At 61.0% G+C, this 54280-nt stretch carries 60 protein-coding genes (2 of these 60 cut by a window edge); 32 read left to right on the forward strand and 28 right to left on the reverse strand.

Features of this window, described 5'->3' with window-relative positions:
- A protein-coding gene (locus HYX42_RS14600) for a long-chain-fatty-acid--CoA ligase (RefSeq protein ID WP_293404238.1) crosses the window boundary here: on the reverse strand, positions 1–962 show its 5' portion. Its footprint begins 691 nt before the window's first position; the window shows 962 of its 1653 coding nt (coding positions 1–962); it begins with the start codon at positions 960–962; its stop codon lies off the left edge, out of view.
- A 381-nt stretch (positions 963–1343) separates the two neighbouring features.
- On the opposite strand from HYX42_RS14600, the gene HYX42_RS14605 reads away from it, so the two are divergent.
- Positions 1344–2249 (forward strand): LysR substrate-binding domain-containing protein, encoded by a 906-nt coding sequence (locus HYX42_RS14605; RefSeq protein WP_293404239.1) that lies wholly within the window; start codon positions 1344–1346, stop codon positions 2247–2249.
- A gap of 6 nt (positions 2250–2255) precedes the next feature.
- Here HYX42_RS14605 and HYX42_RS14610 read toward each other — a convergent pair whose 3' ends face one another.
- From HYX42_RS14610 to glmS, 4 genes are all read right to left on the reverse strand, one after another.
- A complete protein-coding gene (locus tag HYX42_RS14610) occupies positions 2256–3239 on the reverse strand; it encodes a tripartite tricarboxylate transporter substrate binding protein (RefSeq protein ID WP_293404240.1) in 984 nt (327 codons plus the stop codon).
- A 40-nt stretch (positions 3240–3279) separates the two neighbouring features.
- Positions 3280–4347 carry a Rieske 2Fe-2S domain-containing protein gene (locus tag HYX42_RS14615; protein ID WP_293404242.1) on the reverse strand — a complete coding sequence of 356 codons (1068 nt, stop codon included), beginning with the start codon at positions 4345–4347 and terminating at the stop codon, positions 3280–3282.
- Positions 4348–4508: 161 nt separating this feature from the next.
- Positions 4509–5483 carry a PDR/VanB family oxidoreductase gene (locus HYX42_RS14620; RefSeq protein ID WP_293404244.1) on the reverse strand — a complete coding sequence of 325 codons (975 nt, stop codon included), beginning with the start codon at positions 5481–5483 and terminating at the stop codon, positions 4509–4511.
- Positions 5484–5917: 434 nt separating this feature from the next.
- Entirely contained in the window at positions 5918–7765 is a 1848-nt protein-coding gene (gene glmS / locus HYX42_RS14625; RefSeq protein ID WP_293404246.1) for a glutamine--fructose-6-phosphate transaminase (isomerizing), read from the reverse strand.
- A gap of 133 nt (positions 7766–7898) precedes the next feature.
- Between glmS and HYX42_RS14630 the strand changes: the two genes are divergently transcribed.
- Positions 7899–8381, forward strand: coding sequence for an Lrp/AsnC family transcriptional regulator (locus HYX42_RS14630; RefSeq protein ID WP_293404248.1), 483 nt, complete (start codon positions 7899–7901; stop codon positions 8379–8381).
- A gap of 241 nt (positions 8382–8622) precedes the next feature.
- Here the strand turns inward: HYX42_RS14630 and glmU are convergent, their stop codons facing one another.
- Positions 8623–10029 carry a bifunctional UDP-N-acetylglucosamine diphosphorylase/glucosamine-1-phosphate N-acetyltransferase GlmU gene (glmU, locus tag HYX42_RS14635; protein WP_293404250.1) on the reverse strand — a complete coding sequence of 469 codons (1407 nt, stop codon included), beginning with the start codon at positions 10027–10029 and terminating at the stop codon, positions 8623–8625.
- On the opposite strand from glmU, the gene HYX42_RS14640 reads away from it, so the two are divergent.
- On the forward strand, positions 10028–10924 hold the full coding sequence (locus HYX42_RS14640; protein ID WP_293404252.1) for a DUF6279 family lipoprotein: 897 nt from the start codon (positions 10028–10030) through the stop codon (positions 10922–10924). The genes glmU and HYX42_RS14640 overlap by 2 nt on opposite strands.
- Positions 10925–11000: 76 nt before the next feature.
- On the opposite strand, the gene HYX42_RS14645 is transcribed toward HYX42_RS14640, so the two are convergent.
- Complete coding sequence (locus tag HYX42_RS14645) at positions 11001–11192, reverse strand: hypothetical protein (RefSeq protein ID WP_293404254.1); 192 nt, start codon at positions 11190–11192, stop codon at positions 11001–11003.
- A gap of 126 nt (positions 11193–11318) precedes the next feature.
- Entirely contained in the window at positions 11319–12086 is a 768-nt protein-coding gene (locus HYX42_RS14650; RefSeq protein ID WP_293404256.1) for a Crp/Fnr family transcriptional regulator, read from the reverse strand.
- A 100-nt stretch (positions 12087–12186) separates the two neighbouring features.
- Here HYX42_RS14650 and HYX42_RS14655 point away from each other — a divergent pair, with 100 nt between their 5' ends.
- The gene (locus HYX42_RS14655) at positions 12187–12591 is read left to right on the forward strand and encodes a BLUF domain-containing protein (RefSeq protein ID WP_293404258.1); all 405 of its coding nucleotides are present in this window, start codon (positions 12187–12189) and stop codon (positions 12589–12591) included.
- A 68-nt stretch (positions 12592–12659) separates the two neighbouring features.
- On the forward strand, positions 12660–13091 hold the full coding sequence (locus HYX42_RS14660) for a TfoX/Sxy family protein (RefSeq protein WP_293404260.1): 432 nt from the start codon (positions 12660–12662) through the stop codon (positions 13089–13091).
- Here HYX42_RS14660 and HYX42_RS14665 read toward each other — a convergent pair.
- Positions 13081–13539, reverse strand: a complete 459-nt coding sequence (locus HYX42_RS14665; RefSeq protein WP_293404262.1) for a DUF2917 domain-containing protein — start codon at positions 13537–13539, stop codon at positions 13081–13083. The two genes, HYX42_RS14660 and HYX42_RS14665, sit on opposite strands and share 11 nt — an antisense overlap.
- A gap of 140 nt (positions 13540–13679) precedes the next feature.
- Here HYX42_RS14665 and HYX42_RS14670 point away from each other — a divergent pair, with 140 nt between their 5' ends.
- Positions 13680–14663, forward strand: a complete 984-nt coding sequence (locus HYX42_RS14670; protein WP_293404264.1) for a LysR substrate-binding domain-containing protein — start codon at positions 13680–13682, stop codon at positions 14661–14663.
- 33 nt (positions 14664–14696) lie between these two features.
- On the opposite strand, the gene HYX42_RS14675 is transcribed toward HYX42_RS14670, so the two are convergent.
- The 6 genes from HYX42_RS14675 to HYX42_RS14700 all read right to left on the reverse strand — a co-directional run bounded on the left by HYX42_RS14675 (position 14697) and on the right by HYX42_RS14700 (position 19906).
- Positions 14697–15629: a fumarylacetoacetate hydrolase family protein gene (locus HYX42_RS14675; RefSeq protein ID WP_293404266.1), complete on the reverse strand. Its 933-nt coding sequence runs from the start codon at positions 15627–15629 to the stop codon at positions 14697–14699.
- Between the two features lie 23 nt (positions 15630–15652).
- Complete coding sequence (locus HYX42_RS14680) at positions 15653–16150, reverse strand: VOC family protein (protein ID WP_293404268.1); 498 nt, start codon at positions 16148–16150, stop codon at positions 15653–15655.
- Positions 16151–16190: 40 nt separating this feature from the next.
- Entirely contained in the window at positions 16191–17225 is a 1035-nt protein-coding gene (locus HYX42_RS14685) for a CDP-6-deoxy-delta-3,4-glucoseen reductase (RefSeq protein WP_293404270.1), read from the reverse strand.
- A gap of 6 nt (positions 17226–17231) precedes the next feature.
- The gene (locus HYX42_RS14690) at positions 17232–18242 is read right to left on the reverse strand and encodes a tripartite tricarboxylate transporter substrate binding protein (protein WP_293404272.1); all 1011 of its coding nucleotides are present in this window, start codon (positions 18240–18242) and stop codon (positions 17232–17234) included.
- A gap of 166 nt (positions 18243–18408) precedes the next feature.
- Positions 18409–19293, reverse strand: a complete 885-nt coding sequence (locus tag HYX42_RS14695; RefSeq protein ID WP_293404274.1) for a LysR family transcriptional regulator — start codon at positions 19291–19293, stop codon at positions 18409–18411.
- 40 nt (positions 19294–19333) lie between these two features.
- On the reverse strand, positions 19334–19906 hold the full coding sequence (locus HYX42_RS14700; RefSeq protein WP_293404276.1) for a 5-formyltetrahydrofolate cyclo-ligase: 573 nt from the start codon (positions 19904–19906) through the stop codon (positions 19334–19336).
- A gap of 272 nt (positions 19907–20178) precedes the next feature.
- Here HYX42_RS14700 and HYX42_RS14705 point away from each other — a divergent pair, with 272 nt between their 5' ends.
- Genes HYX42_RS14705 through HYX42_RS14715 form a run of 3 tightly spaced genes read left to right on the forward strand, consistent with a single transcriptional unit; the run spans position 20179 to position 23417 of the window.
- Positions 20179–22266 (forward strand): lytic transglycosylase domain-containing protein, encoded by a 2088-nt coding sequence (locus HYX42_RS14705; RefSeq protein ID WP_293404278.1) that lies wholly within the window; start codon positions 20179–20181, stop codon positions 22264–22266.
- Between the two features lie 16 nt (positions 22267–22282).
- On the forward strand, positions 22283–22816 hold the full coding sequence (locus HYX42_RS14710) for an MgtC/SapB family protein (protein ID WP_293404280.1): 534 nt from the start codon (positions 22283–22285) through the stop codon (positions 22814–22816).
- Positions 22806–23417: a YdeI family protein gene (locus HYX42_RS14715; protein ID WP_293404282.1), complete on the forward strand. Its 612-nt coding sequence runs from the start codon at positions 22806–22808 to the stop codon at positions 23415–23417. The genes HYX42_RS14710 and HYX42_RS14715 overlap by 11 nt, the downstream gene beginning before the upstream one ends.
- Positions 23418–23437: 20 nt before the next feature.
- Here the strand turns inward: HYX42_RS14715 and HYX42_RS14720 are convergent, their stop codons facing one another.
- Positions 23438–23881, reverse strand: coding sequence for a hemerythrin domain-containing protein (locus HYX42_RS14720; protein WP_293404284.1), 444 nt, complete (start codon positions 23879–23881; stop codon positions 23438–23440).
- Between the two features lie 132 nt (positions 23882–24013).
- On the opposite strand from HYX42_RS14720, the gene HYX42_RS14725 reads away from it, so the two are divergent.
- From HYX42_RS14725 to otsA, 6 genes are all read left to right on the forward strand, one after another.
- Positions 24014–24970: a complex I NDUFA9 subunit family protein gene (locus HYX42_RS14725; RefSeq protein WP_293404286.1), complete on the forward strand. Its 957-nt coding sequence runs from the start codon at positions 24014–24016 to the stop codon at positions 24968–24970.
- A 286-nt stretch (positions 24971–25256) separates the two neighbouring features.
- Positions 25257–25967, forward strand: coding sequence for a glutathione S-transferase family protein (locus HYX42_RS14730; protein WP_293404288.1), 711 nt, complete (start codon positions 25257–25259; stop codon positions 25965–25967).
- Positions 25968–26150: 183 nt separating this feature from the next.
- Positions 26151–27413: a multifunctional CCA addition/repair protein gene (locus HYX42_RS14735; protein ID WP_293404291.1), complete on the forward strand. Its 1263-nt coding sequence runs from the start codon at positions 26151–26153 to the stop codon at positions 27411–27413.
- A gap of 158 nt (positions 27414–27571) precedes the next feature.
- The gene (otsB, locus tag HYX42_RS14740) at positions 27572–28303 is read left to right on the forward strand and encodes a trehalose-phosphatase (RefSeq protein WP_293404293.1); all 732 of its coding nucleotides are present in this window, start codon (positions 27572–27574) and stop codon (positions 28301–28303) included.
- On the forward strand, positions 28300–30132 hold the full coding sequence (locus HYX42_RS14745) for a glycoside hydrolase family 15 protein (protein ID WP_293404310.1): 1833 nt from the start codon (positions 28300–28302) through the stop codon (positions 30130–30132). Before otsB ends, HYX42_RS14745 begins: the two co-directional genes overlap by 4 nt.
- Positions 30133–30247: 115 nt before the next feature.
- On the forward strand, positions 30248–31699 hold the full coding sequence (otsA, locus tag HYX42_RS14750; RefSeq protein WP_293404312.1) for an alpha,alpha-trehalose-phosphate synthase (UDP-forming): 1452 nt from the start codon (positions 30248–30250) through the stop codon (positions 31697–31699).
- Between the two features lie 488 nt (positions 31700–32187).
- On the opposite strand, the gene HYX42_RS14755 is transcribed toward otsA, so the two are convergent.
- The 3 genes from HYX42_RS14755 to HYX42_RS14765 form a co-directional block, all read right to left on the reverse strand.
- A complete protein-coding gene (locus HYX42_RS14755; protein ID WP_293404314.1) occupies positions 32188–33150 on the reverse strand; it encodes an ROK family protein in 963 nt (320 codons plus the stop codon).
- Positions 33151–33231: 81 nt separating this feature from the next.
- Positions 33232–33426, reverse strand: a complete 195-nt coding sequence (locus tag HYX42_RS14760; RefSeq protein WP_293404316.1) for a DUF2905 domain-containing protein — start codon at positions 33424–33426, stop codon at positions 33232–33234.
- A gap of 113 nt (positions 33427–33539) precedes the next feature.
- Positions 33540–34643, reverse strand: a complete 1104-nt coding sequence (locus HYX42_RS14765) for an SAM-dependent methyltransferase (protein ID WP_293404318.1) — start codon at positions 34641–34643, stop codon at positions 33540–33542.
- A gap of 55 nt (positions 34644–34698) precedes the next feature.
- Here HYX42_RS14765 and HYX42_RS14770 point away from each other — a divergent pair, with 55 nt between their 5' ends.
- From HYX42_RS14770 to HYX42_RS14795, 6 genes are read left to right on the forward strand one after another with little or no spacing between them, the layout of a single operon-like run.
- The gene (locus HYX42_RS14770; RefSeq protein ID WP_293404319.1) at positions 34699–35481 is read left to right on the forward strand and encodes an SDR family oxidoreductase; all 783 of its coding nucleotides are present in this window, start codon (positions 34699–34701) and stop codon (positions 35479–35481) included.
- A 26-nt stretch (positions 35482–35507) separates the two neighbouring features.
- A complete protein-coding gene (locus HYX42_RS14775) occupies positions 35508–35879 on the forward strand; it encodes a dihydroneopterin aldolase (protein ID WP_293404320.1) in 372 nt (123 codons plus the stop codon).
- A gap of 20 nt (positions 35880–35899) precedes the next feature.
- Positions 35900–36862 (forward strand): tRNA 2-thiocytidine(32) synthetase TtcA, encoded by a 963-nt coding sequence (gene ttcA / locus HYX42_RS14780; protein WP_293404322.1) that lies wholly within the window; start codon positions 35900–35902, stop codon positions 36860–36862.
- A 23-nt stretch (positions 36863–36885) separates the two neighbouring features.
- Entirely contained in the window at positions 36886–37476 is a 591-nt protein-coding gene (locus tag HYX42_RS14785) for a DUF4136 domain-containing protein (protein WP_293404324.1), read from the forward strand.
- Complete coding sequence (locus HYX42_RS14790; RefSeq protein WP_293404326.1) at positions 37477–38118, forward strand: histidine phosphatase family protein; 642 nt, start codon at positions 37477–37479, stop codon at positions 38116–38118.
- Between the two features lie 19 nt (positions 38119–38137).
- Positions 38138–39334 (forward strand): DSD1 family PLP-dependent enzyme, encoded by a 1197-nt coding sequence (locus HYX42_RS14795; protein ID WP_293404328.1) that lies wholly within the window; start codon positions 38138–38140, stop codon positions 39332–39334.
- Positions 39335–39363: 29 nt separating this feature from the next.
- Here the strand turns inward: HYX42_RS14795 and ruvB are convergent, their stop codons facing one another.
- From ruvB to ruvA, 4 genes are all read right to left on the reverse strand, one after another.
- Positions 39364–40431 carry a Holliday junction branch migration DNA helicase RuvB gene (ruvB, locus tag HYX42_RS14800; RefSeq protein WP_293404330.1) on the reverse strand — a complete coding sequence of 356 codons (1068 nt, stop codon included), beginning with the start codon at positions 40429–40431 and terminating at the stop codon, positions 39364–39366.
- Between the two features lie 9 nt (positions 40432–40440).
- Positions 40441–40704: a Txe/YoeB family addiction module toxin gene (locus HYX42_RS14805; protein ID WP_366931158.1), complete on the reverse strand. Its 264-nt coding sequence runs from the start codon at positions 40702–40704 to the stop codon at positions 40441–40443.
- Complete coding sequence (locus HYX42_RS14810; protein WP_293404334.1) at positions 40701–40943, reverse strand: type II toxin-antitoxin system Phd/YefM family antitoxin; 243 nt, start codon at positions 40941–40943, stop codon at positions 40701–40703. The genes HYX42_RS14805 and HYX42_RS14810 overlap by 4 nt, the downstream gene beginning before the upstream one ends.
- A 104-nt stretch (positions 40944–41047) precedes the next feature.
- On the reverse strand, positions 41048–41620 hold the full coding sequence (gene ruvA, locus HYX42_RS14815; RefSeq protein ID WP_293404336.1) for a Holliday junction branch migration protein RuvA: 573 nt from the start codon (positions 41618–41620) through the stop codon (positions 41048–41050).
- Positions 41621–41714: 94 nt separating this feature from the next.
- Here ruvA and HYX42_RS14820 point away from each other — a divergent pair, with 94 nt between their 5' ends.
- Together HYX42_RS14820 and ybeY are read left to right on the forward strand one after the other, a co-directional pair.
- On the forward strand, positions 41715–42728 hold the full coding sequence (locus HYX42_RS14820) for a PhoH family protein (RefSeq protein ID WP_293404338.1): 1014 nt from the start codon (positions 41715–41717) through the stop codon (positions 42726–42728).
- Positions 42718–43179, forward strand: coding sequence for an rRNA maturation RNase YbeY (gene ybeY, locus HYX42_RS14825; RefSeq protein WP_293404341.1), 462 nt, complete (start codon positions 42718–42720; stop codon positions 43177–43179). The genes HYX42_RS14820 and ybeY overlap by 11 nt, the downstream gene beginning before the upstream one ends.
- A gap of 224 nt (positions 43180–43403) precedes the next feature.
- On the opposite strand, the gene dtd is transcribed toward ybeY, so the two are convergent.
- Complete coding sequence (gene dtd / locus HYX42_RS14830; protein WP_293404343.1) at positions 43404–43841, reverse strand: D-aminoacyl-tRNA deacylase; 438 nt, start codon at positions 43839–43841, stop codon at positions 43404–43406.
- Positions 43841–44599: a substrate-binding domain-containing protein gene (locus tag HYX42_RS14835; RefSeq protein WP_293404345.1), complete on the reverse strand. Its 759-nt coding sequence runs from the start codon at positions 44597–44599 to the stop codon at positions 43841–43843. Before HYX42_RS14835 ends, dtd begins: the two co-directional genes overlap by 1 nt.
- Before the next feature lie 118 nt (positions 44600–44717).
- On the opposite strand from HYX42_RS14835, the gene HYX42_RS14840 reads away from it, so the two are divergent.
- Positions 44718–46205: an ATP-binding protein gene (locus HYX42_RS14840; RefSeq protein ID WP_293404347.1), complete on the forward strand. Its 1488-nt coding sequence runs from the start codon at positions 44718–44720 to the stop codon at positions 46203–46205.
- Entirely contained in the window at positions 46202–46828 is a 627-nt protein-coding gene (locus HYX42_RS14845) for a response regulator (RefSeq protein ID WP_293404349.1), read from the forward strand. Before HYX42_RS14840 ends, HYX42_RS14845 begins: the two co-directional genes overlap by 4 nt.
- Positions 46829–46852: 24 nt before the next feature.
- On the opposite strand, the gene HYX42_RS14850 is transcribed toward HYX42_RS14845, so the two are convergent.
- Positions 46853–47035 (reverse strand): hypothetical protein, encoded by a 183-nt coding sequence (locus HYX42_RS14850; protein ID WP_293404351.1) that lies wholly within the window; start codon positions 47033–47035, stop codon positions 46853–46855.
- On the opposite strand from HYX42_RS14850, the gene HYX42_RS14855 reads away from it, so the two are divergent.
- The 5 genes from HYX42_RS14855 to HYX42_RS14875 all read left to right on the forward strand — a co-directional run bounded on the left by HYX42_RS14855 (position 47029) and on the right by HYX42_RS14875 (position 49728).
- Positions 47029–47355, forward strand: coding sequence for a DUF2200 domain-containing protein (locus HYX42_RS14855; RefSeq protein WP_293404353.1), 327 nt, complete (start codon positions 47029–47031; stop codon positions 47353–47355). The two genes, HYX42_RS14850 and HYX42_RS14855, sit on opposite strands and share 7 nt — an antisense overlap.
- 83 nt (positions 47356–47438) lie before the next feature.
- On the forward strand, positions 47439–47822 hold the full coding sequence (locus HYX42_RS14860; protein ID WP_293404355.1) for a hypothetical protein: 384 nt from the start codon (positions 47439–47441) through the stop codon (positions 47820–47822).
- Between the two features lie 132 nt (positions 47823–47954).
- A complete protein-coding gene (locus HYX42_RS14865; RefSeq protein ID WP_293404357.1) occupies positions 47955–48446 on the forward strand; it encodes a heme-binding protein in 492 nt (163 codons plus the stop codon).
- Positions 48447–48482: 36 nt separating this feature from the next.
- Positions 48483–49211 (forward strand): ankyrin repeat domain-containing protein, encoded by a 729-nt coding sequence (locus HYX42_RS14870; protein WP_293404359.1) that lies wholly within the window; start codon positions 48483–48485, stop codon positions 49209–49211.
- Between the two features lie 115 nt (positions 49212–49326).
- Positions 49327–49728, forward strand: a complete 402-nt coding sequence (locus tag HYX42_RS14875) for a cupin domain-containing protein (RefSeq protein WP_293404361.1) — start codon at positions 49327–49329, stop codon at positions 49726–49728.
- A gap of 96 nt (positions 49729–49824) precedes the next feature.
- On the opposite strand, the gene tyrS is transcribed toward HYX42_RS14875, so the two are convergent.
- Positions 49825–51057, reverse strand: coding sequence for a tyrosine--tRNA ligase (gene tyrS, locus HYX42_RS14880; RefSeq protein ID WP_293404363.1), 1233 nt, complete (start codon positions 51055–51057; stop codon positions 49825–49827).
- 236 nt (positions 51058–51293) lie between these two features.
- On the opposite strand from tyrS, the gene HYX42_RS14885 reads away from it, so the two are divergent.
- Together HYX42_RS14885 and HYX42_RS14890 are read left to right on the forward strand one after the other, a co-directional pair.
- Complete coding sequence (locus HYX42_RS14885; RefSeq protein WP_293404365.1) at positions 51294–52658, forward strand: M23 family metallopeptidase; 1365 nt, start codon at positions 51294–51296, stop codon at positions 52656–52658.
- Between the two features lie 73 nt (positions 52659–52731).
- Positions 52732–53838, forward strand: coding sequence for an anhydro-N-acetylmuramic acid kinase (locus tag HYX42_RS14890; RefSeq protein ID WP_293404551.1), 1107 nt, complete (start codon positions 52732–52734; stop codon positions 53836–53838).
- On the opposite strand, the gene mdtD is transcribed toward HYX42_RS14890, so the two are convergent.
- Positions 53839–54280, reverse strand: partial view of a multidrug transporter subunit MdtD gene (mdtD, locus tag HYX42_RS14895; protein WP_293404367.1) — the end only. It continues 998 nt past the right edge of the window; only the last 442 of its 1440 coding nucleotides appear in the window; the start codon falls outside the window, past its right edge — the gene reads right to left on this strand; its stop codon occupies positions 53839–53841.

The following is a 54280-nucleotide window of genomic DNA, read 5'->3' on the forward strand; positions in this document are numbered from 1 at the left end:
TCGAACTTTTCAACAATTGCGCGCGGCGCGGCAGAACCGCCGACCACCACACGCTCAAGTTTGATGTCTTTGAGGTTGAGCTTGTCTTTATTCGTTTCGATGTAATTGAAGAAGCCCAGCCACACCGTCGGCACACCCAGCGAAAAGGTGCTGCCTTCCTTGACCATATGGGCATAGAGCTTGTCGCCGCTGACACCCGGGCCCGGCAGCACCAGCTTGGCACCGCACATGGCCGATGCATATGGGATGCCCCAGGCGTTGACGTGGAACATGGGCACAGCCAGCAGCACGCTGTCGCGCGTCGACAGGCCGAGGCCGTCAACGGTGCAGGCCGTCCATGAATGCAGCACGGTGGAGCGGTGGCTATATAGAACACCTTTGGGGTTGCCCGTGGTGCCCGAGGTATAGCAGAGCGATGAGGCGGTGTTTTCGTCCAGCTTTGGCCACTCGAAGTCCGGCGAGGCCTTCTCTATAAGATCTTCATAACAAAGCAGGTTGGGCAGGGCCAGCTTCGGCATCTCGCTGCGCTCGCACAGGGCTACAAAACCCTTGACGGTGGGCAACTGGCCGGCCATCGCGACCAGCTGGTCGGCAAAACCCAGGTCGAAGAACACATATTCATCAGCCGCGTGGTTGATGATGTAGGTGATCTGCTCCGCAAACAGACGTGGGTTGACGGTATGAGAGATGGCGCCCATGCCGGCCACTGCAAAGTACAGCTCAAGGTGGCGGTGGGTGTTCCAGGCCAGCGTGGCGATGCGCTGGCCGGGCTGCACGCCCAGGCCCGTGAGTGCATTGGCCAGCTTTTTGGCGCGGTTGCGCACATTGCCCCAGGTCGAGCGGTAAATGCTGGTGTCGGACACATGCGAGACGATCTCCACCTTGCCGTGGTGCATCGCGGCGTGCTCTATCAACGCTGAAATCAGCAGCGGCTGTTGCTGCATCAAACCCAAAATGGCCATCTTCGTTTCTTCTTTCTGCTCGTCTCCGGCACCGGGAAAGGCAGCAACAAAGCCACATCTCCCGGCAAACAGCACTGTTCGGCTTGGGCGAAATCATGATTCCACTTGCCGACAGGTAAGTAAACCAAAGCATATCAGTTTGGGCTGTTTTGGAACCCTGAAAAATCATGGAAAACGTAGGGAGAAACCCTGAATCGGGTTCACACCGTATGGTTCTCACTCTCGCAGTGCCTACTGCCTTCTTCCGCGCTTCATCTGGGCGAAATCACGGGATAGTACGGTGGCGAAATAGATACACAAAGATTAATATTATCAACATCTGATGTGAAATATGAATCGCTCGATGAGCACCATAACCTCCAGCCTGAGTCGGCCGTCCATATGAAAATCAATTCCCTTCGCGATTTCCTGGCCGTTGCAGAAAGCGGCAGCGTACGAGCCGCTGCCCGTCAGCTGGATGTCCCCCAGCCGTCCATGACTCGCAGCATTCACGATCTTGAAAAGGAACTGGGCGTCGTGCTGTTCGAGCGTCAGGCCAAGGGCGTGGTGCTGACGCCTATGGGTGAAGTCTTTCTTCGCCGCGCAAAAGCGGTGCGCAATGAGTTCCGCCGCGCGCAGGACGAGCTTGACCAGTTGCGCGGTGAAACCAATGGGCACATCCGCATGGGGCTTTCAAGCGTGGCGCACATGGCGCTGCTGCCTGACGCACTGGGGCCTTTCCGGCAGCGCTTTCCTGACGTGACGATTGAAATCATGGACACCGTGCTGCCCCGCGCCGTGAAGGAACTGAAGGACGGCATCATGGACCTCTATATAGGGCCGGTGCATGGCGAGCTGTCGGGCGAGCTGACGGCAGAAAAACTGTTTGACAACCAGCGCATCGTTCTCTGCCGCAAGGACCACCCGCTGGTGGGGGCGAAGTCGCTGAAAGAGCTGGCTGGTGCGGAATGGGTAACGACGGCCATCACACACAAGGGCGAGGACGAGCTGTCGCCGCTGTTTGAACGCCACGGTCTGCCGCCACCCAGGATGGTGATACAGGCGCACTCGACGCTGACCTACCTCTTCACCATCGGCAATTCAGACCTGCTGGCCATGCTGCCGATGCAGTGGGCGCAGGTGGCAGCCTTTCGCCAGACGCTGCAGCACATCAGGGTGGCCGAACCACTGAAAGCGCCGGCCATCTGCATCGTGCAGCGCACCGGCCTGCCGCTGACGCCGGCGGCTGAATACTTCTGTGACATGGTCAGGCGCGCCAGCCTGCATGTCGAGCCACTGGAGAAATAGGGATGCTCAGTCCGCCTCGATGCGCGCGTCTTTCACCACCTTGGCCCAGCGCGCCATATCGGTTTTGACCAGCGCGCTCATCTGCTGCGGTGTATTGGTGCGAACCGACATGCCCAGCTTGCCCAAAGCCGCCTTCACGTCTTCAAGGTTCATCACTTCAATGAAGTCGCGGTTGATGCGCGCTGCAAGCTCAGGCGACATGCGCGCCGGTGCGATCACGGCGTACCAGGCGTCCACGCTGTCCATCACGTCTATGCCCTGTTCCTTGAAGGTCGGGATGGTGGGTGCGGAAGGGTTGCGCGCCTGCCCGGTCACTGCCAGAAGCTTGACCTTGCCGGCCTCAGCCAGCGGGCGCAGGGAATGCACGGTGGCAAACATCATCTGCACCTGACCGCCCATCAGGTCGGTCAGCGCACCCTGAATGCCTTTGTAGGGCACATGCAGCAACTCGAGGTGCTGATTGGACTTGAAAAGCTCCATCGCCAGATGCTGTGGCGTGCCATTGCCGGGCGTGGCGTAATTGGCCTTGCCACCGCTCTTTTTGATGTAGTCAATCAGCGTGGCCATGTCCTTTGCCGGCACACCGGGGTTGACGGCCAGCGCATACCCGGCCTCGGCCAGCTTGACCACTGGCGTGAAGTCATTGATGGCATCGAACTGCATGCTCTTGTAAACCGCAGGCGTCATGGTGAAGGAGTTGATCGCCATCAGCAGGTTGTGGCCATCGGGCGCAGCCGATGCGACCTGGCGCGCGCCAAGGTTGCCACTGGCGCCGGGCTTGTTGTCGACGATCACCGGCTGGCCCCATTTGGCGGACAGCTTGGGGGCCAGAATGCGCGCGATGGTGTCGCTGCCGCTGCTGGGCGTGAAGGGCACAACCAGCGTGACAGTCTTCGATGGAAAAGGCGCAACTGTCTGTGCACCAGCCAGGCCTGTTGCCGCAGCTGCAGCAACACCGACGACCATTAAAAGTGTGTGTATGGGTTTCATGGGTTTGTCTCTCGTTATTGAAATGCTTTGGAAGAATCGTTTACAAGGCCTCGGCCACGGGTTCGCTCACCTTGTTCTCGGCTGCAATCAGGCCATCGAGAATGCGCTGGCAACGCACCGGGCCTGCATCGACTTCAAGCAGCGCCGGTTTGACGCCTGGGTGCCTGCGGATGTTTTCCTGCTGGGCCTTGAGCATGGGGTCGTCCTGCTCTTCAAAGGCAAAGCGGCGCAGCTCGGCAATGCGCAGCTTGAAGGCTTCGTCACCTTCGTTTGCAATTGCTGCAATCGGCCCCTGCCTCGCTGCAGCCGTGTGGTACAGCGTGGTGTCTGCAGTAGAAGGCGTGAGGATATGGCAGCCCAGCTGGCCCGAGAAGGCCGTGCGCTCGGTATCAGGCGCGTAGGTGCCGACGTCGTTAAGCACAGCGCCCGGCGGGTGCCAGGTTATTTTTTGCCACATGTTGACGGGTGCACCATCACGCTTGAATAGCAGGTCGCGCACCAGCGGCGGCGCCACGTTGTACATGTCGCGCTGTACGGTGACAGAGTGCCCGGCCTGCGTCACCTGTATCTCGGCCCAGATGGTTTCAGCATTGCCCAGCACACCGTCGTGCAGGAAGGATGCGTGGCTCAAGTCCATCAGGTTGTCGACGATGTAGCGGTAGTTCGTCTCCATCGTGATGGTGTCGCGGCGGCCCACGTCATAGGGTGAGTCGGCATCGAGGTAGCTGAAGTCGGGTATCAGGCTTTCATCAGGCTCGCCCTGGCCCATCCATATCCACAGCAGCGTGTGTTTGTCGACCAGCGCGTACGTTTTGACACGGCAGTTCTTCGGTATCTTGCCGCTGCCATGCGGGTTCTTCACGCACTCGCCCGAGGCCTCGAACTCCAGCCCGTGATAGCCGCACTGGATGCGCCCGTCGGGCAGCAGTTTGCCCAGGCGCAGCGGCGCAAGCCGGTGCGGACACATGTCGTCCATGGCCACCGCGCGGCCTGCGGCATCCCTGAAAAAAACCAGCGGCTCGTCGAGCAGGGTCAGGGCCGTCAAATCACCGGCCTTGAGCTTTTCGGACCACATGGCGGCATACCAGCAGTTCTTTAAATAGGTCATCTGTCTCTCCATCGTCATCGCCACGGCTCTTCTTTGTGTGCCTGCCTTGCAGGGGTTGACGCTGATGTTAGGCACAGCGGTGCGAGTTCAGAAGATGGCAATAGCGCGGCGCTGATAGCGAATCTGAATCACTTTTGGCAAGGGTTTTTACCCGGGACGCTTTACAAATCCAGCACCAGCAGGGGGCCGGAGGCGCGTGAACAGCAGGGCAAAAACTGGTCATTGGCAGCATGCTCTTCTGGCGTGAGAAACTGGTCACGGTGATCGGGTTTACCCGACAGCACCCGCGTGAGGCAGGTGCCGCAGATGCCCTGCTCGCAGGAGACCCGAATATCCACGCCATGCGCCGCCAGCGCGGCCACCACGCTCTGGCCTGCAGCCACCGGACAGATCAGGCCGCTGCTGGCAAGCTTCACCTCAAAGGCGGTGTCTTTCGCAGCGCCTGCCGCATTGACTGCCGCAGCACCGAAGTATTCGTAATGAAGCAGCGCCTCCGGCCACTGCAAAGCCCTGGCCGCCCCGAGCACGGCCTCCAGAAATCCCCGTGGCCCGCAGACGTAAAGGTGTGTGCCTGCGCGCTGGGAGGCCAGAAGCGCAGGCAGGCTTTGCCGGGTGGTGGCAGGCTCGTCGTCGAAATGAAATGTCACCTGCTGGTGAAAGCGTGACCGCCCAATTCGCCCGTGAAAAGCAGTTTTTTCACGCGAGCGTGCGAAGTAATGCATCTCAAAGCTGCCGCCGCCGTCCGCCAGATGCTCGGCCATGCAGACAATAGGCGTGATGCCGATGCCACCGGCCAGCAGCAGTGCATGCGGGGAATCCGGCGCCAGCGAAAAAAGATTGCGTGGCCTGCTGACGCGCAGGATGTCGCCCGGCTGCACCTGCTCATGCATGGCCTGCGAGCCACCACGCGACTGCGGGTCGCGCAGCACGGCAATCAGGTAGCGCGATCGTTCGGCGGGGTGGTTGCACAGCGAATACTGGCGCACGATGCCGGTGGGGCCATGCACATCGATGTGCGCGCCCGCAGAAAATGCAGGCAGCACACCGCCATGCGGTTCAACCAGCTCGAACGAGTGAATGCCGGGGGCCTCTTCACTCTTTTTGGTCACCCGTACATCGAGGAGTGAATGCGTCACAGCGTGCTTCCGTTTTTGTTGGCTGAACACCTGGTGCGTCATGCCAGGCCGGTTTGGGCGGAATTCTAGGAAGCAGGCCGGCTGATCGGAAGATTAAAAAATCATTAGGGTGATGTCTGAAATGAATCACCTGGCGTTTGCGGTATCCACCAAACCTCGTCGCGCACTTGAGTGCGCTGACCGTCATTCGACCTTTACGCTCTTTGCAAGATTGAGGTGGCGTGTGGTGACCACATCACATCGCGGGGCGATATGCTTGCTCCCCGCAAGCCGGGACCTTGCGGCTACGCCGGTGGCGAGACTGCGTTCCGCCCGAATCCGTCACTCTACGGTGACAGATTTCGCCAGGTTTTCCCGGCTTGTGTAGCCGCATAACTTTGCTGCGCAAAGTGAGCGTCCACCAAACCTCGTCGCGCACTTGCGTGCGCTGACCGTCATTCGACGGTCACTGACTTCGCCAGGTTACGAGGTTTGTCAACATCCGTGCCCTTGGCGAGGGCTGTGTGGTACGCCAGCAATTGCAGTGGCACCACATGCAGCAGCGGGCTGAGCGTGCCGTAGTGCTCGGGCATGCGGATGACGTGTATGCCTTCGCCGCTGGCGAGCCGGCTGTCTGCGTCTGCGAGTACGTAGAGCACACCGCCGCGCGCGCGGACTTCCTGCAGGTTGCTCTTCAGTTTTTCCAGCAGGCTGTCGTTGGGGGCGACGGCGACAACGGGCATGGCGCTGGTGACGAGTGCCAGCGGGCCGTGTTTCAGTTCGCCTGCAGGATAGGCTTCTGCGTGGATGTAGCTGATTTCCTTGAGCTTGAGCGCGCCTTCCATCGCTATCGGGTAGTGCATGCCGCGGCCGAGGAAGAGCGCGTTTTCCATCTTTGCAAAGTCTTCTGACCAGGCAATGACTTGGGGCTCAAGTGCCAGCACGGCGGCGATGGCTGCAGGCAGGTGGCGCATGGCCTTGAGGTGTTCGCCCTCTTCTTCATCGCTGAGTTTGCCCTTGCTTTGTGCGAGTGCCAGCGTCAGCAAAAACAGCCCCGCCAGCTGCGCGGTGAAAGCCTTGGTGGATGCAACGCCGATCTCGACACCGGCGCGGGTGATGTAGGCAAGCTTGCATTCGCGCACCATGGCCGAGGTGGACACATTGCAGATGGTGAGCGTCTGCGTCATGCCCAGTGATTGCGCGTGGCGCAGCGCGGCCAGCGTGTCGGCGGTTTCACCGCTCTGGGTGATGGTGACGACCAGCGTGCGCGGGTTGGGCACGCTGGTGCGGTAGCGGTATTCGCTGGCAACCTCGACCTGCGTCGGAATGCCGGCAATCGATTCGAGCCAGTACTTGGCCGTGCAACCGCTGTAGTAGCTGGTGCCACAGGCCAGGATCAGCACCGAGTCGATGTCCTGGAACACGCGGTAAGCCTGGTCGCCGAACAGCTCGGGGACTATGCCCTCGACGCCTTCCAGCGTGTCGGCAATCGCGCGCGGCTGTTCGAAGATTTCCTTCTGCATGTAATGGCGGTAGGGGCCGAGATCGGCCGCGCCGCTGTGTGCATGCACGGTGCGCACCTGCCGCTGCACGGCCTTGAGGTCGCGGTTGATGACCCAGTACTTGCCCAGTTGCAGGTCGACCAGGTCGCCCTCTTCAAGGTAGACGATCTGGTCGGTCACGCCGGCCAGGGCCATCGCATCGCTGGCCAGAAAGTTTTCCGAATTGCCCGTACCAACGCCAAGAATCAGCGGCGAGCCGGCACGCGCGCCGACCACGCGGTGCGGCTCGTCCTTGCAGAAGGCGGCAATCGCAAACGCGCCGTGCAGTTGCGCCACGGTGGCCTTGAGTGCCTCGAACAGGTCGCCGTCATACAGGCTGTCCATCAGGTGCACGATGACTTCGGTGTCGGTCTGGCTGGTAAAGACATAACCCTTGGCTTGCAGCGCGGCGCGCAGTTCTTCGTGGTTTTCAATGATGCCGTTGTGCACCAATGCGACCTTGCCGGGCTTTTGAGCGACATCGCCGGGCCCGTGGCTGAAGTGCGGGTGGGCGTTATGCACGGCCGGCGCGCCATGGGTGGCCCAGCGGGTGTGGGCGATGCCGGTGCCGCCTTCGACTTTTTCGGCATCGACCTGGGCTTGCAGCTCTGCCACGCGTGAGGTGCTGCGCGCGCGCTTCAGCCCGCCGGCATACACCGCCACGCCGCAAGAGTCATAACCCCGGTACTCCAGGCGCTGAAGACCCTGGACCAGAACGGGGACGATATTTCGTGTCGAAACTGCCGCAACGATGCCACACATAGATGATTGCTCCTGAAAGATGGGCTGATGCTACGGATTTATCATTTTCCAATGTGGACTTTTTTGTCTAAATAATGGAATTTAATTTCAAATAATTCACTTAATTGAATTTAATTCCATTAATATTAAATTTATGGAACAAATAGAACTCGACTCGGCCGACCTGAAGCTGCTGGATGCCCTGCAACGCGATGCGTCGCCCAGCAACCAGGCGCTGGCGGCCCAGCTGAACATGTCGCCGCCCACCTGCCTGCGGCGGGTCAAGCGCCTGCGTGATGCAGGTCTGGTCGAGCGCGACATCGCCATACTCAGCGCTGACCGGCTGGCCCATCTGACGGGCGCAGGGCTGACGGCGATTGTCGAGATCACGCTGGACCGCCAGGGCGCCGAAATGCTGGACGCATTCGAGCAGCGCGTGTCTGCCGACGAGGCGGTGCAGCAGTGCTACCGTGTCTCGCCGGGGCCGGATTTTGTGCTCATGGTGCATGTGCGCGACATGCCGGCCTACCTGGCGCTGGCGCAGCGGCTGTTCACGGGCGATGCGAATGTGCGCAATGTGAAGGCTTTTTTTGCGACCAAACGCGCCAAGTTTGAGCCGCGGGTCTTGCTGGCATAAGCCGCACGGCCTCAGAAAGTCTTATTTTGCCGTATATCTTAAATTTTTAATTTATACGTCAATATTTGGCAAAAAGTTAACTCCTGTATTAACTTTTCGGCTTTGGGATATCCACTGAATCTCCAAAACTGCTCCAGCAGGCCGAAAAAGGTCTGTTTTAAGGCCTCAAATCGGCTGTAGCCCTTTAAATACGAGCGTAAGCAGCTACTGAATTAATAGCAAATTGACGTCAGGAAAGCAGTCAGGATTTCACTTTCACCGGCCGTTGCCAGTTGGTCAGGCTGACCTGCTTGCCGCGCGCCACGCTGAGGGCCGCAGGCGGCGTGCTTTTGGTGATGGTCGAGCCGCCGCCCACCGTACCGCCCGCGCCTATGGTGACGGGCGCGACCAGAACGCAGTTGCTGCCAATATGCACGTCGGCCTCTATCACCGTGCGGTGCTTGTTGGCGCCGTCATAGTTGGCGGTGATGCTGCCCGCGCCGTAATTGACGCGCTCACCCACGGTCGCGTCGCCCAAGTAGGCCAGGTGGTTGGCCTTGGCGCCTTTGGCCAGCGTCGAGTTCTTGACCTCGACAAAGTTGCCAATGTGTACTTCTGCGCCCAGCTCTGCACCCGGGCGCAGGCGCGCAAACGGGCCGACGAGTGCACCTTCGCCGACCTGCACGCCCAGTTTTTCGCCATCAATGTGCGTGAAGGGGTGGATGACGGCACCGGCGGCAATCGTGCAGTTGGCAATCACGCAGTTGGCGCTGATACGAACGCCGTCGCCCAGCGTGACCTTGCCCTCAAACAGGCAGTTCACGTCAATCTCGACATCGGCACCGCAAGTCAATTCACCGCGCACGTCAAAACGTGCCGGGTCGGCCAGGCGCACGCCCTGCTCCATCAGCGCAATCGCCCGGCGCTGCTGGTAGACACGTTCAAGCTCGGCCAGCTGCACGGGGCTGTTGATGCCTGCCACCTGGGCGGCATCCGTGATCTGGTGTGCAACAACCGCCACGCCGTCGGCAACCGCAAACTTCACGATGTCAGTCAGGTAGTACTCGTTCTGCGCGTTCTTGTTGTCGAGCCGGGCCAGCCACTGGCGCAACAGGCGCGTCGGCACGGCCATGATGCCGCTGTAGATTTCGGTGATTTTTCGCTGCTCTTCGCTGGCGTCCTTGTGCTCGACGATGGCGCGCACCTGGCTTGATGCTTGCATTCCGGCGCGCACGATGCGGCCATAACCCGTGGGGTCAGGCATTGCCAGCGTCAGCAGCGCCAGCCGCTGGCCGTCGCATTCATTGACCAGCGCCTGCAGGGTGGACGCCTCGGTCAGGGGCACATCGCCCGAGAGCACCAGCGTCACGCCATCGTCAGCCAGCAGGGGCACCGCCTGCTGCACAGCATGCCCGGTGCCGAGCTGGGGTTCCTGGCGGGCAAACTGCGGGACGAGGTCTGAAGACATCAAGGCACATGCGGCCTCTACTTCCGTGGCACCATGGCCGGTGATAACAACCGCTTTTCTGGCTGACATTTTTTCAGCGCAGCGGATGACGTGGTGAAGCAGCGCGATGCCGCCCAATCGGTGCAATACCTTGGGCAGACCGCTTTTCATGCGTGTGCCCTTGCCTGCAGCCATGATGACCACGTCTATTGGGAGTGCCATGCGTTTTCCTGTGAATATGAGTTTGAGTCGTGCGCCCCGGATTATCGGCCTGCTGGCGCTGGCGGTTTTGCTGAACGCCTGCAGCGCCGTCAAAATCGCCTACAACCAGGCGCCCGAATTGGCCTATTGGTATCTGGATGGGTATGTCGATTTCAACGGCAACCAGATGGTGCAGGTGAAAGACGAACTGGCTCGCCTCCACGCCTGGCACCGCCAGAGCCAGTTGCCGGTCTACGTCAGCGCCCTGCAGAAATACCGGCAGGAGCTGACGAACAACACCAGCAGCGAGCGTGTGTGTACGGTGTACGCCGAGGTGCGGCGCACACTGATGGCCGTACCGGAACGCGCCGAGCCCGCCATCGCCTTGCTGGCCGCCACCGTGGACACCCAGCAGATCTCGCATCTTGAAAAACGGTTTGAAAAAGGCAACGCTGATTACAGGGACGACTACATCGAATCTGGCAGCAAGGCCAGCCGCAAGAAACGCTACAAACAGGCCGTTGACAGGGCGGAGATGCTTTATGGCCGCCTCGACGACGCGCAACTCGCACTGATCGGCAAAAACATCGACCAGTCGCACTTTGATGCGAGGATTTTTTATGCGGAAAGAATTCGCCGCCAGCGCGACGCGGTGCACAACCTGCAGGCCCTTGTCGCCGCCAGACTCAATGGCAGCCAGAATGCAGAAAAAACAAGAGCAGCTGTGCGTGGCGTGATGGATCGGTCCTTCAATTCACCGGATGCCGCTTACCGCGACTACCAGCAAAAATTTACGCAGGATGGTTGCCGCAGCATCGCCGAGCTTCACAACACCACCACGGCAGAGCAGCGCGCCCATGCCGCGAAGACGCTCGCCAAATATGAGCAGGACATGATGGCGCTGATGAAAGGCTAGTACCGCAACCTGGAAATTCTCGGGTCACGGTGTCACGAGGTGTCAGGCCTGGAACCTGCCCGCACAGGAGGGCTGTTTACTGCCCGGCGCCACGCAACTGGTGTCGCTCACGATCCCGGTTACTTTCGCCAAGCTGACCGGGTCTGGCGCCGCTGCCTTGCTGGCGCGGCTGGAATTCACCCGAACCACTGCTCTGCTGTTGCTGCCTGTCAATCACCCTGTGCGGCTGCTGCTGGAGGCGGTGGCGCACTGCCGGAATGCTGTTCATGGTTGTCTCCTTCACCGTCATCGGCCGGCTGAAACCAAACAGCCAGCCTGAAACTGGAAAGAAAGCTTAGGAGCGCCCTTTATCGGCGTGCGTCAGACAAATTCCTGCCACCCTATAGGCTGCCGCTTACAGCAGCGGCACCTTGCGCAGCGGCCTGTCGTAATAGTCCGCAATGCGCTCCAGCGCCCTGGTGTTGTGCAGGCGCAGCTGGCCGTCGCGGATTTCATGCAGGCCCAGCTTGTGCAGGCGCCGCAAGGTCTTGTTGGTGTGGACCAGCGACAGGCCCAGCGCGTCGGCGATGTGCTGCTGGTTGATGGGAAACTCAATCGACGCGCCCTCTGCGTCAGCACCACGCTCCAGCCCGAGCCGCTGGACGCGGCGGTATAGGTGCATGAGCAGCATGGCAATGCTTTCGGCGGCCGTACGCCGCCCGGCCGAGAGCAGGGCATCGTCAACCATGCCTTCCTCGCGCGAGGCAAGCCACGTCACATCAAAACCGAGCGAGGGGTAATCCCTGAAGAGTTCAAGCAGGCCATCGCGGGGGAAAACGCACAGCGTGATGCCGGTGATCGCCTCAATGCCATGCATGGCGCCATCTGCAAACTCCTGCTGCAGGCCAATGAAATCACCCGGCAGGAGGAAGTTGAGGATCTGCCGGCGTCCATCGCTCAAGGTCTTGTAGCGAAAGGCCCAGCCCGAATAAAGCGTGAACAGCTTGCCGTTCGGGCTTCCTTCATGAATCACGGTTGCGCCTGCATCGACCTGTGAGAAGCCCGAGCGGAAGGCCTCGATGTACTTCAACTGGTCCGGCGTCACGGGCGTGAACGCGTCGAGCTTTCGCAGGCCGCAACTGACGCAAGCTGGGGGGCAATGTTTAAGAGCCTGGTCCGACATCGTTAGAAAACTGCTTGTTGTTATCAAGGGAATCTTATTCGCAAATGACTATGTCCTTTGACATTGTTAACCCGATAGCGACTGGCTATATTCCAGCGCAATGACAATAACAACACCGCTGCACGAGGTCCTCTACGTCAGCACCCTGAAACCCGGGGAACCCATCAGCATCGTCGCCGATATCGCCGCCAGGGCGCGTGTTTTCAACGAGTCGCACAACATCACCGGCCTGCTGATCTTTGACGGCATGCGCTTTTGCCAGCAACTCGAAGGCGAGCGCAAGCCGGTCATGGCGCTGCTTGAGCGCATATGCCGGGACACGCGCCACGTCAATGTCGAGGTTCTTCACCATGCACCACTTGGGCAGCGACGCTTCAGGCGCTTCAGCCTGGGCTACACCACGGTGGATGACATCGATGTGCTTGAGAAACTGGAACAACTTGACGGTCAGGCCGCCATGGATTTGTTTGTATCGCTGCTGTCGACGCTGGACCTGGACGCCTGACGACTCATCACGGGAACAGGCGTTCAGCCATACCGGGAAGGATGCGCCAAACAAGGCATCATTGCGCGATGGCGACATCAAAAAAAGACGACTTCGCAATTTATTGCTGCGACCTGCTGTCAGGCGTTGGCCCCTGCAGCTTCAGGCGCATGTTTGGCGGCTATGGCATCAGCACCGACGGCCTGACCTTTGCGCTGGTGGCCGACCTGGGTGGTGGTGAAAAGCTCTGGCTCAAAGCCGATGCAGAAACCTCGCCGCGCTTTGAGGCCGAGGGTTGCGAGCGCTTCCGTTATGCAACGACGAGAGGCGGCATGTCATCCACGCACAGCCTCAATTACTACAGCGCGCCCGAAGAAACGATGGAATCACCCGCACTCATGCTGCCCTGGGCAAGGCTGTCGCTTGAAAGTGCGGTGAAGGCCAGGCCTGCGCCAAAGAAACCAAAGCCCGTCGCGGCGAAAAAGAAACCGCCCAGGCCTGGCAAAAAGCTCAGGCCCTGACGCCGCCCAACAAGCCGCCAGCCAGACTCCGCAGCAGCCTGCGGGCCGCGCCCGCCACAAAGCCCATCGCACGCAACAGGTCGCCGAACAATTGCGCAGCGCCACCGGGCTGTGCTTCTGGCTCCCAGCTGAAATAAGCCGCAGACGCCTGGCCCACCGCGAATGACTCCATGACCACGGCACTGCCCGCAGGCAAGGCCAGGCTTTCGCCGGCTTCAAGGAAATAGTCCCCTGCCCTGACCTTGGGGTCCAGGTAAGCGTCGGCAAAGGTGACCCACACACGGCCATGCGCCACACGCAACTCGCCGGTCTGGCTGGCAAGCATGGTCAGCGCGCATCCGTGGCTGAGCTTCCAGCATCCCGCCAGGCCCATGACCTGACCGGTACCGGCGTCAGCGGCATGCTGGAGGTAGTGAACGGCAGAGGAGACGGTGTGTGCGTGGCTCATGGTGTGCTTTCTGGAAAAGGCCTGAATTCTTTGGCAGGCATTGAATGATCAAGCCGCCGGCCTTCACAGTCCAATGAAATCGGGTTACGCTATTCATTCCATAAACGCATCAATCACGGCCAGCCCGCCAGATACCCGCCATGCTGCATTCCCAGACCCACCTGCGCTCCCGGCCGATCTCGGCGGGGCAATTGCGCGCTTTCGAGGCCGTTGCCCGGCACCTGAACTTTCGCGCCGCCTCTGAAGAACTGGCCCTGACCCAGTCCGCCGTCAGCCGGCAAATCCAGGCGATTGAAGAAGAGGTCGGTGTCAGCCTGTTCCACCGCCACACGCGTGCGGTTGAGCTCACCAGCGCTGGCGGCGTGCTGCTGCGGGCTGTGTCGCCCTCACTGGACCGCATAGATGGTGCGGTGCGCCAGATTCGCCAGAGCGCAGGCCGCAAGAATGTGGCGCTGACCACCTTTGCCTCCTTTGCATCGATGTGGCTGATACCGAGGCTGGAGATGTTCCAGCGCGACAACCCGGACATCGACATCCGCATTGATGCTTCTGACGTGGCGGTGGACCTGGATATTTCAGACATCGACCTGGCCCTGCGGTACGCGCCCGCCAGCAATGTGCCCCCAACCGCAGTGCGCATGTTCGGCGAACAGATCACCGCCGTCATCAGCCCCTGGCTGCTCAAGAGCGGCCCCAAACTGAAAAAACCCGACGACCTGGCGCACTTCACCCTCATTGAGGCCGGCGATTCGCACTACACCCACCAGGAATGGCTGACCTGGCGCCGCTGGCTGGATGCCCACGCATCACCCAAGCTCGAAGCGAAGCGCTGGCTCTACTTCAACTACGCCTACCAGATGGTGCAGGCGGCCCTCACAGGCCAGGGCGTGGTGCTGGCCCGCCTGCCGCTGATTGCCGAAAGCCTGGCCTCAGGCGACCTGGTCGAGCCTTTGCCCCACATGCGTCTGGAATCGCCCATGGCCTACTGGCTGGTACCCGGCCCCCGCGCCCTGGCCCGGCCCGAGGTAGCGGCTTTCTGCGAATGGCTGAAGGGACAGTCGGCGTTGACGCGTGAGGCGATTGGGGATGTGCCGGATCCCGATACTGTGGATCACTTTGATTGAGCGGCCTGTCACGTACGCCGCAAGACCGCCAGCCTAGGCCAGGCGGTGTTCGAACTCGCCTATTTTTTCAATCCACAGTTTCACGGTCTGCCCGGGTTTGAGGAATATCTTCCGGGGGGTACCTACCCCGGCAGGCGTGCCGGTCAGTATCATGTCTCCGGGATGCAGGGTGACCCTTGAAGAGATGCCGGCAATCTGCTCCGCCACATCAAAAATCAGCTGGTCGCTGTTCGAGTTCTGCATCAGTTCACCATCGACCCAGAGCTTCAGGCCCAGCTTGTGCGGGTTGCCCACGTCCTTTGCCGGCGCTATCCACGGGCCGGTGGGACATGAGCCGTCGAACGACTTGTGCGCCACCCAGTCGAAACGGAAAGGGCTTTCGGGTGGGTTCTTGTGCCTGAGCATCGCGTCGCGGGCAGAGAGGTCATTGGCAATGGTGTAACCGGCGACGTAGTCCAGCGCGTCTGCTACCGGCACGTTGGTGGCCGTGCGGCCGATGATGGCGACCAGTTCGATTTCCCAGTCGACGGTTTTTGAGAATGCCGGCAGCGGGATGACCGCTCCCGGGCCGCGTATCGTGCTGCGCGGGCTCTTGATGAAATGCCAGGGCGTTTCACCCAGGTCTTTCATGGTCGGGCCTTCCGGCATGTTCTGCGCGCGTTCCATCTCACGCACGTGGTCGAGATAGTTTGCGCCGGCGCAATAAATGGCGCCGGGGTACATGACCGGTGCCAGGAGGTTCACGCCCGCCAGCGCCACCCCGGCCTGTCTTGGCCTGCCCGCTGCAATCGCGGTGACCGCGGCCTGCAGCAACGGTTCTGCGCGCGGCCAGTCGTTCAGGATACCGAGTGTGGAAGCAAAGCCCGCTTCACCGGTTTCCTTTTCCACGTCATAAACCTGGCCATTCACCAGCAGACCCGCGCGGCCCTGTTCGCCGGTGCCGGCATTCAAAAGCATGTAGCCCATCTTCAGAGTCCTTTTCCGGATGTTCAGGTGTTTGCAGGGGAAGACATTTCGGAGTCTTCATACCGGTCGCCGAAATCGAACATGTCGTCGTTCTGGATGCCGTCGTAATACTGGAACTCCCACCAGTTATGGTCACGGTCCTCGAGATAGAACGAATACACGCCATGCTGCTTGACCTTCTCGCGCACCTCGCGAATCCCGTATTTGTCTTTCAGGTCGTTGGCGGCCTGCCAGATACGGTCGACTTCCTCAATGCTACCGACGTCAATACCCCAGTGGTTGTCGACGTTGCAGGGGTGCACCAGGTCACCCACTTCCAGGCACACGATGTGAAAACGCATGCCGCATCGGATCGCCATTGAGGGCTTGGCGTGGCGTACGCATTGAAAGCCGAGGAACTCCTCGTAGAACTTTCGTGATTCCCTCAGGCTGTAGACCTCAAGCGTGCCGTGCGAGAGGTATTCGGATCTCACGACCGAATTCTGGTTGTCGTATGGCGCAAGTGCATCCTGGATTCTCATGGTGACCTTTTTTTAATTGGCGGATGGATGGGTAACGGGGTCAGGCTTCGTTCAATGCCATGTCGGCAGCACTGAGAAAGGCATCGCTGAAAAATTCTTCTTGCGGCAGCCCGGCCGCAGAAACAAAGTCGTTCGATGCCGCCTCGACCATGCGGGGGGAGCCACAGGCATAGACCTGATGGCCGGACAGGTCGGGCACGTCCCTCATTACCGCATGCTGGACGTACCCGGTGAAGCCAGTCCAGCCGTCTTCTGGCTGCGGTTGTGACAGGACCGGCACATAGGCAAAGTCAAGCTGTACGGCAAGGCTCCTGACCTCTTCATCCATGTACAGGTCAGCCGGACGGCGACCGCCCCAGTAAAGCCGTATGGGGCGCCCGATTTTCCTGCGCACCGCATACCTCAGCATGGACAGGATCGGCGCGATGCCGGTTCCCGTCGCGATCAGCACCAGCGGTTTTGCACTCTCCTCACGCAGGTAAAACGTACCGAGCGGCGCATTCAGGCGCATCAGCTCGCCCTCCCGGAGGCTGAAAAACACCTTGTCCGTGAACAGGCCGCCGGGCATGTGCCGGATGTGCAGCTCGATGTCGATCACGCCTTCAGCCGAAGGTGCGCTGGCGATCGAATAACTGCGCGTCTTGCCGCCCGCCAGTTGCACGTCGATGAACTGCCCCGGCGCAAACATGAGGTTTTCATTCATGGGCAGGCGCAGGTCAAGAATGGCCACATCGGGCGCCGGTTTGCGTATGCGCTTGACACGGGCGGGCATCAGCCTGGGCTTGACCCGGGCCAGCACCAGCTCTTCCACCTCGACTTCGATGTCACTCAGCGGCTTGGCCTTGCACAGGAGCGCGAAACCTTTCTGCTTCTGCTCGTCCGTCAGATAAGAACCATGGGCGTTGCCGTAATCCACGGTGCCCTGCACGATCTTCCCGCGGCAGGTCTTGCAGTTGCCGGCGCGGCAACTGTAGGGCATGTTCAGGCCGCTTGCCAGCCCGGCATCCAGCACGGTGGTGCCGGCGGGTACGTCATAACTGTGGCCACTTGGGCGCAGGACGACTTGAAAACCCATTCCCGTTCACTCCGCCTGCATGCCAAGCTGCGGCAGCAGCGTGGCGTTGGTTTTGAGATCGGCACGGATCATCTGCGTCATGGCCGCGGGCGTCATGGCGGTCGCCGCAACGCCGTCGGAGGCATAGTGGGCCATGAGGTCCTGCTCGGCCAGGGCGCGGGTGATCTCCTCATTGAGTTTCCTGATTACCTCGGGTGGCGTACCCCGCAGCGCCACCAGGCCGACCCATGACTCCACCATCACACCCTTCGGGCCGCCAGCTTCCTCGACTGTTGGCACGTTTGGCGCCACGCTGGAGCGCGAAGGCGCAGCCACCGCCACCACTTTCAGCTTGCCAGCCTTGACCAGCGGGTTGAGAGAGCCCATGGACAGCACGGTGAAGTCCACCTCTCCCGTAGATGCCGAGATGCCCAGTTGTGCGCCGTCCTTGTAGGGAACGGCCATCATCTTCGTGTCACTCAGGTGCGCCAGCACGGCGCCGCCGAAATGCGGCGGGCTGCCGACGTAGGGAATGCTGTAGGTCACGCGGCCAGGCGCTCCCCTGGCCTTGCCGACCAGCTGGCCGATGTCCTGGTACGGTCCGGCAACAGATGTGGCGATGAAAAACGGCGCACGGTAAATGGTGGAGATCGCCTCAAAATCCTTCTCCGTGTCGTAGGGAAGTTTCTTGAAGAGGTAGGGGTTCATGGTGAGGTGCGCATTGCTGACCAGCAGCAGCGTGTGCCCATCGGCCGGTGCCTGCTTGAAACCGTTGACGGCAATGAAACCGTTGCCGCCGGGACGCGCATCGATGAAAACCTGCTGACCCAGGCGCCGTGACAGCTTTTCGGCCAGCACACGCATGGCGAGGTCGGGGCTCAGGCCGGCTGGATACGGCGAGATCACGCGTATCGGCCTGGATGGAAAGGATTGCGCAGCGGCGTGGCCGGTCAGCAGCAACAGGCCGGCCAGTGAAACGGAGATGGAACGTAAAAGTGTTTTTGCCGTGGGACGGCTCCGCGTGGCGGACTGATGCATGTTTGTCTCCTGCTATGAATGGAAGTGCCTCGAACACGCTCTTGACGGCGTGTGATGACAGTTTCCGTTATTTCACAGGATGCACAAATACCTGTTTATGGAATACCTTTTCCCATGTATGGAAAGATCACAGAGGCAGGCCAGGCGAGGCCAGCTCCCGCGCGTGTCAAAGCTGTGACTTCAGGAATTCAAGAAAGATGCGGGTCCGCGCAGGCATCATTCGGGTGGCCGTGAGTGCAAAGATGGGCAGCGGCGCGGCAGCCCAGGCCTTGAGGACCCGTACCAGCTTGCCGCTGGCCACTTCCTCCCTGCAAAGGTCACCGGGCAAAAGGGCGATGCCGGCCCCCCCCACCGCCAGCCGGCGGATCAGGCCTATGCCGTTGAGCACCAGCGGGCCGCTGACCCGGACCTCGCCTTTTTCTCCGGCTTTGTAAAGGGTCCACAGGGACCTGATTTCGGTCCCGTTGAGCCGCTCCCGGATGCAGGCATGCGTTTTCAGGTCTGCCAGCTTGCGGACGGGCGGATGTGTACGGAGATAGTCGGGCGAGGCATAGAGGTGCATCTGCCCCTCGGCAAGTTTGATCGCCGTGAGGCCGGAGTCGGGCGGAGTGCCGATATAGATGGCAACGTCGCAGTTTTCAGTGGCGGGGTCCACTACGCGCGTGGTGAGTTCGAAGTCCACAACCAGTTCGGGGTAACGCCGGCAAAAGTCCGGCAGACCCGCCACCAGCCGCAGGCCGAAGTCGGCCGTCATCGCAACGCGCACCTGGCCGCGCGGCTGCACCCGTGTCCCCAGCACCTCTTCATGCGCGTTGTCGATGTCCTCCATGATGCGCTGGCAGCGCAGAAAGTAGGCCTCGCCCTCTTCGGTCAGTTCGACCTTTTTTGTCGTGCGTTTCAGCAGCCTCAGGCCTATATCCCGCTCGAATTCCGCGATCCGCCGTGACACGGTGGACACCGGCATCTCAAGGGCCAGCCCTGCGCGTGAAAAACCCTTCAGCCGGGCGACCTCCACAAACACCACCATACCGCGCAGCATTTCAGGGCTCATGTAGGACCTTGTGATGCGGGGCCGGGCCAGTCCGGCCATATCAAACCGGCCAGACAACCCCGTTGTCATTGAGAATCGCATCCAGCGGCACATCATGCGCCTCAGGCTCCATGTCAGGCAGCCAGCCGTTTGTGAAACCGAGCCCGACGGTGAAAGGTTTCGGCTGCAAGGTCGCCAGCGTGCGGTCATAAAACCCGCCACCGTAGCCCAGCCGGTAACCCCCGTGCCCATACCCCACACAGGGCACAAACAGCAAGGTCGGCACGATCACCTCGGTGTCCTTGGGCTTGGGAATGCCGTAAGCGTCTTCCTCCATCGGGCAGCCCGGGTACCAGGCATGAAAGGTCAAGGTTTTGTGAACCTTGTTGACCACAGGCAGTCCAATCCGCCGGGGCTGGGGTGAATCCAGCAACTCGCCGTCTTCCTTCCAGCGATGCAGGGCGGGCAGCGGGTCGAACTCTCCCTTGATGGGCCAGTAGGCGCCAATCACTTCGTCGGGCCGGCCGACCAGCCAGATGCGCATCACACGCTGTAACAGGTCGGCGCGCTCCAGCCGGTCGGGCAGGTTCAACCGTTCTTCTATGAGCGCTTTGCGTGTGCTTAATTTGTCCATAATGTTCGGGTTCTGATGGCCTTATTTTTACCAATGCGAATGGAGTGAAAATGCCGCCAATCAAGACGCACGACGACGGTCAGACTATAGTCTTACCAAGGAGTGCAACGCCGAGTGGTGGCGTTTTCACCCCATTCCCTCCGGGTTGCGGCCAAAAGGGTTTGGGCCAGCGTTTCGAAGCCTTACCGGGGCTGACCCCGGTTGCATTTCGCGCCTTGCCCCAAACCCTTTTGACCCGCAACGCAATGGTAAAAATAAGGCCATCAGAACCCATGCTATCCAAAATTTTCTCGGCGACTTTTTTTACCTGCTTCCTTGCAGCCTCAGCCTGCATTCCGGCCAGCGCGCAGACCAGCTCAAATGCGGCAGCTGACAGCGTGCTGCTGGACATGAACCAGGCCTTCAAACGTGGTGACCGCAGAAAGCTGGCGCAGCTGCTGCCGCAGGCGCGCGGCCATGCGCTGGAGCCCTGGGCCGCCTACTGGGAACTGAAAGCCCGGCTGGGCGAGGCCAGCGCGCAGGAGGTGCAGGCCTTTCTCGCACGCTACCCCGGCACCTACCAGGAAGACCGCATGCGCAATGACTGGCTGCTGCTGCTGGGCCAGCGCCGCGACTGGGAAAGTTTTGCGTCCGAACACCCGCAATACCGCATGGCCGACGACCGGGAAGTGCGCTGCTATGCACTGCTGATTGAAAACCTCAAGACCGGTCCCTCGTCAGGTCCGCGCATTGCAGAAGAGGTCAAAAAGAGCTGGTTTGCCCAGCGGGATGCGGATGACGGCTGCACCACAGCCGCCGCGCGGCTTGTCGGCACCCAGCATCTGGGCCCGACCGATGTGTGGCTCAAGGCCAGGCTGGCAATGGAGGCGAATCGCCCACGCGCTGCACGCGACGCGGTGAACATTGTCTCGCCGGAGTCGCTGGACCTGGTGGCAGAACTCAATGCCAGTCCGTTGCGTTTCCTGGCAACCAAACATATTGCGATTACAAAAGTCAGGAAAGAAATCATCCTGCTGGCGCTCATCAAACTGGCCACCACCGACGCAGACGGCGCAGCCGGCATGATGGACAAGTGGGGCATGCAGCTGACCAGCGAAGAACGCAACTGGGCCTGGGGCGCGATTGCCAAGCAGGCGTCCACCAAAATGGGCACGGTGCCTGCAAGCCAGCCGCTGGCCTGGTACGCAAAGGTAACCAAAGACAGCGACCTCAGCGACGACATGCTGGGCTGGAAGGCCCGCGCAGCACTGCGCGCCGGCAACCAGCCGCGCTGGCCACTGGTTCTGCAAGCCATCAACGCCATGAGTGACGAGGCGCGCCGCGACCCGACCTGGGCTTACTGGAAGGCCCGCGCCCTGCTGGCAACACTGCCCGCATCGGCGACCCAGCCCACAGTCATGTCTGTCACGCCCGGTGTAACGAACACCGTCACGATTGCACCGCAGCGTGCAGAAGCGCTGGCTTTGCTGCAGTCGATAGCATCGGTTCGCGGTTTCTATGAACAACTCGCGCTTGAGGAACTTGGCCAGAAGATCACGGTACCCGCAAAACCTGCAGCCGTCACCGCAGAAGAAAAAGAAGCAGCACGCCTGAACCCAGGCCTGAACCGCGCCGCTTATGCAATAGCCATCGGGCTGCGGCCCGAGGGCGTGCGTGAGTGGAACTACAGCACCAATCTGGCCAAAAATGGCGGCATGACAGACCGCGAACTGCTGGCCGCTGCACAGTTCGCCTGCGACCGCCAGATCTGGGACCGCTGCATCAACACCAGTGACCGCACAAAGGCCGACATCGATTTCGACACGCGCTTTCCCATGCCCTTCCGTGAAGCCGTCGTCAAACGCGCACAAAGCATCAATCTTGACCCGGCCTATGTCTACGGACTGATTCGCCAGGAAAGTCGTTTTGTGATGGATGCCCGCTCGGGCGTGGGTGCATCCGGCCTGATGCAGGTGATGCCCGCCACCGCACGCGAAACCGCACGCTACATAGGCCTGACAGGCTTTACCGCTGACCAGATCAATGATCGGGATACCAATATCACGATAGGCACCGCGTATCTCAAACGTGCGCTGGATGATTTCGGTGGCTCCATGTCGATGGCAGCAGCGGCCTACAACGCAGGGCCGGGCCGGCCACGCACGTGGCGCGGCCAGACCGGCAGCCCCACGGTAGAAACCGCGATCTGGGCGGAGAGCGTGCCATTCGCGGAAACACGCGATTACGTCAAGAAGGTTCTGTCCAACACCACGAATTACGCCGCCATCCTTACAGGCCAGCCCCAGTCGCTTAAAGCCCGGCTGGGCACGGTGGGCCCGCGCGACCCGGGCCAGCCCGAGCCCGACAGGACCATTCCCTGAGCGGTGGGGTGCAACGATGCAATGGTGGCAGGAAGTCGGCGACACGGTTCTTGAGGAATTCTCGGACCTCACGGATGCGGCGCAGGCCACGCGTATCGTCCTGCGCCTGATGGTGGCGGCCGTACTGGGCGGCCTGCTGGGCATGGAGCGCGAACACAAGGGCAAGGCGGCCGGCGTACGCACCCACATGCTGGTGGCAATGGGGTCCGCCCTGTTTGTGCTGGTCTCCCAGCAGGCTGGCATCATCGCCACCGACATGAGCCGCGTGATCCAGGGCCTGATTGCCGGTGTGGGTTTTCTGGGCGCAGGCACCATCCTCAAGGGCCAGGCCGAAGAAAAAGTGCAGGGCCTGACCACCGCAGCCGGCATATGGATGACGGCCGCCATCGGCATGGCCGCAGGGCTGGGGCTGGAGGTCACGGCTGTGCTCAGTACATTGCTGGCGCTGGCGATCTTCTCCATCGTGCCCTGGATCATCCGGCGCATCGACAGGTCGGCAGATGAAACCAGCCCCGCAGTCATCACCTCCGGCAGCAAAGATGAGCGCTGAAGGCGACGAGCCGACGCTGTTTAAAACCGCCAGCGAATGGACGGCCTGGCTGAAGAAACACCATGCCAGCAGTACCGGTATCTGGCTGCAGATTGCAAAGAAAGACGCACGCCTTGTATCACTCACCATTGGGCAGGCGCTGGACGCTGCGCTCTGCTACGGCTGGATAGACGGGCAGCGCAAAAGCCTTGACGCCGGGAGCTACCTGCAGCGCTACACACCGCGCGCCAAACGCAGCCCCTGGTCAAAAATCAATCGTGAGAAAGTATTGGCATTGATAGCCAGCAGAAAAATGCGCGCGCCCGGGCTTGCTGAAATAGAGCGCGCAAAAGCAGATGGCCGCTGGGATGCTGCCTACGCATCGCAGAAAAACATGGAAGTGCCCGAAGACCTGGTGGCTGCATTGAAGAACAAGCCGCGTGCCAGGACATTTTTTGAACAGCTCGATTCAAGAAACCGTTACTCGCTTCTGCTCAGGCTGCACAGCGCAAAGAGGGCAGACACACGCGAACGCCGGCTGCAGGCGTTTGTTGCCATGCTCGACAGCCATGAGACCTTTCACCCACCCGCAAAGAAAAAGGCGGCCGTCAAAGCCGCCTGATCTTCCAGTTTCAGGGTTTTCTATGCCTTGGTGCGTTGCGAGACGAACTCGCCTTCGTACCCTTTGGCCAGCGATATTTTTTCAGCTTCTGTCAGCACCTTGCCGGCGAGCTGGAAAACGCCCTGCTCTTCATCCTTGAGGTGGTGGAACACCTTGTGATGCAGCTCCCTGGCCGTTGCCAGCCAGGCTGGCGAGCTCACGTCGGTGTCTTCGAGCTTCTTGACCAGCTTGTCCATGTCATGGTGTTCGGCAATGCCGTGGCGCGAGGGTTCCTGCGTCATGTCATGTGCAATCAGCGGCACATAAAAGAAGCGTTCCTCTGCCGCAGCATGCGCGGCCAGTTCCAGCTTGAGTTCCCTGAACAGCACGGCACGTTCCTTGCTGTCGCCAGAAGTCAGGATCAGTTGATCGGCCAGTGTGCGCTGGGTTTCATGGCTTGTACGAAGGGCTTCAAAAATGTTCATGAGCAACAGTGTTGCCCGCAAGGCCGGGCGTGTCTGTAGGAGACGGCATGTTCAGCGCGACAGTGGCCACCGAAAACGCAGCATTGATCGCCCATCAACAGGAGATTTGCACAAGGTGTTAAATACAGGCCTATGAAAAAAATACTCATACTCGGCGGCACAGGGTTTGTCGGCAGCCACCTGTGCGAAAAACTGGCTGAAATTCCGGTTCGCACCACCATCCTGACCCGCAGGCGCGACAAGGCCAGGCATGTGCAAATGCTGCCCATGGTGGATGTTGCCGAGTTGCACAGCTATGACAGCGCATCGCTGGCGCCGCTGCTGCAGGAGCACGACGCCGTTGTCAACCTGACAGGCATTCTTCACGGGAACGAAGCCGCTTTCGACAGGGTGCACGTGCAGTTGCCGCTTGAGCTGGCCCGTGCCTGCGAGGCAGTCGGCCAAAGGCGCATCATTCATGTCAGCGCATTGGGCGCCGGCATCAATGCGCCGTCGATGTACCAGCGCAGCAAGGCACGCGGCGAGGCGGTGTTGCTGGGCTCGGGTCTGGATGTGACGGTGCTCAGGCCCAGCGTGCTGTTCGGCACGGATGACAGGTTCATGAACACCTTTGCGAAGCTGCAGCAGTACTTCGCGGTGATTCCGCTGGCCGCCAGCAAGGCGAAGTTCCAGCCGGTGTGGGTGGAAGACGTGGCGACGGCCATCGTCAAATGCCTGGAGGACAAAACCACCATCGGGCAGACCTATGAAGCCTGTGGCCCGGAGGTCTTCACGCTGAAACAGCTGGTGCAGCTGGCTGGCCGGTACAGCGGGGTCAACGACGGCGAGGGCAGGCCCGTGATCGGGCTGCCGGACGCGCTCGCCCGGCTGCAGGCCTGGCTCATGGAACTGGCACCCGGCGAGCCCCTGATGAGCCGCGACAACCTCGACAGCATGAAGGAAGACAACGTCGCCAGCGGCAAGCTGCCCGGCCTGCAGGCGCTCGGCATCACGCCAACGGCGCTGGGAGCAGTCGTGCCGATGTATCTGGGCGCCCAAGGTCTGCGCAGCGGCCTCATGGCCAAACGTAAAACTGCAGGCAGGTTTTAGGCCCCCACGCTGGTTATTGGGGTCAGACGCCAATTTCGCTGCGGTGCGATGCACCGCACCCCTCGGGCAAGCCGGAGGCTTGGCGAATTTGGACTCTGACCCCAAAAACCAGTTGCCCCCGAGGGGGCGCTGCGCCTGCGGTCTGGCAAAGCCAGTCCCGCGGCCCCTGCTTGCATAAAGAGGGGGAGAGGGGTTGCCCGTTAAGGCATCAATCATCGGGTTTCTTTGCATCAATCCAGGAGCACCGGTGATTTAGGATTCACTGCCTCGCCCCAAAAGGACTTCCGTGCCAAAGCTCTACATCGCGAATAAAAATTACTCGTCCTGGTCCATGCGCGCTTGGGTGCTGCTCACGCAGGCCGGTATTGCGTTTGAGGAGGTCATGGTGCCTTTCGGCGCCAATACATTTGAAGCGGGTTCTGCATTCAAGCAGGCCATGCTCACCGTCAACCCTGCAGGCCAGGTACCGGTACTTGAAGACGATGGCCTGTTTATCTGGGATACCCTGGAGATTTCAGAGTACCTGGCCGAAAAATATCCTGACAAACATCTCTGGCCGCAGGACGTCAAGGCCCGCGCCCGTGCCCGCAGCATCTGCGCCGAAATGCACGCCGGCTTCGGCGCCCTGCGCAACGCCTGCCCCATGAACATCGAGGCAGCGCTGCACGAGGTGGGCGCGCTGGCCTGGCGCGACAAACCCGCCGTACGCAGTGATGTGCGGCGCCTCGTGGACATGTGGACGCCCCTGCTGGAGCAATACCGCAACGCTCCCGGCAGCCAGCACCTGCTGTTCGGCAAGTTCTCGATTGCAGACGCGTATTTCGCCCCGGTTTGCATGCGGCTGAAAAACTATGCCCTGCCGGTGCCACCGCACATCACGGCCTATATTGGGCGTGTCAGTGCTCTGCCCAGCGTGAAAGCATGGGTGGAACAAGCCTTGGCCGAGCATGACTTCGTGGAGGCGGACGAACCCTACCGGATCAGCCGCGACGTCTAAAAGTTAACATAGGTATTAACTTTCGGGTGTTTTTTAGCCCCGGCAGTGCCCTGAAAGCCAAAAACTGGCAAAAAAAGGCCATTTTTGAGGGTCAAATCGGCCTCCAGACCAATGAATACGCGCGTGAACAGCTACTTTATTGATAGCAAACACTGCCCATGCCTGCACCGCTAAACTGCCAGCATGCAGATTTTTATGGTCGGGGGTGCGGTGCGCGATGCCTTGCTGGGTTTGCCCGTGCAGGACCACGACTGGGTGGTGGTAGGTAGCACGCCTGAAGAACTGGCCCGGCTGGGCTACCTGCCCGTGGGCAAGGATTTCCCGGTTTTCCTGCACCCGAAGACGCACGAGGAATACGCACTGGCCCGCACCGAACGCAAGACGGCGCGCGGCTACCGCGGCTTTGAGGTGCAGGCGTCGCCTGATGTCACGCTTGAAGAAGACCTGGCCCGCCGAGACCTCACGATCAACGCCATTGCAGCGCCAGCCCGCCCGGACACGGATGGCTTCGAAGCCGATTTCCACAATCTGCAGGACCCGTTCGGCGGCCGGAAAGACATCCAGACAAAAACCCTGCGCCATGTCACCGATGCCTTCCGCGAAGACCCGGTACGCATCCTGCGCGTGGCGCGTTTCGCCGCACGCTTTACCGACTTCAGCGTGGCGCCGGAAACCATGCAGGTGATGCGGGACATGGTGGCCCACGGGGAAGTCGATGCGCTTGTTGCAGAGCGTGTCTGGCAGGAGGTGTCACGCGGCCTGATGCAGGCCAGACCCTCGCGCATGTTCGAAGTTCTGCGTGAATGCGGAGCCCTCCAAAGACTGCTGCCCGAGGTCGACAAACTCTGGGGCGTACCCCAGCGCGCCGAACACCACCCGGAAGTGGACACCGGCATTCACCTCATGATGGTGCTGGACATGGCCGCAGAGCTGAAGGCGCCGCTGCCCGTGCGTTTTGCATGCCTGACGCATGACCTTGGCAAAGGCACGACCCCGGCCGATGTGCTGCCCCGCCACATAGGCCATGAAGAGCGCAGCGCGCGCCTGCTCAAGGGCGTGTGCGAGCGCCTGCGGGTACCAGTCGAATGTCGCGAGATTGCCGACGTGGTGGCCCGCGAGCACGGCAACATTCACCGCAGCGCAGAGTTCGGCGCGGCAGCCCTGGTGCGGCTGCTGGAGCGCTGCGACGCCTTTCGCAAGCCGCAGCGGTTTGCCGACGTGCTGCTGGCCTGTGAGTGCGATGCGCGCGGGCGGCTGGGGCTTGAAGACTCGCCCTACCCGCAACGCCAGCGCCTGCTGGCAACGCTTGAAGCAGCACAGTCAGTGCCCACTCAGCAGGTGGCCGAGCAGGCGCAGGCCCATGGCGAAGACGGTAAAAAAATCGGCGAGCGCATTCATGCAGCGCGTGTGCAGGCTGTGTCGGACCAGGTCAGCCCTGCCGGCTGAAGGGCCGGACGCGACGGGATCGCACTTACACAGGCATTCAGGCGAAAGACGCCTACACGCGCGCGGGCCGGGTTTTGCTACGCTGGCTGGCGATGACAACTACCTTCATTTCACCCGGTCCCGGACCACGGCATGCAGGCACGCAGGCTGTATCCCGCATGCCGCGAATAACGGCGCAAACAGCGCTCTTCCTGGACTTCGACGGCACGCTCGTCGACATCGCCGCGCAACCCGATCTGGTGCAGGTGGCACCCGGTGTGACCGATCTGCTGGCTGGCCTGCATGAAGCCCTGGGCGGCGCATTGGCCATTGTCTCGGGCCGCAAGCTGTCCGACCTTGATCATTTTCTGGCGCCGAAACTGCTGCCTGTTTCGGCCGAACACGGTGCGCAGTTCCGCCTGGGTGACGGCAGCCTGAGCCAGGCCGCATCGCCCAACCTTCACGAAGTCTCCCGCGTTGCCCTTGCACTGGCGGCACAACATGCCGGCCTGAAAGTCGAGATAAAAACCACCGCTGTCTCGCTGCATTACCGGCAGGCTCCACAACTTGAATTGCTGTGCCTCGAGGCGATGGCCGAAGCCGTGAAGCGCTCGCCCGGGCTGGAACTGATGCAGGGCAAATGTGTGTTCGATATCAAGGCTTCCGGTGTCAGCAAGGGTTCTGCCATCGCGGCGCTGATGGGCCAATCGCCGTTTGCAGGCCGCCTACCGCTGTTCGCCGGCGATGACACCACCGACGAAGCCGGCTTCGCATCCGTGCAGGGTCTTGGCGGTGAGGCTATCAAGGTCGGCGAAGGGCACAGCCTGGCCGAACACCGCTGCGCAAGCCCCTCCGAGCTGCGGCAGTGGCTGAAGGCCTCCCTGCAGGACCTGCAGGGAGTTCGCGCATGACGATGCCCGCTCCGCTCGACAACTTTGGCCCGCCTGCCGAGGCCTCGCTCTCCATGGGTGTGATCGGCAACTGCGCCTTTAGCGCGCTCGTTGACAGGCGCGCGCGCATTGTCTGGTGCTGCCTGCCCCGCTTTGATGGTGACCCCGTTTTTAATGCATTGCTTGATCCAGGTGAAAAGCCCGGCGCACAGCCGGGTGCATTTGCCATCGAGATTGAAGACTTCCACGAATCAAAACAGTGGTATGAGCCAAACACCGCAGTGCTGCGCACGCAGCTCTTCGACAAGGCCGGTCAGTGTGTGGAGGTCACCGACTTTGCGCCGCGCTTTTTTAATCGTTCGCGTTACTTCAGGCCCATGACGCTGGTGCGCCGCATCCGCCCGGTGCATGGCGCACCGCGCATCCGCGTGCGGCTGGACCTGCGTTACGACTGGGGCCGTGAGACGCCGGACATCACGCGCGGCAGCAACCACGTGCGTTATGTGGGCAAGGAAATGACGCTGCGGCTCAACACCGACATGTCCATCTCCTACCTGCTGGAGCAGCAGCCTTTTGTACTGACGCGCGAGCACAACTTTCTGTTCGGCGCCGATGAATCCCTGTCAGACGGCATTGCCGACACCGCACGCCTGTTTGAGCAGGAAACGATTTCGTACTGGCGCACATGGAGCCACCGCCTGCACCTGCCGCTTGAGTGGCAGGACGCCGTCATACGCGCGGCCATCACGCTGAAACTTTCGCTGTTTGAAGACACAGGCGCCATCGTGGCTGCCATGACCACCAGCATCCCGGAAGCGCCGGGCAGCCAGCGCAACTGGGACTACCGCTACTGCTGGCTGCGTGACGCGTTTTTTGTGATCCGTGCGCTCAACAGCCTGTCTGAAGTCGGCACCATGGAGGACTACCTGCGCTGGCTGTACAACGCCGTGATGCAGGCCAGGGGCGGGCATATCCAGCCGCTGTTCGGCATCGGACTGGAGCGCGAACTGCCCGAATCCATGATGACGCATCTCGGCGGTTACCGCGGCATGGGCCCGGTGCGTGTCGGCAACCAGGCGCAGGAGCATTTCCAGCACGACGTTTACGGCAACGTGGTGCTGGGGGCGGCGCAGGCCTTTCATGACCACCGCCTGCTGCACCGCGGTGGCGCGGCAGAGTTCAGGGAACTTGAGAAAGTCGGCGAACAGGCTGTACTGACCTACGACAAGCCCGATGCCGGCATGTGGGAGCTGCGCACGCGCGCACGCATACACACCTCATCTGCGCTGATGTGCTGGGCCGCCTGCGACAGACTGGCCAAAATTGCTGTCGTCCTCAAGCAGGCAGACCGCGCGGCCTACTGGCGCGGCCATGCCGACGTGATGCAGGAGCGCATCCTGCGCGAATCGTGGAGTGAAGAGCGCCAGGCCTTTGCAGAAAGTTTTGGCGGGCGCGACCTGGATGCGAGCGTACTGCTGATGATAGAGGTGGGTTTTATCGACCCCAAAGACCCGCGCTTTGTGGCGACCGTCGATGCCCTTGAAAAGTATTTGTGCGACGGCCCTTACATGCGACGCTATGAGGCGCCGGACGACTTCGGCAAACCCGAGACCGCCTTCAACATCTGCACCTTCTGGCGCATTGACGCACTGGCGCGCATAGGCCGCAAGCAGCAGGCCAGGGAGATTTTCGAAACCATGCTGGCCGCACGCAACCACGTCGGCCTGCTGTCGGAAGACACGCACCCCGCCACCGGCGAGATGTGGGGCAACTTTCCGCAAACCTATTCGATGGTGGGCATCATCAATGCAGCAGTGAGATTGTCTGCACCATGGGATAGCCAGATATGACCAAACATACCAACGCAAGCACGGGCCGCAGAACCGGCTTTGCCGGGCTGCAGGCGCGGCCCCCTGCAAGGGGGGAAGGCGCTACACGCAGTGAGCGTCCGACGGGGGTGTTCAATTGACCCGGCTGGTTGTTGTCTCAAATCGCGTGGCGGACCCGCGCAAGACAGCGGCGGGTGGTCTGGCCGTCGCGCTCGCAGACGCACTCAACACCACGGGCGGCATGTGGTTTGGCTGGAGCGGCACCATCGTCAAGGACGGCGCCACGGGAGAAGGTGAACTGCACACGCAACAGGCTGGCGACGTCACCCTGGCCACGGTTGACCTCTCGCAGGAAGACCACGATGGGTATTACCTCGGCTACAGCAACGATGTGCTCTGGCCGGTGTTTCACTACCGGCTGGATCTCGCGCGTTTTGATGCCGGCCACATTGATGCCTACCGCCGCGTCAACCGCCTGTTTGCGCGCAAGCTCATGGGCCTGCTCAAGCCTGATGACATCATCTGGGTGCATGACTACCACCTGATTCCGCTGGCGGCAGAACTGCGCGCCATGGGCTGCAACAACCGCATCGGTTTCTTCCTGCACATACCGCTGCCGCCACAAACCGTCCTGGCCGCGATTCCGCAGCACGAATGGCTGGTGCGCGCACTGTTTGCCTATGACCTTGTCGGCTTTCAGAGCGAGGCCGACCTGATTCACTTTTCCCGTTATGTTCAGGCCGAAGCCAACGCGACGGCCCTGGGCAACGACCGTTTCAGGGCCTACAACCGCACAGTACGCGCCGGTGCCTTCCCGATAGGCATAGACGTCGATGAGTTCCAGGCGCTGACCCAGGCCAAAGACGGCATGGATATGTACCACCGCATGAAGGAAGAGTATTCGCGCCGCAAGCTGCTGCTGGGCGTGGAGCGGCTGGACTATTCCAAAGGCCTGCCGCAGCGCATGCGCTCTTTCCGCACGCTGCTCCAGAAATACCCCGAAAACCTCAACAGCGCAACACTGATACAGATCGCCTCACCCAGCCGCGAAGACATGGGCGCCTATGCCGACCTGCTGCGCGAGATGGAAAGCCTGTGCGGCTCGATCAACGGCGACTACGGCGAGCTTGACTGGATGCCGATTCGTTACATGCATCGCAACGTGGCTCGCAAACGCCTGCCTGGCCTGTATCGCGCCGCGCGTGTTGCACTGGTCACACCGCTGCGCGACGGCATGAACCTGGTGGCCAAGGAGTTCATTGCCGCGCAGGATGAGAATGACCCGGGCGTGCTGGTGCTGTCACGCTTTGCCGGTGCCGCAGAGCAACTTGAGCATGCGCTGCTGGTGAACCCCTATGACATTGATGGCACGGCTGAAGTGATTCAGCAGGCGCTGCAGATGCCTCTGGAAGAGCGACAGGCGCGGCATGAGAAGCTGCTGTATCGCATACGGCGGCATGATGTGCACTGGTGGCGCAAGTCATTTCTTGATGCGCTTGCCGGGACGGATTCGACGGATCAGCGCAATCAGGTGAGTTTGCGGAAACCTCCACTTAATGAGGATGTTTCGGCTGTTAATCGGGGATGATGGGGTTTGGGTTTGAGGGTATTGCCCTTCACGACCAGGCCGGGGGTTGCCCGGCGGCAAGTCACTTTTCTTTTGCTTCGCCAATAGAAAACTAACGAAAAGAAAAGGCGACCCCCACTCCGCGTCCCTGCGCTTCGCTCCGGGCAGCAGGGGTGAGGGACTAAATACAGAAGACAAATGCCAATCTCCGTTGTCTGTCATTGCGGGCTTGACCCGCAATCCATCTGAAACGAAGCGGGGATGGATCCCGGATCAAGTCCGGGATGACAAAGAAAACTCCCCGAATCCGAATTCATTCCCCCACCCCGTGGAGGCTGGGCCGAGCAGCGCAGGTTGCCCGAAGGGACCCAGACGTCGGGTCGCCCTTCTTTTGGGTACTTGTTCTTTGGCGAAGCAAAAGAAAAGTGCCTCGCCCGCCGGGGCGAGTCCCGGCCTGGTCGTGAGGGGCACAGCATGTAACCCAGACAACACTGCGGCTACAAACAAGCTCAGGGCTCAATCAAGGCCAAAGCCGCATAATCCCCAACCTTGTCTTTCAGGCCAGCTGCCACAAGCTCAACCCCAGCCGTCAACGCCGGCAAGCGCCCATCAATCTCCGCCTGCAAACGCGGCAACAGATAGCCGCGGTTGTTCCAGAACACACTGCCACCCAGGCTGATCCGCTGCAAGTCCAGCGTCACCACCAGGTTGTAGAGGCCACGGCCCATGACACGGCACAACTCGTCAACAATCCCGACCGCAGTTGCTTCCCCTGACTGCGCGGCTGACAGCAAGGCGGCTGCATCTGCATAACCCTGACCAGAAAACCTGCGCGCCATGGAATTACCGGCGACCAGCGCTTCGAGGTCGCCGATGTTTCCGCAGCCGCACAGGGCATCGTTGTTGTCGCTCACAAACATGTGGCCCGCATGGCCGGCGTTGCCGTGCTTGCCGCGCAGCACGCGTCCGTCAACACACAGGCCCACGCCAATGCCGGTGCTCCAGGTCACGTAGGCGCAGTGGTCAAAACCCTGCAGCGCGCCCCAGCGGCGTTCGGCCTCAAGGGCAGCGACGCAGTCGTTTGCTATGCGTACATTGTTGAAGGCCTTGCGCAGGGGCGCTTCAAGCGGAACGCTGCTCCAGTCATTGGGCAGGCCGCGCGCAGCGCCTGCAAGGCCGCCGCAAATATTGGGGGCTGCGAGTTCAATCAAACCCTGGTTCAGCACGAAAGGTCCGCACGACGACACGCCAATGGCAGACAGCGATTCAGGCGCCAGGCCTGCTTGTGCGCAACTGCGTTCGATCAAGGCCAGCACCTGCTCACCGAGGGCTTCACGTGTTCCCTGCTTGATGGTGGCTTCGGTGACGCGGCCACGAATGCCACGTGCATCGGCCATGCTGACTGCGACCTTGGTGCCGCCTATGTCAACGCAGGCAACAGGTGCTGCAATCCTGGCGAGTGAGGGTGTCACAGCAAGGGGATGGTTTAAGGATTTCTCCATAGATAGCCCCATGCTAACGCCTGCCACGAAGCACGCCCGTAGGCGCGAAGCTCAAATTATTTTCGCGACCAGGGTGGCGATCAGGCTCAGGATGACGGTGGTCGCCAGGGGGATAAACCATTCGCGGCCAAACAGCCTGAAGCGCAAATCCCCCGGAAGCTTGCCAAAACCCAGCTTGTGCAGCCAGGGTGTGAGCGCGCTGATCACCACCAGGATCAGGAAAATCACGATCATCCAGCGGATCATTTATTTACTTTCATGCGAAGCTCGCTTTATGCGGCCACGGCGCAGGGCCGTCCCAAGCAAGGCCAGCCCCCGCGGGGGGCAGCGCATCACACGCAGTGAAAAGCGTGGGGGCGTCATAACTTATGTGTACGGTCGCCCTGGCTAAAGCCCAGAGCTTCCCATTCCGGTGAATTCTTCGCACCCAGTGCAATGACCTTGAACAACTCGCCCATCTCGTGTTCATTGATGAGTTTTTGCACCATCACACGTTCAGGCAGGCTGACATCCTCAAGCCCGTCCAGCAAACCGCAATTGAGTAAAAAACGGCCCTGGCTGGTGTAGCCCAGCACCTGCATGCCGGCCTCTTGTGCGGCCAGCGCAATGCCGGTGAAGTTGACATGCGCGGTGATGTCCTTGTCTCCCACATCGACCAGCGGGTTGGTATCGGCCACATGCAGGCGGTGGCACATGAGCGTGCCCATGCTGCGCTGCGGGTGATAAAACTCCTGCTCGGGAAACCCGTAATCGATAAGGAAAGCCGCGCCGGCTTCCAGGCGGTCTGCCAGTGTGCGCACAAAACCTTCAGCCTGGGGGTGGATTTCGGTTACGTAGTCGTGCGGGCCTTCAATGTCGACCGGAGGGCGCAATTCGGTGAGCTGATCCGCATAGACCAAAGCACCTTGGTGAAAGGCCACGCCGCGTTCATGCCACACCGTTTTGATGCGGGCCAGCAGTTTCACCGGCATGGCGTCCAGCACCTCATTGCCGACGATCACGCCCCTGATCTGCACAGGCAGTTCGCCAACCCAATTGACCTTGCCGCCGAATGTGGCCAGCCTTTCGCCCTGCCGCTCACGCAGGCTGCCTGACAGGTCAACAATGTTGTAGCGTGCCACCTTGTCGCCAAGGGACTGCAGCAACTGCCCTGCCAGCGCGCCGGTGCCGGCGCCAAACTCCCAGACTTCGCTGGTTCCGCTCACATCCAGGGCCTGTTTGACCTGCCTGGCCAGCGCACGGCCAAAGTGGGGTGACATCTCTGGCGCAGTTGCAAAATCACTGCCGGATTGGGGCATGAGGCCGAATTTGCGCGAGCCGCTGGCGTAATAGCCCCAGCCGGGTGTGTAAAGCGCCATCTCCATGAACTGGTCAAAGCCAATCCAGCCGCCCGCGGCCTCTATGGCCCCCGCAATGTGCTTTTGCAGGCTGCCCGGTAAAATGGGGGGGTTGGTCGTCAACATCACAAAGCGTGATTGTCGGCGATTCGCCCCCCTCCACTCCCCAAACCGGTTGCCGATGCCTGATGCGCGCCATCCCCCTGTTGTTCTTGTGACCGGCGCCGCCAGGCGGCTGGGGCGCGAGATCGCCCTCGCGCTGGCTGGCGCTGGCTGGCAGGTGGCCGTGCATTACCGCAGCTCCGGGGCAGAGGCGCTCGAAACCGTGTCCGACTGCGCGCGCCTGTCGGGTGATTCAGCGGCCTTCGCCTGCGACCTGTCTGACGAAGCTGCAGTCAGGGCACTGCTGCCTGCAGTGATTGCAAAGTTCGGCCACGTCAATGCCGTGGTCAACAGCGCCTCGACCTTCGAGCACGACAGCACCGCAAGCTTCGGTTTTGCGGCCATGGAAAAACACCTGCGCAGCAACACGGGCGCGCCTATCCTGCTGGCCCAGGCACTGCATGCGCATGTGAAAGCAAGGAATGCCGCTGGAGCAGTCATCAACCTGCTTGACCAGAAGCTCTGGAACCAGAACCCTGATTTTTTAAGTTACACGCTGTCGAAGGCTGCGCTTGAAGCCGCCAACACCATGCTGGCCATGGCGCTGGCCCCACAGGTACGCGTCGTCGGCGTGGCGCCCGGGCTGACATTGACCAGCCACATGCTGAGCGATGCGCAGTTTGCGGCCCTGCACAAGCTGTCGCCACTCAATCGCTCATCTACACCGGCAGATGTGGCCGCGACCGTGAAATTTGCGCTTGAGAACCAGTCCATCACCGGCACCACGCTGCTTGTGGATGGCGGCCAGCACCTGATGAAGTTCGAGCGCGACTTCTCGCTGATGAACCCCGGCAACACCTGAGCCACCGGAACTTTTAAAGCCACACCATGTTCAATACAAGAGGCACCCAGATACTGACGCTGACCGGTTTGCGCTTTGACGCCAACCTGGGCATTCTTGAGCAGGAAAAGCGCGCGCCCCAGCCCATACAGGTGGATGCAGAACTTAACCTGGGCACCCAGCCGCTGACGCCCAGCGATGACGACATCGGCCACGTGCTGGACTACAGAAAGGTGCGGCAGATCATCATCAACGAATGCACGGCAGAGCATGTAAATTTGCTTGAAAGCCTGATCGGCAAGCTGGCTCACCGTCTGATGACCCTGCCGGGCGTGCTGGGTGTGCGGGTGAAGATTGCCAAACTTGAAATTTTTGAAGACTGCGAAGTTGCCATTCGCGTCGAAACAGGACAGTGGTAAGCCACATGGGAGCCAATGACATGAGTGCAGTGTGGATTGAAGATGAACAGGCCCAGGCCGCAGAAGACGCCAAATTCGCCCCGCCCGGCGCACGCCTGAAGATTGAACGCGAAGACCACAAGCTCGAAAAACGCCTGTGCCGCGAGGTGGGCCGCGCGATTGTTGACTTCAACATGATTGAAGAGGGCGACAAGGTCATGGTTTGTGTGTCCGGCGGCAAGGACAGCTACGCCATGCTGGACATCCTGCTCAAGCTGCAAAAACGTGCGCCCATCAACTTCGAGCTGGTGGCCGTCAACCTGGACCAGAAGCAGCCGGGCTTCCCTGAGCACATCCTGCCCGAGTACCTCGGCAAGCTGGGCGTGCCCTTTCATATTGAAAACCAGGACACCTACAGCATCGTCAAGCGCGTGATCCCCGAAGGCAAGACACTGTGCTCACTGTGCTCACGCCTGCGCCGCGGCATTTTGTACCGTGTGGCAGGCGAGCTCGGCTGTACCAAGGTGGCCCTGGGCCATCACCGCGACGACATGTTGCAGACCTTTTTCCTCAACATGTTTTTTGCGGCCAAGCTCAAAGGCATGCCGCCCAAGCTGGTCAGCGATGACGGCAAGAACATCGTCATACGGCCCATGGCCTATGTGACTGAAAAAGACCTGACCCGCTGGGCCCAGGTGCGCGAGTTCCCCATCATTCCCTGCACGCTGTGCGGCAGCCAGGAAAACCTGCAGCGCAAGCAGGTCGGCAACATGCTGCGCGAGTGGGACAAAAAATTCCCCGGCCGGCTTGAGAACATGTTTGCCAGCCTCCAGAACATCGTGCCCTCGCACCTCATGGACAACAAACGCCATGACTTCAAAAACATTCGCACCACAGGCGTGGCCGATGCAGATGGCGACAAGGCCTTCGATGCGGAAGAGTTCAACGAGCCTTTCCCGTCCACACTGCCGGGCACTGCGGTGATTTCATTGCAAAGCCTGTAACGCCGGCACGGGAGACAACAGAGATGGTGCGATTGCTCAGGGCTTTTGTTGTGGCGGCAGTGGCAGGTTTTGTCCTGGCCGGCTGCTCTGGCATGCGCATTGTTGACAGCGACGTCACCGCCTTTTCAGCCTGGAGCACGGCACCGCCTGTGCCCGGCACACCCTACCGCTTTGAGCGCCTGCCGTCGCAGCAGAATGTGCAGCAGGACAGGCTTGAGGGCATTGCCCGCGGCAGCCTGTCGAAAGTCGGCATGGTGATGGAGCCGCAAACCGCACGCTACAGTGTTCAGGTGATGTTCAATACCCAGTACCTGGAGCGTTTTCCCGATGACGGGTTCCTCTTCGGCGGGCCGGGCGTCTTTATGGGTGGACCGGTGGGCCCCTACGGTTTTGGTTACCCCATGCGTTTTGGCGAACCCTATTACAAACGCGACCTCACGATCCTGATGCGCGACCTGTCCAACCAGAAGGTGGTGTTTGAGACCCGCGCCTATCACGAGGGCGTGTGGGGCGACACACTGGCTGTGCTGCCCGCCATGCTGGATTCTGCGCTGCTGGGTTTTCCGCAACCCGCGCCCGGCACACGCCGCATCAATGTCGAAATCCCCCGCTGAATGACGGAGCCAACCCGCGTAATTGCCATCAGGCACGGTGAAACCGCATGGAATGTGGACACGCGCATCCAGGGCCAGCTTGACATTCCCCTCAGCGCCACTGGCCGCTGGCAGGCAGAGCGGCTGGGCAATGCCCTGAAGGGCGAGCCCATCACTGCCATCTATGCCAGCGACCTGTTGCGTGCGTGGGAAACCGCGCAGTACGTCAGCCGCGCAACGGGTGTCGAAATCACGCGTGAAGAAGCCCTGCGTGAACGCGGTTTTGGTGACTTCGAAGGCAAGACCTTTGCCGAGATCGAAACCCTGTTGCCCGAGCAGTCCATGCGCTGGCGCAAACGCGACCCGGAGTTTTCGCCCGCCGGTGGCGAGTCACTCATCGCACTGCGCCAGCGTGTGGTTGCGGCCGCAGAAAAACTGGCAGCGCGCCACCCGGGTGAGCTGATCGCCATGGTGGGCCACGGTGGTGTGATGGATGTGCTGTACCGCGCCGCCACCCGGCTGGACATACAGGCGCCGCGCACCTGGGCCCTCGGTAATGCAGCCATCAACCGGCTGCTCTGGACGCCTGAAGGTTTTACGCTGGTCGGCTGGGCAGACACCCAGCACCTGGACGACGACGCGCTGGACGAGACAACAAGCTAAGAACAAGTTCCAAAAGCAGATGGCCACCACAATCCACGTTAAAGATTACCTGCGCAGGCTGACCGGACAGCCCGTCAGTGCGATAGACACCCCGGCCCTGGTGGTTGACCTTGACGCCATGGATCGCAACCTTGCCACCATGGCAGCGTTTGCCGACGTGCACAGGGTGAAGCTCAGGCCGCACGCCAAGATGCACAAGAGTGCCGAAATTGCGAAACTGCAGATGGCGCAGGGCGCCGTCGGTGTCTGCGTGCAGAAAACGTCCGAGGCTGAGGCCATGGTCGCAGGCGGCGTCTACAACGTCTTCATCACCAATGAGGTGATTGCACCCCTCAAGCTGGTGCGCATCGCCGCCCTGACGCGGCAGGTGCTGCCGCATGCAGGCCGAATCGCCATCTGCGTGGACAGCATTGAGGGCATCACGCGCCTGGCCACCATCATGAACGAGTCACGTGCCGCATCAGGCATCGCGACTGAAATCAATATGTTTGTCGAACTCAACGTCGGCCACAACCGCTGCGGCGTCGAGCCCGGCGCTGCTGCAGTGGCGCTGGCGCTGGAGATACGCAAACACCCCGCGCTGAACTTCACCGGCCTGCAGGCCTACCATGGCAAGGCGCAGCATCTGCGTACGCCGGCCGAGCGACGCGTTGCGATCGCAGACGCCATCAAGGCAGTGGCATTGACCCGCCGGCTGCTGGAAGCCGAAGGCCTCAAACCAGGCCTGGTCACAGGTGCCGGCACCGGGACCGTCATGCTCGAAGCGGCAAGTGGCGTGTACGGTGAATTGCAGGCAGGCTCCTACCTTTTCATGGATGCTGATTACGCGACCAACCACCGCGAGTCCGGCCACCCGAAATTCGAGCATGCGCTGTTCGTCAAGACACAGGTCATCAGCACCCATGCCGATCAGGGTTATGTCGTTTGCGACGCCGGGCACAAGAGCCATGCCATCGACTCAGGCATGCCCAAGGTGCACGCCTTCAGTTCGCGCAGTACGCTGGAATATTTCAACGGCGGCGACGAGCACGGCATTCTCAAACCCGCTGAAGGCAACACCCGCCTTCCGAATCTCGGCAGCCTGCTCTGGCTGATACCCGGCCACTGCGATCCCACGGTCAACCTGCATGACGTGATGATCGGCGTGCGTGGTGGCCTGCTGAAGGGGACGGTGGAGCGCATCATCAGGGTGGATGCGCGCGGCGCAATCACCTGAAGTGAAACCCGGGCCAGGCTCCGGCTGAATTACTTTCCGGTGAACAACTCACCAGCGCTGGACGGCGGCGCCACACCGAGGTGCCGGTAGGCTGCCAGCGTGGCAATACGCCCGCGCGGCGTGCGCTGCAGATAGCCCTGCTGTATCAGGTAGGGCTCGATCACATCTTCAATCGTGTCGCGCTCTTCACCGATGCTGGCCGCGATGTTGTCCAGCCCGACCGGGCCACCGTCAAAGCGGTGAATCACGGCTTCCAGCAGCTTGCGGTCCATCACGTCGAAGCCCTGGGGATCAACATCCAGCATGGCGAGGGCCTTGTTGGCGATGTCGAGTGTGATGTGGCCTGTGCCCTTGACATCTGCATAGTCGCGCACACGGCGAAGCAGCCTGTTGGCGATACGTGGCGTGCCGCGTGAACGGCGCGCAATCTCATAGCCACCGTCTTCATCCATGGGCGCCTTGAGCAGCGCGGCACTGCGCTTGACGATGCGGGCGAGTTCGTCTGACGTATAAAACTCCAGCCGCGCCACGATGCCGAAGCGGTCGCGCAACGGATTGGTCAGCATGCCGGCGCGTGTGGTGGCGCCGACCAGCGTGAAGGGCTGCAAATCGAGCTTGATGCTGCGCGCCGCCGGGCCTTCGCCGATCATGATGTCGATCTGGTAGTCCTCCAGTGCCGGGTACAAAATTTCTTCAACGACCGGGCTCAGGCGATGGATCTCGTCGATGAAAAGCACATCGTTTTTTTCAAGATTGGTCAGCAGCGCGGCCAGGTCTTTGGGCTTTTCAAGCACAGGGCCCGACGTCTGCCGCAGGTTCACACCAAGCTCATGCGCAATGATGTGGCTCAGCGTGGTCTTGCCCAGGCCGGGCGGGCCGAAGAGCAGCACATGGTCCATCGCCTCGCTGCGTTTTCTGGCGGCGCCTATAAAGATCTCAAGCTGGTCGCGCACCTTGGTCTGGCCGACGTACTCGTCAAACAGTTTTGGGCGCAGTGCGCGTTCAATCGCTTCTTCGTTCGGTGAAGCGGGCGCGGCAGACATCACGCGCTTTTCGGGCGGCGTGCCTGGCATGAAGTCGTCGGTTTGAATCGTCACAATGCCGGCTCATTCATAGTGGGTCCACAGGCGCAGGACGCGAACGGTTTTTTCTTTGGCAAAAACTTCATACACAAGGCGGTGCTGGATATTGATACGGCGCGAGTATGCCCCCGCAAGATCGCCAACCAGCTTTTCGTAAGGCGGAGGGTTTTGAAAAGGATTGCTGGCAAGTATCACCAGCAGTTCCTGAGCCCGTGGTTTGAGACCGCTTGCGGCAATTTTTTTTGCATCCTTGATGGCTTGCTTGGCGTAAACGAGCGACCAGCTCACCACTTGAGCGCTTTCGCACTTTTCTCGAGAGGTTCAGCCATGCCCTTTTTAATGGATTCGCGCATGCCCGGCACAGCCAGCAGGTAGAGGGTTTCCTGAATGGCGCTCCAGTCATCCCCCGACACCAGAACGGCACTGCTGCGCTTGCCCGAAATCGTAATGGGCTGATGCGACTGGGCTGTTTCGTCAATCAGCCGGTACAGATTCGCACGGGCTTCGCTGGCAGTGAGTGTGTGCATGGGAACTCCTGGGGGGAAGATACCCGGAATCGTACGTATATACGTACTATTTGTCAAGCCGCAGCCCCGGTTTCAGGATCGGCCTTGAACAGCCAGGTCCGTGTTTATTTCGCCAACGCCTTCAGCGCCATCTTGATGCCGTCACTCACGCCCACATCCTTGGGCAGGGCTTTCAGAGCCAGCGCCGCATCGCGGTCGCTGTAACCCAGTGCGACCAGTGCCTGCAGGATGTCGGACTGGCTGTCGCTGCTCACGCTCACATGCACGCCGATGTCCGCGCCCAGCTTGCCCTTGAGTTCGAGCAGCAGGCGCTCAGCGGTTTTTTTGCCTATGCCGGGCACCTTGATGATGCGGCCGGCCTCCTGCGCGGTGACGGCCTGCGCGAGTTCCTCAACGCTCATGCCGCTCAGGACGCTGAGCGCGGTGCGCGGGCCGACGCCGGAAATCTTGATGAGCTGGCGGAAGGCGGCGCGCTCCGAAGGCTGGGCAAAGCCGTAGAGAATTTGCGCGTCTTCACGCACTACAAAATGCGTGAGCAGGCTGACTTTTTCACCCAGGCCAGGCAGGTTGTAGAAGGTGCTCATGGGCACCAGCACCTCATAGCCCACGCCGTTGCAGTCAACCAGGATTTCGGGGGGGTTCTTTTCAGCCAGCAGGCCGGAGATGCGTCCAATCATTCGCCAATGTTATCAGTCACACCTGGCTTGAATCTCGGGGGACAATCACACATCTAACGGCAAAACAGCCACCCAGCTCAAGGAAAACCCGCTTTTGATCCTCCGCTACACCTTCACGCCGCCCAACAACACCCGCATGGGCAACCTTTGCGGCCCCATGGATGCCCACATCCGCACAATTGAGGCGGCGCTGGACGTGACGATTGCGCACCGCTTCGAGCAGTTCAAGATAGAGGGCACCAAGGTCAAGGCCAACGAGGCGCTGGAGGTGCTGCAGGCGCTGTACGAGATGGCGCAGCGGCCCATCCCTGAAGAAACCGTGCAGTTGATGCTGGCGGGCGACACGGCCATGGGCATTGCGCCGGATGCGTCGGCGCTGTCTACCCGCCGCGCCGACCTGCGGGCTCGCACCACCAACCAGGGCACCTACCTGGAAAACATCGCCACGCACGACATCACCTTCGGCATAGGCCCGGCCGGCACGGGCAAGACCTATCTGGCCGTGGCCTGCGCCGTTGATGCGCTGGAGCGCAGCGCGGTGCAGCGCATCGTGCTGACACGCCCGGCGGTTGAAGCCGGCGAGCGCCTGGGTTTTCTGCCCGGCGACCTCAGCCAGAAGGTCGACCCCTACCTGCGCCCGCTGTACGACGCGCTGCATGAGCTCATGGGTTTTGAGAAGGTGCAGAAGGCCTTCGAGCGCCAGCAGATCGAAATCGCGCCGCTGGCCTTCATGCGCGGCCGCACGCTCAACCATTCGTTTGTGATCCTCGATGAGGCGCAGAACACCACGCCCGAGCAGATGAAGATGTTCCTCACGCGTATCGGCTTCGGCAGCAAGGCCGTGGTGACGGGTGACGTGAGCCAGGTCGATTTGCCGCGCACCCAGCTGAGCGGGCTCGTCGATGCCGAACGTGTGCTCAAAAGAGTCAAGGGCATTGCCATCACGCGGCTGACCAGCGCCGACGTGGTGCGCCACCCCTTGGTGGCACGTATCGTGGACGCTTATGACAAGACCGGCGGCGGCAAGGGCAATGATGACCATGTTGAGGTCATCGCCCCAGCCCACCCCGCACGCAAGACCAGCGCCCGGAGCCGCAATGGCTCGTGAACGTCTCAAGCAGCTCAGCCTGTCGCTGCAATTTGGCGAACTGAAAGACGCCGCACGCCACCGCGCCGCCCTGCCGCGCCACAGCGTGGCCCGCTGGATTCGCCATGCGCTGAACAGCGACGCCGAGATCACCGTGCGGATCGTCGATGCCGAGGAAGGCCAGGCGCTGAACCGCGACTACCGCCAGCGTGACTACGCCACCAATGTGCTGACCTTCGATTACACGCGTGAGCCTGTCGTCACCGCCGACCTGGTGCTGTGCGCGCCGGTGATTGCCAAAGAGGCGAAAGACAACAAAAAGACGCTGGCCGCGCATTACGCCCACCTGCTGGTGCACGGCACGCTGCACGCCCAGGGCTGGGACCATGAGACCGGCGAGGCGGATGCCGAGGCGATGGAAGCGCGGGAGGTCGAGATTCTGGCTGGCCTGGGCATGAAGTCGCCTTACTGAGCCCTTCCCAGGCTACGGGGCTGATTTTTAACGTCCACGTTAAATTTTTGCCGTGTACGTTAAAAAATTAGAAAAAGTTAACTTCCATATTAACTTTTGAGGTTTGAGTTGGCCCCAACAAGCCAGCCTGCTTAAAAAACAGGCAAAAAAGGCCTGTTTTCAGGCATAAAATCGGCCACAAGCCAATAAATACGCACGTGAGCAGCTATGAATTTAATAGTAAATCAAAGCTGCAAAGGGATGGTGACCGGGCCGTCGTTGACCAGTTCAACCCGCATGTCGGCGCCAAACCTGCCCGTGGCGACCACCGGGTGCTGCACCCGGGCCTGCGCCACCAAGTAGTCGTACAGCCGGCGGCCTTCATCCGGCGGCGCGGCGGCGGTGAAGCTGGGTCGGTTGCCGCCTGAGACGTCAGCCGCCAGCGTGAACTGGCTGACGATGAGCAGGCCGCCTTTGACGTCCTGCACGCTGAGGTTCATCTTGCCGTTGTCATCGGAGAAGATGCGCAGTTTGAGGATTTTGGCCAGCAATCTGTCGGCCCGGGCATCGGTATCGCCCTTCTCGGCGCACACCAGCACCAGCAGGCCCTGGCCAATGTCGCCGACCGTCTCGCCTGCAATCACAACCCGCGCCTCGCTGACGCGTTGCAACACCGCTTTCATCAGTCCGTCACGCCCGCCGCCACAAACAGCGGCTTGCCGACCGGCCCGGCCAGAAAGCTCACAAACTCCTGCGCCAGCGCCTGCTGCTTGCCCGAGGCCAGCGGCGCTGCCGTGTAAGAGGTGTAGTTCTGCACGGCCGCTGGCACAGGCCCGACAAACCTCAGGCCCTTGCCGCTGTACAGCAATATTTCAGTGATCGCGCCAAAGCCGACCTCCCTGCCCTTGCCCTTGATGACGTGTTCCATCACCGACGCGCCATCGGGGTAACGCGTGGTCTTGCCCTCGACCTGGCTGTAAACCTCCATCTTCCTGAGCAGGCCTTCAAGGTACAGCCCGGTCGATGCGCGGTTGAACACGAGCGAGTCAGCCGCCAGCACCGACTGCTTCATGGCATCGGCGCTGGAGATATCTGGCACCGGCGCGCCTTCGCGCACCGCCACGCCCATGCCCACGCGGCCGACGTTGGCGCGCGTTTCGGCCAGCTTACCTGCGCCGGCAAATTCGCCGATCACGGCCGGCGGCGCAATCACGACGTCGAACGCCGGGTTGCTGTCCATGCGTTTTTTGAGTTCAGGCGCGGTGTTGAAGGTGATCTGCACCTTGTGCCCGGATTGTTTTTCATAGGCCAACACGGCGGCCTTCAGCCCGGGCTCGATGGCGCCGGCGCTGAGCACGGCGATGTCGGCTGCAGATGCTGCGCCAACCAACAGTGCAGCAGCCAGCGGCAGGCATTTCGAAAGGACGGAAAGAGGGTTCATGAAAACTCCAGAATCAGGCGTTGAAAAGATCGGGTGTTGAGTGCGGTGCGACCTCTGCATTATTGACGGCCCCGCCGCCAGCGGCCACGGTGCTATCCCGCTATGCAAGAATGCCCGCATGCTCCCCACCCTGTACCGCCGCTGGCCCTGGATTCTTCTCTGGTGCCTCATCACCGCCATCGGCTGCCTGGTGCTGGGGCGGCTGCAGCTGGGCCAGATACGCGATGCCTTCGAGACCGACGCCCGCATCGCCCACCGCCTGCTGAGCCAGCGCGCCGTGCAGCACGACGCCGTCATGGCCATGCTGGCGCTGATGCAGGCCGCGCCCGATCTCTCACAGCCGCCGTCGGCGCAACCCGAGCAGCGCCTGCCTTCGGTCTACCCGCAGATCACCGGCGTGCAGCGGCGCGAGGTCGATGCCGCCTGGCCCGATGAACGTTTGACCAAGGCCGAGACGTTATCGCGCGCGCTCAAGCGGCCGGTGCTGGCCGTAACCGATTTTGCACGCGGCCGCTACCAGCTGGTGCTGGCAGCAGAACCGGTGAGCTACAGCCTGCAGATGGATGTGCGCGCCGTGGTGCCGTGGAGCGAATGGCCGATGGCGCCCGACGCCAGCCCGGTGCGCGTGACGCTGGAGCAAGACAGCCAGACCTTTGTCATACAACCCGGCCGCATTCGTGAAGGCGGCTGGCGTTTTGACTTTCACAAACACCTGGCCACCGACAGCCAGCCTTTTGATGTGTATGCGCTGCGCCAGGTCGGCTGGGGCGAAATGCCCTGGGCGTGGATGGCGGCCTGGGGCGTGCTGGTAGCCGCAGTATTGACGACTGCTTTCGCCCTGCTGCGCCAGCGCTCTGAACGCCAGCGCGCCGAAGAGCTGCTGCGCCTGGGCCAGGTCGCGCGGCTCAACACGCTGGGCGAACTGGCTGCCGGCATGGCGCACGAGCTGAACCAGCCGCTCACCGCCCTGCTCGCCAACACACAGGCCGCCTCACGCCTGCTGGCCGATGACCCGCCCGATCTGGACACGGCACGCGGCGCGATGACACAAGCCGCAGAACAGGCACGCCGCGCGTCAGACGTCGTGGGCCGCCTGCGCCGCGCTGTCGAGCGGCCCGACCGTGCTGCACAGGCAGAGGCCATCAATCTGCAGGACGCCGTCAACAACGCGCTGTATTTGCTGGAGCCCGAATTCAAAAAGCGCGAGGTGTCGCCGCAGGTGGCTTTGCAGCAAGCCTCGCCCGTCGTGATGGCCGAGCACATCGCACTCGACCAGATCATCCACAACCTGCTGATGAACGCACTGCAGGCGCTCGACAAGGTACCGGCCGCGGAACGCAAACTCAATGTGCGCCTCGGCAGCGAAGGCCGCGCAGGCGTGATGACCGTCAGCGACACCGGCCCCGGCATTGCGCCCGAGGTGCTGCCGCGTATCTTCGAGCCTTTCTTCACCACACGCGAAGGCGGACTTGGGCTGGGCCTGAGTTTGTGCGAGACCCTCGCCACCGGCATGGGCGGCAGCCTGGCTGCTTCGCACAACACGCCACGCGGGGCGGTGTTCAGGTTGTCATTGCCACTGGCTGGTGCGGATAAAAAGCCATCATGAGTTCAGCCACACTGTCGCCTTTAATTCATCTGATTGACGACGATGCCGCCGTGCGCGATGGCCTGTCACTCCTCATTAGTACCGTCGGCCTGCGCGTGCAACCCTGGGCCGACCCGCAGGCCTTCATGGCAGGTTTCGACCGCGACACCATAGGCGCCATCGTGCTCGACGTGCGCATGCCGGGCATCAGCGGCCTCACGGTGCTCGAAACGCTGATCGCGCAAGGCGTGGATCAGCCCGTCATCATGCTGACCGGCCACGGAACGGTCGAGATGTGCCGGCGTGCCTTCAAGTCGGGGGCCGCAGAGTTTCTCGAAAAGCCGGTCAACGACGAGCAACTGCTCGAAGCTCTGCAGAACGCCGTGCGCCAGCACGTCAAGTCACGCGAACGCAATAAAAACGACAGGCAGGCGCAGGAGCGGTTTGCACAACTGTCGGAGCGCGAGCGCGAGGTGCTGGGGTTGATCGTTGCCGGGCTGACGAATAAGGAGATCGGGCGGGCGCTTGATGTGTCGCCTCGTACAGTCGAGACGCATCGAGCCAATTTGTTTGCCAAGCTGGAGGCGGAGTCGCTGGCTCAGTTGATTCGGCAGTATGCGGCCTTGGTGGATACTACAGGCTAAAAATTGCAGGTGACCGGTCAGGTATCAGTTAGCTACCAGCGTTTCTCGAACTGCAGCAGTGGGCAAATCATGCGAGACGACGACACATACAGTAAATTGCTTGTCGCAGATGCGCAGCAGCAGACCGCCATGCGTCGCATGCAGCGTTCCAGACAGCATGAACTTGGGGTTTCCAGATGAATACACATCGAATCTTCGCCATGCCATTTGCGACCGTGTATCCCGCCTATGTAAAGAAGGCAGAACGCAAAGGTCGCACCCAGGAAGAGGTCGATATTCTCATTTGCTGGCTTACAGGCTATGACCAGGCTGGCCTGCAACACCAGATTGAAAAGAAGACAGACTTCGCGGCCTTCTTTGCACAAGCCCCCCGCATGCATCCGAACACTTCAATGATCACAGGTGTAGTCTGCGGCGTCCGCGTGGAAGAGGTAGAGGACCCGCTGATGAAAAAGATTCGCCAGCTGGACAAGCTGGTCGATGAACTTGCTAAAGGCAAGGCCATGGCAAAGATCCTTCGCCAGTGAATACCATGTCGTGGTGGTAGTTCTCGGTTAGGGTCAACCCACTCTGTAAATTTCGACCGCAAATCTTCACGATGGAGGAATCAATGAAAGCACTCTCGACCGTTCCCGCGGTTTTCGCCAGCCTGATCGCGTTGTCCACAAGTATGGCGCTTGCGGCTGACACTCCCCTTCGCTACAAGGGGGAAGTTGTACGTACTGACAACCAGAACTTTCGCGGCGGGGTCGAGTTCGACCTGACCAGCCTCACTGTCAAGCTCGAAAAAGGTCACCCGCTGTGCAAACCCGGGGCAGTACTGCCACTCAGGCTGATCTCCACCGAAGCCGCTACGCGCGTCTTCGAGTCGAGTGGTGACGCCGTGCACAAGGATTGTGTAAAAACATTTACCTTGACCGTAAACGGCGACGAGGTGGTCGGCACGATGAAGGGTGAACAGACCTTCAATGTGAAAGCTATCTTGGTCAAGTGACGCTGCAGCACTCCGTAGTTCTACGGAGCCCCTCGCGTAGCCCTACGAATGGGCAATGCGCCCTCCATTTTTTAAAGTTCATTCACGGTTAATCGAACCGGTTGAAGAACAAATTAATTAATGGAGAACACCATGCGCAACATCATCAAATTTTCTGCCCTCGCCCTGACCCTGGTCGCCGCTGGCGCGCAAGCGCAGGCTGTGCGTACCGAGAAGAACATGTCCCTCGACTTGGCCAACCAGATCGCTGCTGCCAGCGTCGCAGCCTGCGCCGCCAACGGTTATGCAGTGGCCGCCACCGTGGTCGACCGCGCCGGTACCGTGCGTGCCGTGCAGCGCGCCGACAACGCCGGCCCGCACACGCTGGGCGCGAGCCAGGCCAAGGCCTTCACCTCGGCATCGGCCAAGAACACCACGCTGGCCATGATGGACGCTTCGCAGAAGAACCCTGCTGCAGCCAACCTGGTGCACATTCCCGGCTACCTGCTGCTGGGCGGTGGCGTGCCGGTCAAGGTGGGCAATGAAGTGATTGGCGCCGTCGGCGTTGGCGGTGCACCTGGCGGCAACCTGGACGAGCAGTGCGCGATGGTGGCGCTGGACAAGGTCAAGGCGCTTCTCAACTAAACGCCGACTTTCAAAACCAAACTGAAGGAGAGCGCCATGCGCAGGACACATTTTTCTGAACTGAAGAAACTTGCAGCAGCTATCGCCATCGGTTTGGCTGCTGTAAGTGGCGGTCCTGCCATGGCGCAGGTCGCCCCCAGCGCGGCAGAAGCCGCGGCCTACACGGGCCTGCACGCCGCGGCCCAAAAGGGTGATGTCGCCAAGATCGAAAGGCTGGTCGCCGGCAAAGCCGACCTGAATGCACGCGATGGCAACGGCCGCACGCCGCTGCATGTGGCAAGTTTTGCGAAACAGCGTGAAGCGATACGTGCACTGGTCAAAGCCGGTGCCGACATCAACCTGCTCGACAAGGACAGGTACGACGGCGTGACGATTGCGTCGGTGGCCGATGACGAAGAAACCTTGCGCGTGCTACTGGCCTCTGGCGCCAGCGCGAAGCTCATCACCAGCCGCTACGACGGCACGGCCCTAATTGCGGCAGCGCACCTGGGCCATGACGGTGTGGTCAAACAACTGATCGCAGCCGGTGCACCTCTGGACCATGTGAACAACCTGCACTGGACGGCGGCGATTGAATCTGTCGTGCTGGGCAATGGCGGGCCGCGCCACCAGGAAACATTGCGCGCGCTGATCAACGCCGGCGCCAATGTGCAGCTGACAGACAGGCAAGGCAACACGCCACTGCAACTGGCCAAATCACGCGGCTATGCCGAGATGGTGAAGATGCTGGAGCAGGCGGGCAAACGCAGCCCCGCCAAATCCTGAAAGACTGATTGAGGGTTGTTACCGGGTCGGGATGCAGCGATGCAACCCTAAGATGAAAGGAATGCGGCACGTGCCGCATTCCTTTTTTATTTATCACCCCGAGGAGACACACGACATGAAAATTAACAAACGTGCTTCAGCCATTGTTCTGGGCGGCCTGCTCACCGTTGCCGCCGGCACGCTGTTTGCGCAAGCTTCAGGCCTGACGCGCACCCTGGTCGGCAAGGCTGACGTGTCTGTGCCCGGCCGCGAAGCCGTGGTCGCCCGCGTGGAAGTTGCAGCAGGCGCCAAGGCCGGCCGCCACACCCACCCCGGTGATGAAATCAGCTATGTGATGGAAGGCGATGTCACCCTGCTGGTCGACGGCCAGCCGCCCAAACAGGTCAAGGCCGGTGAATCGTTTGTCGTGCCTGCCGGCGTGGTGCATGACGCCCACAACAACGGCAGTGCAGCCGTCAAGCTGGTCGGTGTGTACGTTGTTGAAAAGGGCAAGCCGCTGGCCACACCGGCGCCCTGATACCGTCTTTGCAAGTGCCAGCGCGGAACCGGCTTTGCCGGGCCGCAGATGGCGCCCCCCTGAGGGGGGAGGCGGCCGACAGGCCGCTTCGGGGGGTTAGCTCAATTTGACTTTTGCGAACTTGCGCTTACCGACCTGAACCACATAGGTACCGGCATCGAGCTTCAGGGCCTTGTCGCTCACCACACTTGAATCAACCCGCACGCCACCACCTTCGATGAGGCGCGTGGCTTCGCTGCCAGATGGCGCCAGGCCTGCGGCCTTGAGCAAGGCGCCTATGCCCAGCGGCGCGCCCGACACGCTGACCTCGGGAATCTCATCCGGCACGCCGCCCTTGCTGCGGTTGATGAAGTCCTGCTCTGCAGCATCGGCTGCTGATGCGCTGTGAAAGCGCGCAGTGATTTCCTTGGCCAGCGCCACCTTGGCGTCCTTGGGATTGCGGCCGCCCTCAACTTCTGCCTTCAGCGCGGCGATGTCGGCTTCGCTGCGGAAGGACAGCAGCGTGTACCACTTCCACATCAGCACGTCAGAGATGCTCAGCACCTTGGCGAACATGGTGTTGGCGTCTTCTGAAATACCGATGTAGTTGTTCTTGCTTTTGGACATCTTGTCGACGCCGTCCAGGCCTTCAAGCAGCGGCATGGTCAGGATGCACTGCGGCTCCTGGCCGTATTCGGCCTGCAGGTGGCGGCCCATGAGCAGGTTGAACTTCTGGTCGGTGCCGCCCAGCTCGAGGTCGCTTTTGAGTGCCACGGAGTCATAACCCTGCATGAGCGGGTACAAAAACTCATGCACGCTGATGGGCGTGCCGGCCTTGTAGCGGTCATTGAAATCGTTGCGCTCCATCATGCGGGCGACGGTGTAGCGCGAGGCGAGCTGGATCATGCCGGTGGCGCCCAGCGGTTCGCACCATTCGCTGTTGTAGCGCAGCTCGGTCTTGCTGGGGTCCAGGATCTTGTCGGCCTGGGCGCGGTAGGTTTCGGCGTTGACCTTGATCTGCTCGGGCGTGAGCGGCGGGCGGGTGGTGTTGCGGCCCGATGGGTCGCCGATCAGGCTGGTGAAATCGCCGATCAAAAAGATGACGGTATGGCCCAGGTCCTGCAGCTGACGCATCTTGTTCAGTACCACGGTGTGGCCGACGTGGATGTCCGGCGCGGTAGGGTCCAGCCCCAATTTGATGCGCAGCGGCACGCCCGTGGCTTCGGACTTTGCCAGCTTCTGGACCCAGTCCTCCTGCGGAATCAGCTCTTCGCAACCCCTCAAGGTCACTGCCAGGGCCATCTTTACACGGTCAGTGACGGGGTATTTTGTAACAAGCGCTTGATTCATAAGGGTTTTTCACATGTCGGGGTGTTGTCTGACAGATATACTGGCATCCGTCTTGTGTCAGTGCACCATTTTAGTTGGCCTGCAAATTGCTGATCCAGACCAGAACGTTTGAGTCCGGTTGATAAAAGTCCCATGCCGCATGCCCAAAGGGTTTGTGGGTGGTCACCGATTCCTGATATCGCAGCCTGCAGGCCGTTTTTCGGTGGCAGCCTGCACTTTAGCTGGAAGTTTTTGTTTTGCGCCTGACCACTCCCAAGCAAGTTGTTCTTTCTGTCGCCGCCAGCCTGCGCCGCCACCCCAAACGAATCACCACCAGCCTTGCAGTCCTGCTGCTGGGCACCGGCGTCACCGCCTTCGGTGTTGCGCCCCTCGCGCCCGATGCGTCCGACCTGCCGATTCGCCAGGTGCTGGAAGCCGTGCAGCCCCTGCCGACCCAGGGCCAGACCGACGTGCTGGCTGATTTCCGCTTCAAGCTCTTTCGCACCGACAGCACCCGCAGCAGCGACAGCTTTGACTCCCTGCTCAAGCGCCTGAATGTTGACGATGCGGCCGCAGCCGCCTTCTTGCGCAACGATGCCAATGCGCGCCTGGTGCTGATGGGCCGCCCGGGCAAGAACGTCACTGTTGAAGCCACTGACAACCAGCAACTGCACAAGCTGACCATGCGCTGGCCGACCGACGATGAAACCATGTTCAAGCGCCTGGTGGTTCAGCGCGATGCAGCCGGTTTCACCTCACGCGTTGAAACGGCGCCTTACGTCGCTACCTCGCGTCTGGCCAGCGGCGCCATTCAGTCATCGCTGTTTGCAGCTACCGACGAAGCACGCATTCCCGACGGTGTGGCCGTGCAGATGGCTGAAATTTTCTCGGGCGACATCGATTTCCGCCGCGCGCTGCGCAAAGGTGACCGCTTCAACGTCGTTTATGAAACGCTGGAAGCCGACGGCGAAGCACTGCGCACCGGCCGCGTGCTGTCTGCTGAGTTCGTCAACGCAGGCAAGGCCTTCCAGGCGATGTGGTTCCAGCCACCGGGCACAGACAACACGGGCGCTGCGAACAAGGGCGGTTACTACACACTCGACGGCCAGAGCCTGCGCCGCGCCTTCCTGAGCTCGCCAGTCGAGTTCTCGCGCGTCAGCAGCGGTTTCTCGATGCGCTTTCACCCCATACTGCAGAAATGGCGCGCCCACCTGGGTACCGATTTTGCAGCCCCCACCGGCACACCCGCACGCGCTGTGGGTGACGGTGTGGTCGAATTCTCGGGCGTGCAGAACGGCTATGGCAATGTAGTTTTCGTCAAGCACCGAAATGGCCAGGAGACGGTTTACGCCCACCTGAGCAAACTCATGGTGCAGCGCGGCCAGAACGTCAGCCAGGGCCAGACCATTGGCCTGGTGGGCTCGACCGGCTGGGCGACCGGCCCGCACCTGCATTTTGAAGTGCGCGTCAACGGCACCCAGCACGACCCCATGACCATCGCAAAACAGAGCGAGACGATTCCGGTATCCCCGGCCGCCATGCCTTTGTTCAAGCAACTGGCTGCATCTGTCAAAACCGAACTGCAGGCTGCGACCACCATCGGCCAGACCCGCGCAGAATAAGCAGGTAAATGCCCATAAAAAATGCGTCCTGAGGGGCGCATTTTTTATGGCCTGATCACTCGGGCAAAATAACCTGATGCCTGATCTTTATATCGGCCTGATGTCAGGCACTTCCCTGGATGGCGCTGATGGCGTGCTGGCCGATTTTTCAGACGGCAAACTGAAGGTCATTGCGGCATTCAGTGAAGCATTCAGCGACAGCTTTCGGGCTGAACTGCTAGCGCTCAATTCACCTGCGGGCAACGAACTGCACCGCGCGGCAATGGTTGGCAATGAGCTGGCAAAGGTCTACGCCAAAGTGGCCAATGCACTCAAGGTAAAGGCATCGGGACCCGTAACGGCCATAGGCGCGCACGGGCAGACTGTCAGGCACCAGCCGCAAAAAGATACCGGTTACACCATACAGCTCAACAACCCTGCGCTGCTTGTTGAACTCACCGGCATTGATGTGGTGGCAGATTTCCGCAGCCGCGACGTGGCCGCAGGTGGCCAGGGCGCACCGCTGGTGCCTGCGTTTCACCAGGCCATGTTTGGGGGTGCCGACAGCACGGTCGCCGTCATGAATGTGGGAGGCATCTCCAACATCAGCGTGTTGCCGCCTTCAGGCAGCACCACGCCAGTCATTGGTTTTGACTGTGGCCCCGGCAACGCGCTCATGGATGCCTGGTGCCAGCAGCACACGGGCAAGCCTTTTGACGAAGGCGGCGCGTGGGCTGCAAGCGGCAAGGTGGTCAAGGGCCTGCTCGAAAGTTTACTCAGCGAACCCTACCTGCAACTGCCTCCACCCAAAAGCACAGGGCGGGACCTGTTCAGCATGCATTGGCTGGCGAGCAAGCTGGCGGCATATTCGTCAGAGCGGCCTGAAGACATACAGAACGCATTGACCGAATTCACCGCACGCGCATGCATTGCAGCCGTCAGCGAATACGCCAAAGACAGCGCAGAGCTATTAGTGTGTGGCGGCGGTGCGTTCAACACGCACCTGATGCATCGCCTGCAGGCCGGGCTGCCGGCGATGCGTGTGTCATCTTCGGAATCACGCGGCCTGCCGCCCCTGCAGGTTGAAGCGGCAGCCTTCGCATGGCTGGCACGACAGGCGATTCATCGCGAACCAGGAAATCTCGCCAGCGTGACGGGGGCTGCAGGCCCGCGCATTCTGGGCGCCATCTACCCAGCCTAGCTATCCCTGCCCGGAGGCTTCGGTCGATTCAGCTTTCTTGACCACGCGTACGGCAGGCGACAGTTGCCAGAAGATGGCCGCTGATGCCAGCGTGATGAGTCCCATGGTCACAAACGTCGCCTGAAAGGCGTACAGGACCTGTGTCGATTCACCACTGCCAAAATAACCCGTGAACCCGGCCAGCACGGCGCCCGCTGCGGCCACGCCCATGCTCATTGCCAGCATCTGCACCATGGACAGCAGGCTGTTGCCGCTGCTGGCCATATGGGGTTCGAGGTCACGCAGGGTCACCGTGTTCATGGCCGTGAACTGCATGGAGTTGACAGCACCAAACACTGCCAGCTGCGCGATGTGAAGCCACAGTGGCTGCGATGGCGTGATGAATGCAAAACTTGCCATCGTGACACCCACCAGCGCCGTGTTGGTCACCAGCACCCTGCGG

It is taken from the genome of Polaromonas sp. (assembly GCF_016185115.1).
Classification (GTDB): domain Bacteria; phylum Pseudomonadota; class Gammaproteobacteria; order Burkholderiales; family Burkholderiaceae_C; genus Polaromonas.

What these genes read in the sequence shown, in the direction of transcription:
- HYX42_RS14655 (WP_293404258.1), top strand. Translation starts at nt 12,187, where the DNA reads ATGACAATAACAACACCGCTGCACGAGGTCCTCTACGTCAGCACCCTG.
- HYX42_RS14850 (WP_293404351.1), bottom strand. Translation starts at nt 47,035, where the DNA reads ATGGCATGGCGAAGATTCGATGTGTATTCATCTGGAAACCCCAAGTTC.
- HYX42_RS14735 (WP_293404291.1), top strand. Translation starts at nt 26,151, where the DNA reads ATGCAGATTTTTATGGTCGGGGGTGCGGTGCGCGATGCCTTGCTGGGT.
- HYX42_RS14645 (WP_293404254.1), bottom strand. Translation starts at nt 11,192, where the DNA reads ATGAACAGCATTCCGGCAGTGCGCCACCGCCTCCAGCAGCAGCCGCAC.
- dtd (WP_293404343.1), bottom strand. Translation starts at nt 43,841, where the DNA reads ATGAAAGCGGTGTTGCAACGCGTCAGCGAGGCGCGGGTTGTGATTGCA.
- HYX42_RS14775 (WP_293404320.1), top strand. Translation starts at nt 35,508, where the DNA reads ATGTTCAATACAAGAGGCACCCAGATACTGACGCTGACCGGTTTGCGC.
- HYX42_RS14870 (WP_293404359.1), top strand. Translation starts at nt 48,483, where the DNA reads ATGCGCAGGACACATTTTTCTGAACTGAAGAAACTTGCAGCAGCTATC.
- HYX42_RS14665 (WP_293404262.1), bottom strand. Translation starts at nt 13,539, where the DNA reads ATGAGCCACGCACACACCGTCTCCTCTGCCGTTCACTACCTCCAGCAT.
- HYX42_RS14650 (WP_293404256.1), bottom strand. Translation starts at nt 12,086, where the DNA reads ATGTCGGACCAGGCTCTTAAACATTGCCCCCCAGCTTGCGTCAGTTGC.
- HYX42_RS14715 (WP_293404282.1), top strand. Translation starts at nt 22,806, where the DNA reads ATGAGCGCTGAAGGCGACGAGCCGACGCTGTTTAAAACCGCCAGCGAA.
- HYX42_RS14835 (WP_293404345.1), bottom strand. Translation starts at nt 44,599, where the DNA reads ATGAACCCTCTTTCCGTCCTTTCGAAATGCCTGCCGCTGGCTGCTGCA.
- HYX42_RS14785 (WP_293404324.1), top strand. Translation starts at nt 36,886, where the DNA reads ATGGTGCGATTGCTCAGGGCTTTTGTTGTGGCGGCAGTGGCAGGTTTT.
- glmU (WP_293404250.1), bottom strand. Translation starts at nt 10,029, where the DNA reads ATGGCACTCCCAATAGACGTGGTCATCATGGCTGCAGGCAAGGGCACA.
- HYX42_RS14610 (WP_293404240.1), bottom strand. Translation starts at nt 3,239, where the DNA reads ATGAAACCCATACACACACTTTTAATGGTCGTCGGTGTTGCTGCAGCT.
- otsB (WP_293404293.1), top strand. Translation starts at nt 27,572, where the DNA reads ATGCCGCGAATAACGGCGCAAACAGCGCTCTTCCTGGACTTCGACGGC.
- HYX42_RS14710 (WP_293404280.1), top strand. Translation starts at nt 22,283, where the DNA reads ATGCAATGGTGGCAGGAAGTCGGCGACACGGTTCTTGAGGAATTCTCG.
- ybeY (WP_293404341.1), top strand. Translation starts at nt 42,718, where the DNA reads ATGGCTCGTGAACGTCTCAAGCAGCTCAGCCTGTCGCTGCAATTTGGC.
- HYX42_RS14745 (WP_293404310.1), top strand. Translation starts at nt 28,300, where the DNA reads ATGACGATGCCCGCTCCGCTCGACAACTTTGGCCCGCCTGCCGAGGCC.
- HYX42_RS14695 (WP_293404274.1), bottom strand. Translation starts at nt 19,293, where the DNA reads ATGAGCCCTGAAATGCTGCGCGGTATGGTGGTGTTTGTGGAGGTCGCC.
- ttcA (WP_293404322.1), top strand. Translation starts at nt 35,900, where the DNA reads ATGAGTGCAGTGTGGATTGAAGATGAACAGGCCCAGGCCGCAGAAGAC.
- tyrS (WP_293404363.1), bottom strand. Translation starts at nt 51,057, where the DNA reads ATGAATCAAGCGCTTGTTACAAAATACCCCGTCACTGACCGTGTAAAG.
- HYX42_RS14865 (WP_293404357.1), top strand. Translation starts at nt 47,955, where the DNA reads ATGCGCAACATCATCAAATTTTCTGCCCTCGCCCTGACCCTGGTCGCC.
- HYX42_RS14875 (WP_293404361.1), top strand. Translation starts at nt 49,327, where the DNA reads ATGAAAATTAACAAACGTGCTTCAGCCATTGTTCTGGGCGGCCTGCTC.
- HYX42_RS14690 (WP_293404272.1), bottom strand. Translation starts at nt 18,242, where the DNA reads ATGCATCAGTCCGCCACGCGGAGCCGTCCCACGGCAAAAACACTTTTA.
- HYX42_RS14770 (WP_293404319.1), top strand. Translation starts at nt 34,699, where the DNA reads ATGCCTGATGCGCGCCATCCCCCTGTTGTTCTTGTGACCGGCGCCGCC.
- HYX42_RS14840 (WP_293404347.1), top strand. Translation starts at nt 44,718, where the DNA reads ATGCTCCCCACCCTGTACCGCCGCTGGCCCTGGATTCTTCTCTGGTGC.
- HYX42_RS14660 (WP_293404260.1), top strand. Translation starts at nt 12,660, where the DNA reads ATGGCGACATCAAAAAAAGACGACTTCGCAATTTATTGCTGCGACCTG.
- HYX42_RS14765 (WP_293404318.1), bottom strand. Translation starts at nt 34,643, where the DNA reads ATGTTGACGACCAACCCCCCCATTTTACCGGGCAGCCTGCAAAAGCAC.
- HYX42_RS14720 (WP_293404284.1), bottom strand. Translation starts at nt 23,881, where the DNA reads ATGAACATTTTTGAAGCCCTTCGTACAAGCCATGAAACCCAGCGCACA.
- HYX42_RS14615 (WP_293404242.1), bottom strand. Translation starts at nt 4,347, where the DNA reads ATGACCTATTTAAAGAACTGCTGGTATGCCGCCATGTGGTCCGAAAAG.
- HYX42_RS14700 (WP_293404276.1), bottom strand. Translation starts at nt 19,906, where the DNA reads ATGGACAAATTAAGCACACGCAAAGCGCTCATAGAAGAACGGTTGAAC.
- HYX42_RS14725 (WP_293404286.1), top strand. Translation starts at nt 24,014, where the DNA reads ATGAAAAAAATACTCATACTCGGCGGCACAGGGTTTGTCGGCAGCCAC.
- HYX42_RS14855 (WP_293404353.1), top strand. Translation starts at nt 47,029, where the DNA reads ATGCCATTTGCGACCGTGTATCCCGCCTATGTAAAGAAGGCAGAACGC.
- HYX42_RS14705 (WP_293404278.1), top strand. Translation starts at nt 20,179, where the DNA reads ATGCTATCCAAAATTTTCTCGGCGACTTTTTTTACCTGCTTCCTTGCA.
- HYX42_RS14845 (WP_293404349.1), top strand. Translation starts at nt 46,202, where the DNA reads ATGAGTTCAGCCACACTGTCGCCTTTAATTCATCTGATTGACGACGAT.
- HYX42_RS14605 (WP_293404239.1), top strand. Translation starts at nt 1,344, where the DNA reads ATGAAAATCAATTCCCTTCGCGATTTCCTGGCCGTTGCAGAAAGCGGC.
- HYX42_RS14675 (WP_293404266.1), bottom strand. Translation starts at nt 15,629, where the DNA reads ATGGGCTACATGCTTTTGAATGCCGGCACCGGCGAACAGGGCCGCGCG.
- HYX42_RS14685 (WP_293404270.1), bottom strand. Translation starts at nt 17,225, where the DNA reads ATGGGTTTTCAAGTCGTCCTGCGCCCAAGTGGCCACAGTTATGACGTA.
- HYX42_RS14630 (WP_293404248.1), top strand. Translation starts at nt 7,899, where the DNA reads ATGGAACAAATAGAACTCGACTCGGCCGACCTGAAGCTGCTGGATGCC.
- HYX42_RS14680 (WP_293404268.1), bottom strand. Translation starts at nt 16,150, where the DNA reads ATGAGAATCCAGGATGCACTTGCGCCATACGACAACCAGAATTCGGTC.
- HYX42_RS14860 (WP_293404355.1), top strand. Translation starts at nt 47,439, where the DNA reads ATGAAAGCACTCTCGACCGTTCCCGCGGTTTTCGCCAGCCTGATCGCG.
- HYX42_RS14795 (WP_293404328.1), top strand. Translation starts at nt 38,138, where the DNA reads ATGGCCACCACAATCCACGTTAAAGATTACCTGCGCAGGCTGACCGGA.
- HYX42_RS14810 (WP_293404334.1), bottom strand. Translation starts at nt 40,943, where the DNA reads ATGCACACACTCACTGCCAGCGAAGCCCGTGCGAATCTGTACCGGCTG.
- glmS (WP_293404246.1), bottom strand. Translation starts at nt 7,765, where the DNA reads ATGTGTGGCATCGTTGCGGCAGTTTCGACACGAAATATCGTCCCCGTT.
- ruvA (WP_293404336.1), bottom strand. Translation starts at nt 41,620, where the DNA reads ATGATTGGACGCATCTCCGGCCTGCTGGCTGAAAAGAACCCCCCCGAA.
- HYX42_RS14760 (WP_293404316.1), bottom strand. Translation starts at nt 33,426, where the DNA reads ATGATCCGCTGGATGATCGTGATTTTCCTGATCCTGGTGGTGATCAGC.
- HYX42_RS14640 (WP_293404252.1), top strand. Translation starts at nt 10,028, where the DNA reads ATGCGTTTTCCTGTGAATATGAGTTTGAGTCGTGCGCCCCGGATTATC.
- HYX42_RS14790 (WP_293404326.1), top strand. Translation starts at nt 37,477, where the DNA reads ATGACGGAGCCAACCCGCGTAATTGCCATCAGGCACGGTGAAACCGCA.
- HYX42_RS14670 (WP_293404264.1), top strand. Translation starts at nt 13,680, where the DNA reads ATGCTGCATTCCCAGACCCACCTGCGCTCCCGGCCGATCTCGGCGGGG.